Raw genomic sequence first — 56,912 nt, 5'->3', positions numbered from 1 at the left:
GTTGATGTTCCAGTTGCCGGTGCTCTCGCACTGGGCGACGGAGTCCCAGGTGGAGCTGGAGGCGGCGGAGGCCGAGGTGGCCGTGACGAGGCCCGCCACCGGGAGGGCGGCCACAGCGCCGCCCACCAGGACCATCCGCAGGCGGTTGCGCTTGGCGGAGGTGGAGGTGGTGGTGGCGGTGTTCTCGTGACGGAAGGTCATGCAGATCCTTTCGGAAGCCCCGGGGCGGACAGCACGAAGCGGCCCCGAACAGTGGGCTGGACTCCGAGATGCCGCACGCGGCGGGCGGCCGCTCACGCGTTGGACGTGGATGGCCGCCCCGGTCACCTTCACCGCGTGGGCCCGGCCGCCTGGTGGGGCGGGGGCCGCGGGTGGTGGACCCGGGAAGTGCGCTGTGCACTGGTTACGAAGCTACGAGCCACCGGACGCACGGACAAGCATTTCGGCGAAATCCCAGCTCAGAGCGGTGTTACCGAAGGTATGGCCGGGGCCGGGCCCCCGATTCCAAGGGCCGACCCGGCCCTCCGGAAGATCGTTCCGGGGCCCGGTGTGCCCGCCGTCACCCCCCACGGGCGGTGACGGCGGCCACATCGTCGACCCAGCGCCAGGACGCGGGCACGGACAGTCGGATCCGGCACCGCCCGCAGGTGGCCGCGGTCACAACCGCCTCACCCGCGGGCTCACAGCACCGGCTGGATGTCCCCCGTGGTGACGGTGTGGCCGGTGCCGCGGGTGGTCAGGTCGCCCGGGGGGATGCCGGGGTGGTGGCGGGTGTCGTCGGAGGAGGCGGGGGAGGGGTCGGCGAGGGCGATGCGGGAGACGATGCGGTAGCGGTCGCCCCGGTAGAGGGAGTGGACGTACTCCACCGGGCGGCCGGTGTCGTCGGTGGTGAGGCGTTCGAAGCGCAGGGCGGGGGAGAGGGCCGGGACGGAGAGCACGCGGGCCTCGCGGTCGCTGACCACGGTCGGTTCGATGGCCTGGACGGCTTCGCGGACGCGGACCCCGTGGGCGGCGAGGAGTTCGTAGAAGTCCCCGCTCTCCAGGGCGGCGGGGGAGAGGCCGGGGGCCAGGTCGGCGGGGATGTGCAGGTGCTCGATCGCCATCGGCTCGCCGTCCACCAGGCGCAGGAGCGCGATCTGGAGGATCTCCGCGGCGGGGGAGAGCCGCAGCTTCCGGGCGATCGCGGCGCCGGCCGGCAGCGTGGCGTACTCGAGGACCTGGCTGGTCCAGGTGCCGGACGGGCGGGGGACGCTGAAGGACGGGGCACTGCCACCGGCGGGGGTCAGCTCCTGGACGATCTTGGCGAGGGCGACGAACATGCCCCGGCCGTGCTCCCTGGTCAGCAGGCCCTCGGCGACCAGTTCGTCGACGGCCGCCCGCAGGGTCGGGCGGGAGACGCCGAGTTGGGCGCAGAGGGTGCGCTCGGAGGGGATCGGGTCGCCCGGGGCCAGCGACTCGGCAAGTTCGCGTAGGTACTCCCGGACGTTTTCCCTCTTCAATCCCGTGCCTCCGGCCATCGCGGATCCCGTCCTTCATCGGTGTCTTGCTGACTGGTCAGACCATACCAGACCAGTTCGCCGAGGTGACCAGTTGCCGAGCGGCCTCCCCCGATGGGTCCGGTGCTGGATCTTTCCGCAGTTGGAGGCGGTCTGCGGGCTGAAACGGAGGTCTTGACGGAGTGTCGGGGCTGTGCGACCTTCTCATACCACCGGCCAGACCAGTTGGTCTGACTGGTAAAGAAACGTCGAGAGTGGTCACTCCAGCAGACCGCTCTCACTCCTCTCCCAAGGCGGCACCAACGTGAGACCCACCGCTCTTCCGACCACCCTGCGCTCCGCGGTCGCGCTCCTGCTCGGCGCGGCCACCCTGGTCGGCTGTTCCTCCTCCGGCTCCGACGGCGGCTCCACGGCGGCGAAGCCGTCGAAGCTGACCGTGTGGATCATGCGGGACAGCGTGACCGACGGCTTCCTCCAGCGGTTCAAGGCCGACTTCGAGGCAGGCCACGCGGGCACCACCCTGGACGTCCAGATCCAGGAGTGGGACGGCATCGGCCAGAAGATCACCAGCGCACTGGCCAGCAAGGACGCGCCGGACGTCATCGAGGTCGGCAACACCCAGGTCGCCCAGTACGCGGCCAGCGGCGGCGTCAAGGACCTCACCGACAGGACCGCCGACCTCAAGGGCGCGGACTGGATCCCCGGCCTCGCCGAGCCCGGCAAGATCGACGGCAAGCAGTACGGCATCCCGTGGTACGCGGCCAACCGGGTCGTCATCTACCACAAGGACCTCTTCGCCCAGGCCGGGATCACCACCCCGCCGAAGACCCGCGAGGAGTGGATCGCCGCCACCACCAAGCTCAACTCCGGTGGGAACGACGGCATCTACCTCTCCGGCCAGACCTGGTACGCGCTGGCCGGCTTCATCTGGGACGAGGGCGGCGACCTCGCCGTCAAGGGCGCGGACGGCAAGTGGGCCGGCGCGCTGGACACCCCGCAGGCCAGGGCCGGCCTGGCGTTCTACCAGCAGCTCCAGGCCCTCGGCAGCGGCCCCAAGGACTCCGACGAGGCCAAGCCGCTGCAGGCCGAGGTCTTCGCCAAGGGCAAGAGCGCGCAGGTCATCTCCACCCCCGGCGGCGCCGCGGCCATCCTCAAGGCCAACCCGGCGCTCAAGGACAAGCTCGGCTTCTTCCCGATCCCCGGCAAGACCGCCGCCAAGCCCGGTGCGGTCTTCACCGGCGGCTCCGACCTGGTCATCCCCGAGTCGTCCCGGCACCAGGACGCGGCGTACGAAGTGGTCAAGGCGCTGGCCGGTGACAAGTGGCAGACCGACATGGCCAAGGAGATGAGCTACGTCCCGAACCGGACCTCGCTCGCCGGGGCCCTGGCCGGCAACGAGGGCGCCTCGGCGATGGCCGCCGGCGCCGTCAACGGGCACGCCACGCCCAACTCCCCCAACTGGGCGGCGGTCGAGGCGAACAACCCGATCAAGCAGTACATGACCCAGGTGCTCACCGGCGCCGACCCGGCCGCGGCGGGCAAGGCCGCCTCCGAGGCCGTCACCAAGGCCCTCAACAGCTCCCACTGACCCCCGCAGAGCACTCCGAGAACGGGAGTCACGCCGTGCTCACCGCACCCGAGACCGAACCCGAGGCCGCACCCCGGCCCACCGCCCCGGCACCGCCGCCGCGCACCCGCGCGAGGCGCGGAGCACTCGCCGCGGTCCGGCCGTACCTGCTGATCGCCCCGACGCTGGTGGGCACGGCGTTCCTGCTGCTCTACCCCCTGCTCCGGAACCTCCTGATGTCGTTCCAGCACTTCAGGATGGCCGAACTCATCCGTGGCGGAGCCGAGTTCGTCGGCCTCGCCAACTACACCCAGGTGCTGGCCGACCCGGACTTCTGGACGGTGGTGCGCCGCACCCTGGGGTGGACGGCGCTCAACACCGCGCTCATCGTGCTGTCCGGCACCCTGATCGCCCTGATGCTCGCCAAGCTCGGGCGGCGGATGCGCCTCGCGGTGATGAGCGGTCTCGTCCTCACCTGGGCCACCCCGGTCATCGCCGCCACCACCATCTTCCAGTGGCTCTTCCAGTCCCGCTTCGGAGTGGTCAACTGGTCACTCGACGCCCTGGGGTTCCACGGCTTCCGCGACTACGCCTGGTTCGCCCACGGCGGCTCGACCTACGCGATCCTGGTCGGGCTCATCGTCTGGCAGTCCGTGCCGTTCGCCGCCCTCACCCTGTACGGCGGCCTCACCACCATCCCCGCCGAGCTGTACGAGGCGGCCCGGCTGGACGGTGCCGGAGCCTGGCAGACCTTCCGCCTGGTCACCTTCCCCGTCCTGCGGCCGCTGTTCGCCCTGGTCACCTCGCTGGAGGTGATCTGGTGCTTCAAGTGCTTCGCCCAGATCTGGGTGATCAGCCAGGGCGGCCCGTCGAACGCGACCACCACGCTGCCGGTCTACGCCTTCCAGATCGCCCAGTCCCTGCACAAGTACGACCTCGGCTCGGCCGTGTCCACGCTCACCGTCCTCATCCTCGCCGGCGCCCTGGTGTTCAACCTGCGCCGGATGTTCCGCCAGGAAGGAGAGGCGCTGTGAACGCCCTGGCCGCCCGCCGCACCCTGCGCCGGATCCCGCTCAACGCCGCCGCCCTGCTGGTCCTCGCCGTCTCGGCGTTCCCGGTCTACTGGATGGCGATCACCGCCCTCAAGCCCACCGCCGACATCCAGGCCGACACCCCCTCCTTCCTCCCGCTGCACCCCACCCTCGACCACTTCCGCACCGCGGTGAACGCGGACGGCTTCGGCACCTTCTGGCGCAACAGCCTGCTGGTCACCGGCGGAGCCGTGCTGCTCTCCCTGGTGGTGGCGCTGCTCGCGGCCTTCGCGGTCGGCCGGATGCGCTGGCGCGGCCGGCGGGCGTTCATCCTGATGGTGTTCATCGCCCAGATGGCGCCCTGGGAGGCGCTGCTGATCCCGATGTACGTGATCGCCCGGGACACCGACCTGCTCGACAGCCTGTCGATGCTGACCCTGGTCTACTTCATGACCACCCTGCCGTTCACCATCGTCACGCTGCGCGGGTTCCTCGCCGCCATCCCGGTCGAACTGGAGGAGTCCGCCCAGGTGGACGGCTGCAGCCGGGCCGGGGCGTTCCGCCGGGTGACGCTGCCGCTGCTCGCCCCGGGCCTGCTCTCCACCTCGCTGTTCGGCTTCATCACCGCCTGGAACGAGTTCGCGTTCGCCAACACCCTGATCATCAAGAACCAGGACGCCCGGACCCTGCCGGTCTGGCTCTCCTCCTTCGCCAACGTGTTCGGCACCGACTGGGGCGCCACGATGGCCGCCTCCTCGCTCTTCATGCTCCCCGTCCTGCTGGTCTTCCTCGTCCTGCAGAACAAGGTCACCTCCGGCATGACCGCCGGCGCCGTCAAGGGCTGAGACCGGCTCCCCGACGCTCCGTCAAGCTCCGCCCGCCACCCGCCTCCTACCCCGGAAGAAGACCCGCCCCGTGATCCTCCCGACCCCGGTCGACCTCATCCGCGCCGCCGGACGGTTCACCTTCACCGAGCGGACCACCGTCCGTGCGGACGGCGACGCCGCTCAAGTCGCCGACCTGCTGCGCACGTTGCTCGGCCCCGCCACTGGGCTGCCGCTCGCCCCCGGTACGGCCGGAACGGTCGTGCTGACGCTCGACCCCGCCGCGCGGGAACTCGGGGACGAGGGGTACCGGCTGACCGTCGACCCGTTCCAGGTGAGCCTGCACGCCGCCCGGCCCGCCGGCCTGCGGCACGCCGTCCAGACGCTGCGCCTGCTGCTGCCCCCCGAGGCCCTGTCACCACGGCCGGTGCCCGGCGTCGTGTGGAGCCTGCCCTCCGTACGGATCACCGACCGGCCCCGGCACCCCTGGCGCGGGTTCATGGTCGACACCGCCCGGCACTTCCAGCCCGTCGAGCGGCTGCTCGCCACCGTCGACCGGATCGCCCTGCACAAGCTCAACGTGCTGCACCTGCACCTGACCGACGACCAGGGCTGGCGGCTGCCGGTCGACGCCTACCCCCGCCTCACCGAGATCGGCTCCCGCCGGGCCCGCAGCATGGTCGGCCACGCGGGCTCCACCCGCTACGACGACCAGCCCCACCAGGGCACGTACACCAAGGCCGAACTGCGCCACCTGGTCGCGTACGCCGCCGAACGGGGCGTCACCGTCGTCCCCGAGATCGACATGCCGGGCCACACCCGGGCCGCACTGGCCGCCTACCCGCACCTCGGCAACCACCCCGAGCGGCAGCTCGACGTGTGGACCGACTGGGGCGTGTGCGAGACGGTGCTGGGCGTGCACGAGGAGGTGTTCGCGTTCTGCCGCGCCGTCCTGGACGAGACGATGGAGCTGTTCCCGTCCCGGTACGTGCACCTCGGGGGCGACGAGTGCCCCACCGTCGAGTGGGAGAACAGCCCCGCCGCCCGCAGCCGGGCCGCCGAACTCGGCCTCGCCGAACCCGCCCACCTGCGCGGCTGGTTCCTCGGCCGGGTCGGCCGCCACCTGCTGGACGCCGGACGGATCCCGATGTGCTGGGCCGAGGCCGACGGCTCCACGCTCCCGGTCGAGTTCACCGTGATGCCCTGGCGGGACGCCGAGCACGGCCGGGAGGCCGCCCGGCGGGGCCACCAGGTCGTGATGGCCCCGCACCGCTCCACCTACCTCGACTACCCCCAGAGCACCAGCCCCGACGAGCCGCTCGGCCAGGCCGGCTACGTGGTCGACCTGCCCGGCGCGCACGGGCACCTGGCCCCCACCGACCACTGGGACGAGGCCGAGCGGGCCAGGGTGCTCGGCAGCCAGGCCCAGCTGTGGACCGAGTTCGTCACCACCGGCGAACACTTCGACTACCTCACCTACCCGCGCCTGTGCGCCATCGCCGACCACGCCTGGAACCCCGTCAGCGACTACACCCGGGACTTCCTGCCGGCGCTCGCCGTGCACCGGCCCCGGCTGGCCGCGCTCGGCGTCCACCACGCCGAGCGGTCCTGACGGCCCCTCAGGCCCCGCCCCCGGGCCCCTTTCCGAGGCGCGCCCTCCACAGACCCGGCCGCCGGCCCACCGCCGACGGCCGCCCGCGGCGCGCGGACCACCTCCGCCGCCGCACCCCGCACGTGCACCACCGGAACGTCCTACTGCCCCGCCCCGAGCGGGGCCTCCCCCCACGGAAGGAACCACCGTGTCCGCACGTCCCCGCCCGATCAGCCGCCGCGCCCGGCTCGCCGCAGCCGCCGCGGTGGCCGCCGCCGGCCTGGCCGTCAGCGCGCTGACCGTCGTCCCGGCCTCCGCCGCCGACAAGTTCTCCGTCCAGTACCGCACCAGCGCCTCCGGCGCCACCGCCGACCAGACCGAGCCCTGGCTGCAGGTGACCAACACCGGCACCAGCACCGTCGCGCTCAACCGGATCACCCTGCGGTACTACTTCAAGTCCGACGGCCCGTCCGTGACCTACCGCTTCGCCTGCTCCTGGGCGGTCAAGGGCTGCGGCAACATCACCGGCACCTTCGGCACCCTGGCCAACCCCACCGCCACCGCCGACCGCTACCTGGAGATCGGCTTCACCGCGGGGGCCGGCTCGCTCGCCCCCGGGCAGTCCACCGGCGACATGCAGCTGCGGTTCCACCGGGCCGACTGGCAGACCCTCACCCAGTCCGACGACTACTCCTTCTCCAACTCCCAGAGCAGCTACGCCGACTGGCAGAAGGTCACCCTCCAGGAGGACGGCGCACTGATCTGGGGCACCGCCCCGGCCGGCAACAACCCCTCGCCGTCCGCCAGCCCCAGCCCCTCCCCGTCCGGCTCGACCAGCACCCCGCCGGTCGACCCCAACGCCCCCGCCCTGTTCGACGACTTCTCCTACACCACCAGCGCCGACGCGGCCCTCCAGCAGCACGGCTGGACCGTCAAGTCCGGCCAGGGCGGCCCCGGCGTCCCCGGCGCGACCTGGTCCCCGCAGGACGTCACCTTCCCGACCGTCGGCGGCGGCAAGGTGCTCAACCTGCGCCTGACCACCGACGGCACCGCGGCGGGCACCAAGGAGACCGAGATCCAGACCACCGCGAGGAAGTTCAAGAACGGCACCTACGCGGCCCGGGTCAAGTTCGCCGACGCCCCCGTCAGCGGCCCCGACGGCGACCACGTCAACCAGACCTTCTTCGCCTTCACCCCGCTCAACGCCCCGATGGACCCCAACTACAGCGAGCAGGACTTCGAGTACCTGCCCAACGGCGGCTGGGGCGAGCAGGGCAACATCATGTACGAGACCACCTGGGAGACCTACAACCCCGACCCGTGGAACGCCGTCAACGCGCACGGCGAGCAGCGCCAGTCCTACGACGGCTGGCACCTGCTGCAGTTCACCATCGACAACAACAGCGTCACCTACTACATCGACGGCCAGCAGACCGCCTCGCACGGCGAGCCCTACCTGCCCGAGACCCCGCAGTTCATCGACTTCAACCACTGGCTGATCGACCTCAACGGCCAGACCTCCTCGACGCCGCGCTCGTACGACCAGCAGGTCGACTACGTGTACTTCGTCAAGGACCAGGTCCTCAGCCCCGCCCAGGTCGCCGCCGACGTCGCCGCGCTGCGCGCCGCCGGTACGGCGTTCAAGGACACCGTGAGCTGACCTCGGGTCAGACCGCGGTGCTGCCGGTGCCCCGGGTCCGCACGGACCCGGGGCACCGTTGCGCGTGGCGTGGCGTGGCATGGGTGGGCGTGGGTGGGCGTGGCACCGGTGGGCGCGGCGGGCCGGGTTCAGGTGCGGGTGGTGAGCCGGGCGAGTGCCGCGTCGTGGCGCGCCCGGACCTCGGCGTCCGGGGCCGCCCGCAGGAGTGCGGTGAGGGCCCGGACGGCGCCGTCGTCGTAGCCGGCGGACTCGGCTTCGCGTGCGGCGAGGTCGAGTTGGGCGATGCCCTCGGCGCGGTGGCCGAGCCCGAGCAGTGCCTCGCCCTTGATGGTGAGCAGCAGGACGTGGGGGATGTCGGTGGTGTCGGGGCGGTGGCCGAGGTCGAGGGCCCGGGTGGCGGTGGTCAGGGCCTGATGCCAGTGGCCGGCGTCGGCCCGGTGGCGGGCGAGGTGCTGGAGGGCGAGGCGTTCCATCCGCGGGTCGCCGGCCCCGCGCGTCAGCTCGACCGCGCGTTCGCAGCCGCGCGCGGCCTCGTCCAGGCGGCCGAGGGCGGCGTGGGCGGCGGCGAGCACGATGAGGGCGTTGGCTTCGGCGAACGCGTCGCCGGCCTCGGCGGCGAGCGCGGAGGCGGCCGTGAGGTGGACGAGGGCCTCGGGGGTGCGGCCCTCCTCGGTGAGGACCCAGCCGAGGACGTTGAGCACCCGTGCCTCGCCGTGCCGGTCGGCGTCGGCCCGGGTGGCGGCGAGGGCGGTCTCCAGGAGGGGGACCCAGCCGTCGCGCACGCGCCACACGATCAGCGGCCACATCGACATGACCAGCCGCCAGGTCCGGTCGGGCAGTGCGGCGCCGTGCGCGGCGGCGACGGACAGGGTGAGATTGTCCCGCTCGGCGGCGTACCAGGCCACGGCGGCGGCCCGGTCGCCGAACTCGCGCACCGCGGCGGGCCGGTGGAAGTCGGCCGGGAGCGGGAAGCAGTCCTCGGCACCGGGCTCGGCGGCCGCCACCGCCGCGGTGGCGGTGGCGATGTGGTGGTCGAGCAGGCGGGTGAGCGCGCCGGGGCCCGCGTCGAGGCCGCGCGCGTGCAGCCGGACGAGGTCGTGCATCTGCCAGCGGCCGGGCGTGGTCTCGGTGAGCAGGTGCGCGGCGGCCAGGCGTTCCAGGGCGGTGTCGGCGGTGGCGGGGTCGGTGGCGGCCAGGGCGGCCGCCGCGTACCGGTCGAGGTGGGTGCCCGGGTGGCGGCCCAGGTGGGCGAACAAGTCGCGGACGGACTCCGGGAGTTGGCGCAGGGTCAGGTTCAGTGCGGCGCGGACGCCGGTGTCCTCCAGATCCAGCAGGCCCAGGCGGCGGGTGTGGTCGGACAGTTCGGCGGCCATCGCGGCCAGGGTCCAGTCGGGCCGCTGGGCCAGACGGGCGGCCGCCACCCGCAGGGCCAACGGCAGGCCACCGCACAGCTCGGCGAGCCGCCGCGCGGCGGCCGGCTCGGCGTCCACCCGGTCGGTGCCGAGGATCCGGGCCAGCAGCGCGGTGGCGTCCTCGGGCACCAGGACGTCGAGGGCGACGGGCCGGGCGGTGTCGCTGACGATCAGTCCGGTCAGGCGGTGCCGGCTGGTGACGACGGTGACGCAGCGGTCGCCGCCGGGCAGCAGCGCTCCGGCCTGCTCGGCGTCGCGGGCGTTGTCGAGGACGACGAGGAGCCGGCGGTCGGCGGCCAGCGACCGGAACAGCGCGGCCGCACCGTTCACCGACTCCGGTACCCGCTCGCGCGGCACGCCGAGGGCGAGCAGGAACTCCCGCAGCACCTCGACGGTGGCCACCTCGCCCGTGTCGCTGAAGCCGCGCAGGTCGGCGTACAGGCGCCCGTCGGTGAATCCGGCGGGGTCCTGGTGGGCCCAGTGCAGGACCAGGGCGGTCTTGCCGACCCCGGCGGGCCCGACCACCAGGCACACCGGGGCCTCGCCCGCCGTGGCCCGGGTCAGGGCGGCCAGCTCCGCGGCCCGGCCGTGGAAGCCGCGCGGTGCGCGCGGCAGCAGATCGGGCGCGGCCGTGTGCGGGGGAGCCTCGGGCACGGGGGCGGGCATGGCAGCGGGCGGCGGGGCGTGCTCCGTCGGGGCGTTCTGCGTCGGGGTGTTCTGCGCCTGGGCGTCCTGCGTCGTGCGTCGCGGGCGGGGCCGGCCCAGGCTCGCGGCCTCCTCCAACTCCCGGGCACCGGCCGGATCCAGCCCGAGCGCCGTCGCCAGCGCCTGGACGGTACGGCGCTGCGGTCCGCGGGAGCGGCCCTGCTCCAGGTAGGACAGGGCGCGCACGCTCACCCCCGCCGCGTGCGCCAGATCCTCCTGGCTGAGCCCCGCCCCGCGGCGCAGGGCGTGCAACCGCGTGCCGAACGGACCGGCGGCCGGTGTGGTCGAGGCCATGCTGATGATCTTCCCGTGCTCGAGGTGGCCCCGCCCGATGCCGAACCCCAACCCGCAAAAGTATGCGGTACCCACTTTTGCGGGCGAAATTGCCTGGCCGGTGACCGCTCCGCCGGGTTGGAATCGAAGCCCGAGGAGGAAGGCCCCGGACCCACCGGGAGACCCTCCCGGGCCGACCCGCAGCCCTTGCCCTCACCACCCGACCGCCACAGCGGCGGCACCACGACCACGCACACCGCATGACGACACACCGCACCACCCTGGGGGCCGAGAAGTGCGCAACGAAGCCGAGTTCGTCAGTTTCGCGGAGGGCAGCACGCTGCGCCTGCGCCAGCTGGCCTACCTGATGTGCCGCGACTGGCACCTCGCCCAGGACCTCACCCAGACCACCCTCACCAAGATGTACCTGGCCTGGCCCCGCCTCACCCGGCGCGACGGCGACCCGTTCCACTACGCCCGCAAGGTGCTGCTCAACGCCCTGCTCGACCACAAACGCCTGCGCAGCTCCACCGAACTGACGGTGGACCGCTTCCCCGACCGCCCCACCACCCCCGACACCACCGCCGTCCGCCTCGCCCTGCTCGACGCCCTCGCCCTCCTCACCCCCCGCGACCGCGCCATCGTCCTGCTGCGCCACTGGGAGGACCACAGCGTCGAGACCACCGCCGAGATCCTCGGCATCAGCACCTCCATCGTGAAGTCCCAGACCACCCGCGCCCTCGCCACCCTCCGCACCCACCTCGGCGAGGAACGGCTCACCCTGCTCGCGGTCTGAGCCGGGGCGCCGTCAGCGCGTGCGCGTGCACGGCACCGGCGCGGAGCGGTCCCGGAGCGCACTCACACCGACCGCCCCGATTCCGCGCGGACGTCCGATGTGTCCGGGGCGTCGTGCGCGCGGTCGCGGTACTCCACGGCCAGGAACGCGCTGACGGAGGCGATGGCGGCGGCCAGGCCCAGGCAGCAGCGCACCACGGTGCGGGCCGGGCGTCGTACCGGTCGGGCGGTCATGGCTGGGGGGCCTGTCCGGGCGTCCCTGGCGGGAAGGCTGCGGTGACCCGCAGGGTCGCGGTCCCGTCACGCGACGACGTCTCCACCACCCAGCCTGGCAAGCCCCCACCGCCGGCCGGACGGGTCCGAGGTCCCCGTCCGGCCGCACCGTGGGTGGCGGTCCTCACCGTTTCGCGCCGATGGTGACGTGTCCGTCGGTTCGGCGCCGACGGTGACGCGAGCGGCCCTGCCGGGACGGCGCGCCGTGCGGGTGGGGCCGACGCCCGTCGCCGCTCCGGTTGGACCGAGGGTCTCGCACCGGTGAACCGCCGTCAGGTTCTTCTCACAGCAGGTGGATTGCGGTCACCGGTCACCGGCCACCGAACGGAGCGGTGGCGGGGTGGGTCAGGGCTTACGGGCGATGCCGGACCAGTAGTAGGCAGCGGCGGGATCGGTGGGCGCTGCGCCGTCGGGACGCCAGCCCATGACGGGGACGACGCCCGGCTCGATGAGTTCCCAGTCGCCGAAGAACCGCGCGACCTGGTCGCGGGTGCGCGGCACCAGGGTCATCTCGCCCTTGGCCGCGGCCTTCACGACCGCGGCCATGGCGGCCGGGTCGAAGTCGGCTCCGGGGTGGGTGATCGCGACGTAGCTGCCGGAGGGCAGGGCGTCCATCAGCACGCGGGCCTTGCCCCAGGGGTCGTCCGCGTCGGCGAGCAGCATGAGGACGGCCACCAGGGTCAGACCCACCGGCTGGTCGAGGTCCAGGGTGTCGGTCAGGATCGGGTCGGCGAGGATCTTCTCCGGTTCCAGCAGGTCGGCGTGGATGTAGGCGGTGCGGCCGGAGCCGCTGCTGTCCATCAGCGCGCGGGCGTGGGCCAGCACGATCGGGTCGTTGTCGACGTAGACGACGCGGCTGTCCGGGGCCGTGGCCTGGGCGACCTCGTGGGTGTTGCCCTCGGTGGGGATGCCGGTGCCGATGTCGAGGAACTGGCGGATGCCCGCCTCACCGGCGAGGTAGCGTACCGCGCGGCCGAGGAACCTGCGGTTCTCCCGGGCCATCACCTTGATGCTGGGAATCGCCTGCTCGAAGGCCTCGCCGAGGGCCCGGTCCGGCGGGAAGTTCGTCTTGCCACCGAGCCAGAAGTCGTACATCCGCGCCGAGTGCGGGACGTCGATCCGCAGATCCACCCGCTCGATCGCCGGATCCTCCAGCCCACGCTTCATCCACTCGATGTCGTCCGACACGCCACCCACCCCTGTCCACACAAGCACCCCTGACGGGCTGTCAGGGACGCATCCTAGTCCGCGCCTTCGCACAGCCGACGCGGCAACCCCCGGACCCGCACCGCACCGCCCGGACCGGCCCCTCACCACCCCTCGCTTCCTGCCGAGGGCCGCTGGTTACGCTGCGCCTGACCTGACCGTGGGGGAGCGTGTGCCGGGGATCGTCGCACCCGGGCCGGAGATCGCCGGTTTGAAGCCGCCACTGGATGTCCTTGCCGCACGACTGCGCCTGACGGTGGAGCGCAGCCGGGAGGAGTTCGGCGAGGTGGACGCCGCTGGAAATTCTCACCCTGTTACGGGGCCGCTGGAAGAGAGCATGGGAATGTGGGAAACGGCTGTTGTGGACGATGAGGGACGAGGCGTCCAGCAAGGCGAGCAAGCGGACGGGCAAGGAAACACCCCTGCGTGGAGGTCCACCTCCAGCGGGGGAGGGCGCGCTCCTCCGGAGCACCCTGTACACGTGGGGACGGGCGGGCGGTCTGCAGGAACTCCTTCGTGACCACCTGGGGTACGGCCCGGACGTACTGCTGGTGGGTGGGTGCCTCCGTTCCTGCTGTGAGCGGCCCGGCCAGGGACGGTTGGGCTCCACCGCCCGAGAACCCTAAGATCGCAAGGCAGTTGGTAGGAGCAGGTGACTTCGGGGGAGCGGAGCCGGATGGCCGACGAGATCACGTACGAATACAGGACCGTGCGGGCAGTCCGCGGGACCGACAGCCTGGTGATCTCCAAGATGGGCAAGGACGGCTGGGAGCTGGTGGAACAGGCCGAGGGCACGCTGCTGCGTTCCGCTCTCGTCTTCCGGCGGCCCAAGAAGCCCCTGCCGCGGCTCCTGCTGGCCGTTGTGGCCGGCATTCTCGTGTTCCTGGCCCTCGTCATCGGCCTGGGCGCGGCACTCGAGGAGGAGGACGAACCGCAAGGCCGGTCGGACAGCCCCGCAGCGTCCACGGTGGCTGTACCACCTTCCACCGCACCGACTCCGCCCCCGGCCACCCCGATGGCCCCCGAGCTGATCACCTCTCAGAACACCCCGGAGTTCGCGTCGTTGCTGAAGACCCCGGACTCCTGCGACAGCGCGCACCAGGACTTCGCGGCCAAGTACAAGGGCAGGACGGTCGCCTTCGACGGCTCGGTCGTGACCATGGCGCCGCACGGTGACACCAGTACCCGTTATGACATCCTCCTGGGCCCGGGCGACCAAGGCGCGAGCACGGGCACCGGCCCGGCGTTCAAGTATGAGGACGTCAACGTCTTCGACTTGAAGCTGAAGCCCGCCGGCGGGAACGTCCCCGCCACCGTCCGCGCGGGTGACAGGTTCCGCTTCGTCGCCGAGGTGGGCGAGTACAAGGCGAAGCAGTGCCTCTTCCTCCTCACCCCGGTCTCGACCGAGACCCGGTAGCCACGACGCACGGCTCAGCCGGCCACGGGGCGAGCCGGCGATTGCCGCAGAGGGGACGCGGGCAAGAGGCCGGACCGAGGTGCCGGGCGAAGCTGTGGCACGAGGGCAAGGAGCACTTCACCACCGCTGGCGACTACGTGATGTGGCTCGGCAACGACCCCGCCGACCGGTCCTCACCCACCCCGGCCTGTTCCAGCGCTGACAGCTCGTCACACTGGCCGGTCCGTCACTGCCTCCACTCTGTGAGATTGGAGAGTGGATGGAGGCTGGGGCTCCGGGGATACTGCGGATACGAAGGCCCGGTAAGGGGAGTGGGCCCATCGTTCGAATGGGGGTACGGGGATGCGGAAGAACCTGCTCGTGAAGGGGGCGGCGCTGGCCGTCCTGGTCGGCGCGCTGTTCGCGGGCACGGCCATCGCCGACGGCGAGCAGTACCGGCCGAGTGGTGGCGGGGCCGCTCCGGTGGGTGAGGGCTACTTCAAGGCGGGCACGGGCTGGAGCCCGGACTACCCGTCGAGCCAGAACCTTCTCCTGACCAGCGGGACGGTGGCGCAGGCGAAGGAGGACTTCCGGCCGACGAATGGCGGAGTGGTGCGCGCCGGTGACGGGACGGCGTTCTTCCCGACCGCGGAGCTGGCGGTGGTGTCCTGGCCGGACTTCGAAGCCGGTGCCCTGGACCTGCGGGCCTGATCAGGGCGCCAGGGGGTTCCTGCCGCCGGTGCAGACACTCGCCACTTGGTGGCCGACACCTGATCGCCCGTGGGGCGGCCGCCTTCCGGAAGGCGGCCGCCCCACGGCGGCACCGGTCGAGGGAAGGCACGCTGCGCTCTTGCCCGGCACATCCTTGCTGACGACGCCGTCCGTCTCCGGTCGAGGACGGTGAACCCGATGCCGGTCTGCCGGATCGAGTCGCTGCCCGACGGGTCGGTGCTGAGGATCCATCAGGGGCTGGAGTACCCGGACGGCCGGGCGGACACCAAGTACTGGAGCGCCCTGCCGGCGGGGACCGACGGCCGGGTGGTCGAGGTCAACGAGTGGAACGCCCCCGAGGCCAAGGGCTCCCCGGTCAGCCGGCCCGTGCCGCCGCTGTCGGTGGCCCGACTGACCGCCGCCCTGCGGTCCCGGGCCTGGGACCCGGTGGTGGCCGACCTGCCGCCGGCCGGCGAGCGGCGGAGCGCGGCGAGTCCCGGCCCGAGCCGGACGGTGCCGTCGTCCGCCTGGGTCGCCGACGTGGCCGGCTCCCTGATGCCGCCCGGTCTCATCGGCGTCCCGGCCGGCCAGGGCACGGACGGCCGGGTCGGGCTCACCGTCAAGGGCGGCGTGAACAGCGGGCTGCCGGAGGTGCTGGTCGAGGACCACACGGCCGATCTCGCCGGGTACGGCGGGCGGTACCGGGCGGCACAGGTCCGGGACGGGAACCGGGTGCTGGTGTCCGGCGGCACCGGCTCGCAGGTGCGCTGGCGGGTGGACGTGCTGCGGAGCGACGGCCGACGCGTGCTGCTGGAGGCGCACGTCGGCAGTGGGCCCGAACTCCGGCAGGGGCAGGCCATGTTGGACGCCGAGCAGCTGATCGCCATGGCCGTCGCGCCCGGCTGGAAAGCCGGTTGACCCGTCACCGGGCCCCGTCGAATCTTGTCGACCGTCCTCGAGAGGGAGTACACAGCATGCACACCGGAGCCAAGGCCGGGATCACCGTCGTCACCGCCGCGATGTTCGCCGGCGGAGGGTACGCTGCCTACGCGTTCATCAGTGACATCGCCGCCGACCCCCGGCCGGCCTCGGCGAAGGCCGCCCCGACCCCGGCGCCCGAGCCCACCGAGCCGCCCGCCACCCAGCAGGCGACGGCCGGCGCACAGGCGTTCCTGGCCGCCTGGGCGAAGGGGGACTACGAGGAGGCCGGGCAGCACACCGACAAGCCGGAGTCGGCGAACGTCGCGCTGGCCCGCTTCCGCGACGTGCTGAAGCCGACTGCGGTCAGCCTGACCGTCGGCGGGCCGGACACCACCAGGACGGTCACCGACACGGCGCTGCCGCTGACCTTCAAGGCCACGGTGACGCTGCCGGGCGTGGCCAGCCCCTGGGAGTACGACGGCACGCTGAGCATGGTGAAGGCCGGCAAGGACAAGGCGGTGGTGCGCTGGGCGCCGAACGTGGTGCACCCCAAGCTGGACGGCGCGAGGGTGCTCTCGGTGCAGCCGGTCGCCGGTACGCCCTCCAAGGTGGTGGACCGCAACGGCCGGCCGGTGTCCGAATTCCCCTCCGTGGCAGCGGTGTTGAGCCAGATCCGGTTCAAGGGCACCGAGGCGGCGCCGAAGACCGGGACGGCGGTGGTGGCCAGCCTGTCGGGCACGTCGTCCAAGCCGGAGCAGCTGTTCGCCATCACCCCCGCACAGGACACCGAGCCCCGGCGCCTGACCCTGGACGCCGATCTCCAGCGGGCGGCCGAGGAGGCCGTGGCCAAGCGGTCCGGCCCGGCTTCGGTGGTCGCCGTCGAGCCGTCCACCGGCCACCGGCCACGTGCTGGCCTTCGCCAACAGCCCGGCCCACGGCCAGAACCGGGCTTTCGGGGCCGCCATCGCCCCCGGTTCCACCATGAAGGTGGTGACCGGTGCCGCGCTGCTGGAAGCCGGCCTCACCCCGGACTCGCCGTTGCCCTGCCCGCCCACCAGCAACGTGGCCGGCCGATCGGTGCCCAACGACTTCCCCGACGCCCGCCTCGGCTACACCTTCAAGGACGACTTCGCGCAGTCCTGCAACACCGCCTTCCTGGACGCCGGGCAGAGCAGGCTCGGCCCCGGCACGCTGTCGGCCTTCGCCAAGGAGGTGTTCGGGCTGGGCCTGGTCTGGGACGCCGGGCTGCCGGTCTTCGACACCGAGGTGCCGGTCGAGAGCAACCGTGAGCAGACCGCCCTCGCCCACATCGGCCAGGGGCGCATCCGCACCAACGCGCTGGCCATGGCCCCGGTCACCGCGACGGTGCAGAACGGCACCTTCCGCCAGCCGATCTTGGTGCCCGGTCCCGCCCGGCCCAAGGCCGCCAAGTCGCTCTCCCCGTCGGCCCGCAGCGGGCTCCAGTCGATGATGCGCCGCACCGTACAGAACGGCACCGCGACGCAGGCGCTCGGCAACATCCCGAACGCGGCCGGCAAGACCGGGAACGCCGAGGCCGGCGGCCAGAAGCCGAACAGCTGGTTCACCGGTTACCGGGGCAACCTCGCCGTCGCCGCCGAGGTCGAGGGCGCCGCTCACGGCGGTGCCGTCGCCGCTCCGTTGGCGGGCGAGCTGCTGCGGATCGGCAACGGCGGCTGACGGCTGCGGGAGAGCAGCGGGAGGTGCCGCAGTGGCGGAGCAGTACGTGCTGGACCTGCGGGACGTCGACCGGTCGCAGGCCGCGGCGGTCGGTGGCAAGGTCGCGCAGTTGGATGCGCGAGCCCGGATCGAGGGCGTCGCCGTGCCGGGCGGCTTCTGCGTCACCACGGCCGCGTACCGGCGGGTGGTGGCGCGGGTGCCGGAGCTGGACGGGCTCCGGCACCGCAGCGGCCCCGGACTCGACATCCCGGTCACCACCGTCACCGACCCCAGCTGGTCGCCGGTCTTCGTGGCGGCCGCCGCCCTGGTCGCCGAGGCCGGCGGTCTGATGACCCACGGCGCGGTGATCGCCCGGGAGTACGGCCTCCCCGCCGTCGTCGGCGTCCCCGGTGCCACCCGCCTGATCGAGGACGGGCAGCGCATCCGGGTCCACGGCTCGGCCGGCTACGTGCCGGCAGCTCACGGCACCGGAGCTCACCCCCGCTGCACGGCGGCCCACTGACTGCCCGTCAGTCGCCACCGTGGTGCGGCGGGCCGCTGCCACGGCTGCCCGCCGCACCCACCGCGCGCAGCCTCTGAACGGGCAGAACGTCGAAGCCCTGCCGGAGCGCTAACCCTGTCCTCGGGCCGCGACTTCTTCCGCGAGTTCGCGCTCGGTTCCGTAGAACGAGTCGCCGATGTACTTGTCGGCAGTGGCGAGCTCGCCGACGCCGTTGGTGTAGACGTAGTTCCCGCTGCTGTCCATCCCGAGGTAGGACCAGGCGTAGGAGTACTCGTAGACGATCCCGCCCGGATCCTCGACCGCCTGCGCCGCGACCGGTGCGCTCACTCCGATGAGGACGCCGATCGCCAGACCAATCGCGGAGAGCCTCTTCGCGTTCATCATTTCCCCTTCGTTTCACGCCGCTTCACGCGGATGCGGTGCAGGAGCACAGCCCGGCAACGGCACGGCAGCCGTGGATGGTTCTGCGCCGGGCCCTGGTGTTTCCTCCGGACGGGCGGCTGTGGCGAGGCCTTGGACTCGCGTGGAGTGCCTGCCGGAAGGAGGAGCGTTCATCGGGTCCTGAGCGGCCGTCAGGCCCGGCCGGAGAGCTCCGGCCGGGCCCGGCGGCGGGTCAGCCGCGGACCCTGGTGAGTTGGACCGCCACGGTCCGGGTGGTGCTGGTGTACTCGTCGTAGTCCGGGTCCGTGGCACCGGCGTAGCCGATGACCTCGACCCGTCCGCGCTGGAACGGCGTGGTGCCCTCGGGGACGGCGGTCCCGGTCCAACTGGCGGGCGTGCCGGGCGTGCAGGGGACGGTGGTGTGGTAGCCGCCGCGGATGATGACGTTGTTCTTGACCTGCGTGATCCGCCCGGAGACCGTCACGGGGACGGCCTTGTTGCAGGTGACCTGACCGTGGACGGTGGCGTTGCCGTTCAGTGCGCTCGCGGTGCCGTCGACCGCGACTCCCAACGCCAGGTCGAGGACCGGGGACGCCGGCAGGTTCCGGATGTGCACCTCACCGCGTGCTGCGGCCACGGCACCTTCGCAGTGCTGCTCGAAGGAGGCATCCAGGGTCTCCAGGTAGCCGTACGGGCCGAACACCGCGTTGGTGACGGTGAACGAGCCGGTGAGGCTGTTGCAGCCACCGCGGCCGCCGAGGCTGAGCCCCGGCTTGCCGGGCTCGTTGAACGGGTAGCGGGCCGCGTCCGTGTAGGTGCCCGGGACCAGCTTCTGCCCCTGCGGCGCCGCCAGGTCGAGGCTCCACCACTCCTGGCCGCTGCTGACGTTGATCCGGACGTGGCGCTCCGCCTCGTCGCTGAGCAGGTGCATGCTCGCCTGCTCCGCCGTCGAGAAGCTGTACGACCGGCCACCGGTCAGCCAGTCCTCCGGTTCACCGACGATGGTCATGGTGCCCGAGGTGATCGGCTGGGCCGCGTGTGCCGCGGCGGCGCCCAGTCCGGCCGTACCGACGGCGAGTGCCAGGGCCAGGCCGAGCCTGGCCAGGTGGCCGAGCGAGCGGATGCGCAGGTGTGTTCCCCAGTTCTGCACTGGCGTGTTCCCCCGTAATCGATTCTCCGGCACTCATGCCCCCCCTGGGCCGTGCCGAGAGGATGCTGCCCGGTGGGCCGGATCCACCGCAACCCTCTTTTCGGTCAGTCGGTGTCCGACGGATGCCGGTGGACCGCGTCGTACCGGCCCGGCCTGGTGGGGCCTCAGACCGGTGCGGCCGCCGCCCGGGCCGGAGCGGGCGGCCGGACGGCCCGGCGGCCCCGGCAGCGCGCTCCGTCCGCCCGTCGCGTCGTTGCCGGCGTCGCAGCACCCCGCACACCAGCCCCACGCGGCCAAGCGCGGCGTTTACCCGGCGCTCGCCGCCACCACCACCGCCGACTCCCGGGTCGGCACCGTCAGACCTGAGGGCCTCGCCTGGTCACGGCCGCGGAGTCGGGAGAGGCCGGCCGAAGGCACGCCGGATGGTGGCGGGGACAGGCCGCCTGTCGGTGCGGCCGGCCCGCAGCCGTCACGGCCCCGGGTGGAGCGGGTCGGAGGACCTGAGCGAGACTCTCGCTGTGCTCGCCGTCGCCACGGCCCGCTCGCCCGCAAGCGCCCCTGACCACTCTCACCTGGAGCCGAGATGCCCCAAACCCCCACGATCACCATTCGTGACCTCGCCGCGGCGGACGAGAAGGACTGGCGCCGACTGTGGGCCGGCTACCTCGACTTCTACGAGTCCACCGTGCCCACGGAGGCCACCGACTCCACCTGGCGGCGGCTCCTCGATCCGCACCAGCCACTGCTGGGCCGCGTCGCCGAGCACGACGGCACGGTGATCGGCATCACCAACAGCGTGCTCCACCACAGCACGTGGCTCACCGGTCAGGTCTGCTACCTGGAGGACCTCTTCGTCGACCCGGCCCACCGTGGGCTCGGCGCGGGCCGCCTGCTCCTCCAGGACCTCTTCGACCTCGCCACCGCCCGCGGCTGGGCGCGCGTCCACTGGCTCACCGCGCACGACAACCCCGCCCGCCGCCTCTACGACACCTTCGTCCCGGCCGACCACTTCGTCCACTACGAGCGGGACCTGCCCACCAGCGGCACCGGGCCGACTCCGGCCCACCGGCCCTGACCCGGGCCACGCCGACCGACGCTCACCGCGGGCCTCATCGGAGAGCCGCACGGCCGTGGTCCTCCCGTTGGCCGGTAACCACTCCCGATACCCGACTTCGGCGTGCCGGGGCGAGGCCCTGCCGTTCTGGCAACGCGCGGCCGTTGCTTCTGAGACGGTGTGCGGGCGGGGCAACCGGGCCGTTCGCCCCCTACGGGACCGGGCGGCGCAGTACGGTGTCCGGATCTTCGTCCGAGGGAGTCTCCATGCGTCCGCTGTTACGCCTGCTGGCCGTCGGTCTTTCCGTGATCCCCCTCGCGGCGTGCAGCGACGGCCCGCCCGCCGACAGTCCGGTGTCATCGGCGAGCACCTCTCCGGCCGTCGGCGCATCGCCTCCCGCCACCGCCCCGGCTCTCTCCGCGGACGAGCAGGTCAAGCTCGTCGCGTGGTTCGAGGAGAGTCGCCACAAGCAGGGGATGGGTGTCCTCGGTCGCGACCTCGACAGGTTCAGGCGCAGCGTTGCACTCGACTCCGGCGCGTCCGCCGGCTTCGGCAACGTCCGTTCGGCCTGCAGAGACCTTGACCATGACCTCAACATCATCAAGGACTTCGAGCCCATTCCCGACCCGCCCACCCAGGCGCTGTGGTCCTCCGCGATCACGAACCTGCGGCAGGGCGCCACCGAGTGCCTCATCGGTTCCACCGCCAACGACGCCGCTCAGGTCACCCGGGCCAAGACCGCTCTCGCCAAGGGGGGCACCGACTACTCGGCCGTCGTGGCCCGGCTGGGCGGGGCGCTCGGCGTCACCCCCGCTCCCGCATCCGGCTGAAGCCGTCCCGCTGTTGATGACCCTTCGGACAACCGCGGCCGCGTCGGCGCCGAGCCCAAGTCAGCTCTCGTGCGGCCACTCCCGCCGGAGGGCCTTCCGCCGGCGGCGGGGAGCAGCCGATGCCTCCCAGGCCGTCGCGGTCCCGGATCGTGCGGACCACCGACGGACGGCCGGTTGGGAAGCCGTTGCCCTTCCGGGAGCGCGGGGTGTGTTTCCACTGGCCGGCAGGCACAGTGCAGGCGCCTCGGTGGCAGGAACGGGACTGCGGACCCGGGCCGGGGCGGGGCCGTGCATCACCGGTCGCGGGGGCCTGTCGGCGGGTGTCGGTCGTGAGGCGGCTCCAGAGCCGTGTCCGCGGCCCGTCGGTGCGGTCCTCCGCAGGCTGCCCCTCGACGAGAGCACCGTCAGCCGCGCGGGACCGCCAGGAGTTGTCGGCCCCGTTCCGGGGTGAGCAGATCGGCCAGGACGGGGTGGGCCAACAGCGAGACCGGCGCGACGTGGTCCTCGCTGACGGGCCGCCACAGGCGCATCGCCGCCAGCAGATCCGGCCAGACCTCCCTGTAGGCCGCCGCCCGGAGCCCGGCCGGATCCGTTTGCGGCTGCGGTGCCGGGTCGGGACACTCGCCCGGACCGTCCCGGACATGCAAGACCACCACCATGGCCGCCCCCGGCGGCGTGGCCGGCTCCGGTGCCGTCAGCTCACGGCAGGCGGGCCGGTCCAACAGCCGGTCCAGCACCGCGTGCACGGCCGCGTCGAAGTCCGGCACGCCGAACCGGAGCCGGAAGCCCGGGCCGGAGCTGCGCATCGAGGCGGCACCGGAGGTGGCTCAGTGCCCGGACTGCGCCGCCGTGCGGGAGGCGCAGGAGCTGGGCCCGTTGTGGCTGCCGCTGCTGACGGCGAAGGAGTGGATGCTGCGGTGTAAGGGGAGGCTGGCTGATCCGTGGTGGGGGTGCGGGTGCTTCACGCGGGGCTCTGCCCGCCCTCGAAGCCTTCCAGGGCGGCTGTCTGAGCAGGGCCCGGCTCGTCCGGTTGGGCCGGGCCGGGGTTTGTTGGGTATGTGGCCTAGAGTGCCGTTTCTGACCGGCCGGCTGCCGGAGGTGGGGGAGGGCGATGACCGGGGCGTGGGAGCGGTTGCGGGTGGTCATGGGTGAGCCGGTGTACACACCGGCCAGGGTGCCGTGGGAGCTGGCCCCCGTCGAACTCGGCGTCCAACTGCCCTCGGACTACCGGGCGTTCGTGGACCTGTACGGCGCGGTGAACCTGAACGGCGAGTGGGGCGTGAGCTCGCCAACGAAGCAGCCCACCCTGCCCGGGTCTCCCGGCGGCCTGGCCGGCTGGCGCTTCCAGAGCGACACCGAGTTCCGCGAGCAGATCGAGTGCGACGACGACTTCTGGGACCAGGAGCACACTCCCGTGTTCCCGGATCCGGGAGGGCTCCTGCCCTGGGGCGTGAACAGCAACCACAACTACTGCTGCTGGCTGACCACCGGTCCGGACCCGGAGCGGTGGCCGGTAGCCGTCTGCTGCGACTTCGGCGGCGCCGACGACGGCCAGCTCGCCCGCTTCGACGGCGGCTTCGCCGAGTTCGTCGCCACCGTCCTCACCGGCGGCTACGCCCATGAGGACGAGCTGCTGGTACGCCCGGACCCGCAGGAGTGGGGGCCGTGGCCGGCCAGGCCGCTCTGGACGCCCGGTTACGACTGGAGCGGCAAGGACTGGGGCGCGCAGTGGGGTGTCACCGGGTACCGGCCGACCGGGTCGACGCAGATGCCCTGGGCCAGGTGACGACGGTCCGGCCCGGGCGGCTGCAGGCGAGGGGCCTTGGCCCTGGTTCCCTGCCATGACCTGACAGCGTTTCGGGTGCCTGGTCCGGCAGCGGTGGTCGGTGTGGTCCGGACTGTGGTTTCCAGGCCGTTCTGAGGGTATGGAGCGGGCCCGTCCCTCGCGGGAGGGACGGGCCCGCGAACGGTTACGAGGAACCCGGGGCTCGGTGCGGGCGGGAGGAGTTGAACCCCCAACCTGCTGATTAAGAGTCAGCTGCTCTGGCCGGTTGAGTTACACCCGCACGGTCCGCTGTGCCGGATTTGGACGAGTGGCCACCGTCTTGAGGACGGTGCTCCGGTGTCCGGGTCATGAGCGGTCGTAGGGCTGATTCTGTGGTGTGGCGGGCCCGGTGTCACCGGGTTTTCCAGCTTCCGGGCCCGGGATTGGGACAGGACCCCGGGGTCACCGGCTGCTCCTGGCTGTCCGGGAGCCGCCTGCCCGCTGCCGCTCGGCCAGGTCCAGGGCCAGGCTGATGGTGCCGACCGTTGCGAACAGCGCGATCACCAGCCGCTGCCACAGCGGTGCGGTGCCCAGCAGCACCCACGCCGAGGCCACCGCTACGACGATGGCCCGCCACCACAGTGCCTGCTTCCATCGGCCGAACACCGTGCCGCCCCCAAGTCGTACGAATCCTGACGCCCGCGAACTCTACGTTGTCCGCCTGGCTCGGGGCACCGGGTGCCTCCTGGACGGGGTGGTCCCGGGCCCCGGGCCGGTGTCGTGCTGCGCCTGATGGGGGGGCTCGTCCCGGCCGGGCCTGTTCCCGGCCTGGGGTGTGGGTCTGACACGAAAGTAGAGTGAACCGGCAGGTCAGAGGGTGGGGATCGGTTCGAAGCGGACAGTGAGACCGAGGCTGTTGGCTTCCTTGATCATGCGGCGCATGGCGCGCTCGGGATCTCGCTTGGCGAAGTAGTCGGCTCCGAGGTCGCGGTAGGGGGTCTTGTCACGCAGGACGTGCCAGATCGCGATGGCGAGTTTGTGCATGACAGCGACCAGGGCCCGTTTACCGCCTCTGCGGGCGGAGATACGGCGGAAGAACGCGGCGAGGTAGGACGTCTTGTCTCTGATCGCCGCCATGGCGGCGGTCCCGAGCAGGCGTTTGAGGTTGCTGTTGCCCGGGCGAGTGCGTCCGGATCTGTTGACCCCGGCCGACTCATTCTGGCCTGGGCAGACGCCGATCCAGGAGGCGAGGTGCTGGGCGGAGGCGAACTGGGCCATGTCGCCGCCGGTCTCGGCGATGATGATCTCGGCCGCGAGCCGGCCGACACCGGGAATGGTGTCGAGATTGTCCAGGTCCTGCTCGTGCTTCGCCAGCAGCGAGGCGATCCGGGAGTCGAACATGGCGATGGCGCCGTCGAAGCGATCGATCTCGTCGAGATAGTGGCGGGCCATGAACGCGTGGTGGGCGGTGAACTCGCCGTCCAGGGCCTCGATGAGAGCCGGGATCTTGTTCCGGGCCTTCCCTCGAGCCAGATCCGCGAGACGCGCGGGGTCTCGCTCGCCGGCGATGAGGGCCTCCAGGATGGCGCGTCCGGTGACGCCGACCACATCGCTGAGGACCGAGGTGAACTTCATCCCGGTGTCCTCGAGTTCCTTCTCCAGCCGTTTGGCTTCGCGGCCCGCGGCCCGGACGATCTCGGTGCGTCGGCGGGTCAGGTCCCGCAGCTCGCGGATCTCACGCTCGGGGACGAAGGAGCCCATCGCCAGGCCCGAGGCACCGGCCCGGGCGAGGAACGCCGCATCGGTCGGGTCGGTTTTGCGGCCCCTGATCCCTTTGAGGTGGGCGGGGTTGACCAGCATCAGGTTCAGGTGCGGCTGGAGCATGTAGTAGACGCTCCGCCAGTAGTCCGAGGTCGCCTCCATGACGACCACCTCGACGCGGGCCTCGACCAGCCAGGCCAGCAGCCGCCGGATCTCGGCCTGGGTGGTGCCGAACCGTTCGGTCTCCAGGCTCCAGCTTCCCGGCCGCTTCGGGCTGGGGGTTCGGGTGCAAGCGAGCAGGAACCGCTTGCCCAGGTCCACTCCGGCGGACCTCAGATGGATGACCTCGTCCTTCACGTCCTGGCGCGCCATGACGTACTCCCTCCCCTACGGTGCGGGCCGTGCCGGGCGGGCGTCCCGGAGGAGTCAGGGAAGAAGGCGGAATCTGACACGCGTGCTCCGGGCAGCGTCGCTGCTGCCGTGGCAACAAACCGTGGTCCCCTGGTCGACCCCCATCGCCATCCTGTCCAACGAGCTCACCGGCATCGCAGACCCATCGGCTGACCGGGACACCCGAGCCGATTTTCCTGTCTCCGAGGTGATCAGCGCAGCGCTTCCGGCGTTCCTGTCCAGTGAACGGTGTAACTCGGTTGGGTTGAGTCAGCGACGACCGGCGGAGAGTCGGCCGTCGAAGGTGATCTCGAAGGCGTTGAGTGCGGCCTTCCAGCGGGTCATCCAGCGTTTGCGGCCGGCGCCGGTCGGGTCGAGCGACATGATCGCCATGTAGACGCACTTCAACGCGGCCTGCTCGTTCGGGAAGTGCCCGCGCGAGCGGACTGCTCTGCGGATCCGGGCGTTCACGGACTCGATCGCGTTGGTGGTGCAGATGACCCGCCGGACCTCGGCGTCGAAGCTCAGGAACGGTACGAACTCCGCCCAGGCGTTCTCCCAGAGCCGCACGATCGCCGGATACTTCCTGCCCCAGGCCTCGGTGAACTCGACGAACCGCTCCAGGGCGGCGTCCTCGGTCGGCGCGGAGTAGACGGGCTTGAGAGCCTTGGAGATCTTGTCCCAGTCCTGGCGGGCCGCGTAGCGGAACGAGGCGCGGATCAGGTGGACGATGCAGGTCTGGGTGACGGCCTGCGGCCAGACCGCAGCAATGGCGTCGGGCAGACCCTTGAGCCCGTCGCAGACGACCATGCAGGCATCGCCGACACCGCGGTTCTTGATCTCGGTGAGCACGTGGAGCCAGTACTTGGCGCCCTCGCCGCCGTCGCCGGCCCAGAGCCCGAGGATCTCCCTCGTGCCCTCGACCGTGACCGCGAGCGCCACGTAGATCGGCCGGCTGGCAACCTGACCATCCCTCAGCTTCACGTGGACGCAGTCGACGAACACCACCGGATAGACCGCATCCAGCGGCCGGTTCTGCCACTCGGCCATGCCCTCCATCACCTGGTCGGTGATGGTGGAGATCGTCTGCTTGGACACCTGGGCGCCGTAGACCTCGGCCAGGTGCGCGGAGATCTCACCGTGCGTCAGACCGCGGGCCGACAGCGACAGCACCATCTCGTCCACCCCGGACAGCCGCCGCTGGCGCTTGCGGACCAACTGCGGCTCGAACGAGCCCTCGCGGTCCCTGGGCACCTCGATCTGAACCGGGCCGACCTCGGTCAGCACGGTCTTCGACCGGACGCCGTTGCGTGAGTTGCCGCTGCCGGCCCCGACCGGATCGTGCTTCTCGTATCCGAGATGGTCCGTCATCTCTCCCTCGAGCGCGGACTCCAGGATCTTCTTCGTCAGCTGCTGGAGCAGACCGCCAGCCCCGGTGAGCTGCAGCCCACTCGCTCGGGCCCGGTCGACCAACTGCCCGATCAGCTGGTCGTCCAGAGAGTCCGGCTGCAGCTCCACCGGCTGGACAGCGTCCACGGCCTCGGCCGAGACGGTCACGTCTGTCATCAGGTGCTTCTCCTTGATCGGGAGTTACACCGTTCTTTTTACAGACCCACCGCGCCCGGCAGCCGGCCCCCGGCGTGCTCCACCCCCCGGGTGAAGGTCTCCATGGTGGCTTGTGGCACCAAAATGGCGCAGTTGTTCGGACCTACGGCAGAACGGGGTAGACCGCCTCATCGGAGATGCCGCACCTGCTCGTCCTGCTGGCCACGATCCCGTTGTCTCCGGTCTCCGTGGAGGAAGAGGCCCTGCAGTCGACCGTCGCGTAGATGCCGGCGCGGCCCGTAGGCGCGCTGGCCTCAGTGGCGTGGGCTGGAGCCCAGAGGACCCCGGCGGCGCCAGCGAGGACCGCGGCGGTGAGCAGAGCGCGTGTGGTGATCATGCCCGGGTAACGCGGTGACCCCCGCCGCGGTCACTGGGTACGCATGCCCTCAGCCCCAGTACCCGCTGCCGTGCCGACCCCCGCCCCGCCCCGGCGTGGTCCGGCCCCGGGGGAGGCGCGTTCTCCGGCCCTGCCGCTGCTCCCGCCCGCCCGGTGTGGCGGCTCGTCTTTTTGGTTGTGGGGGTTGGCTGTTGGGGTGGAGTGTTGGGGTGGTGTGGGAGCGTGATGGCCTGGTGAGGTGGGGTCGGGTGTTGGAAGCTTGATCGTCTTCGCCTGCGGTGGCCAGCGGTCTGGTTCTTGAACTGCTGTTGTGGCCGGTGTGCCGGGAATAGTGGGTTGATTGGGATCTGATGGGATCTTTCACGGGTCTGCTGGTAGCCGGGTAGGGGGCAGGGACCGCGCCGTCGAACGGGGGGTGCCCCCAAGGCGGCCACGGCCGGGGCGATCGAGCGGGCGGTGCGGGCCGCCTGGCAGCCCAGGGGGCACGCCCGTATCTGCGCGGCCGTCGGGTCTACCGACGACCCGAGGATTCGGATCATCACCCAGCACATTCCGGGCGCTGACGCCACCTGGCTTCTGGACGCCCACGCCGCCGACGCCCCCGAGCGCGCCCTGGAGCAGCCCCGACCAGGCCGAGGTGGTTTGGGCCGACGTCCTGCGCACGGGCGACACCCACCTGCACCCGGTCGTCGGTACGGGCTACACAGGCTGCCAGCCCACCAACCGTGTCAATGATGCTCTTCTCCCAGCGTCCGCTTCTGGCCCGTCAGACCGAACAGTGGAAGCGCGCGGCCCAGGTCCCCTACCTGCACATATGCGAAGGCGAGCGCGTTGCGGGTGGTGAGGGTGTGCAGGTGGTCCGAGCCCAGCACTCGCACCTGGTCAGCCAAGGCCTTGGCGTACAAGGGGATCGCGCGGCCCAGGTCCCCCGCTGCCTCATGAGCGAATGCGAGGTTATGGCATGAGGTAAGAGTGTGCGGGTGGTCCTTGCCCAGGACTCGTACTCGGTCGGCTAGTGCCTGCTCGAACAGGGGGATCGCGCGGGCCAGGTCCCCCGCCGACTCGTAGGCGCTGGCGAGGTTGTTGCGGGAGGACAGGGTGTCGGGGTGGTCCTCGCCGAGCACTCGTACTCGGTCGGCCAGTGCTTGCTCGAACAGCAAGATCGCGCGGCCTGGGTCTCTCGTCACCCGGCAGGTGTAGGCGAGGTTGTTGCGGGTGGTGAGGGTGTCGGGGTGGTCGTCGCCGAGCACCCGCACTTGGTCGGCCAGTGCTTGCTCGAACAGGGGGATCGCGCGGGCCGGGTCACCCGCCGCCGCGATGGCGTAGGCGAGGTTGTTGCATGAGGTAAGAGTGTGCGGGTGGTCCTTGCCCAGGACTCGTACTTGGTCGGCCAGTGCTTGCTCGAACAGGGGGATCGCGCGGGCCAGGTCCCCCGCCGCCGCAAAGGTGCCAGCCAGGTTGTTGCGGGCGGTGAGGGTGTCCGGGTGGTTGTCGCCCAGTACCCGCACTAGGTCGGCGAGGGCCCGCCCGAGATAGATAGCTGCTCGCTGGGCCTGGCCCTGGTTACTGAGGAAGTGCCCGACTTGGTTGAGCAGGGTGGCGGTGGTGTGGGTGTCGCTGTCTGGGGGAGAGTGGCTGGCCAGGGTGTCGACGTGGGGGAGTAGAGCGCGCAGGACCGGCCACTGTGCGGGTACCTCGGGAGTGAGGGAGAGCGCGGCTCGGAGGCACCAGGTGGCTTGGTGGAGGGCGGAGGTGATGTCGTCCTGCTGGCGGTGGGGGTCACGGGGGTCGGGGGTGCGGGCGAGGCTTTGGACGAGGCGGTGCACCGACAGGGTGCCATCGCGATTGTCGGTAATCATGTTGTAGGCCAGGAGTCGCCCAACGGCGGTCGTGATCTCCGGGATGCTGGGGCCGTCGGGTGTGCTGGTGAGGTTGTCGAGGAGATGCCTCGGGATGTTGTCGGGGGCGTACCAGGCGAGGATCCGCAGGATCTGTCCGGTGTCCGCGCTCGGTGATTGTGATCAGTTTTCAGGGCTCTGATCTTGCCTGTTCAGTTAGGTGATTGCTGTTGGGGAAGGGCGATGGCACCTGCATCGGGTGGGTTGGGCTGGGCCCTGAGGCTGCGTCAACAGCGGACCTTTTCCATCTGCTGGCCGGGTGGTCAGGTTTCTTGGGTGCTGGTCACTTCTACTGGGCCGCTGGTGGGTTGTTGGGCTGCTTCGGCGAGCTAACGGTCACGGGTCTGACGGAGTCCTTCGAGGAGCCTGATCTGGTCGGGGTCGGTCGGGGTGCCTGGTTGGTCGAGGACGGTGTAGACCTCGGTTCGGTCGATGAGAGCGTCGAGGCTTTCCAGGGTGTCGGTGTCGACTGCGCCCCAGGGGGTGCGGGGCGGGCGGACGATCTTGGTGAGTAGGGGCAGGAGCTGCCAGGTACCGTCGTCAAGGCGTTGGCGGATCCAGGCCCGGGCGGTTGCGTGGTCGACGTGGCGCCAGTTCCAGATGAGGTCAACGTCCGAGTCGGTGAGGTGGTCGGCAGGGCTTGATCCGGGCCCTGTCAGGTGCTGGCGTAGCCGCGCTACGAGGCTGACGCGGGCTTCCTGGACCCAGGTGTCGCTTTCTTGAGCGAAGGCAGGCTTGGTGCTGCTGGGTTCTGTGGAGTCGTAGAGGACTCGGCTGGCGAGCATGGTCCCCTGTGGGCTGGCGGCCATGCCACGCAGGATGCCTGCCCGTGCATCGGACGGGAGACTGCGGAAGAGGTCCTGGGCGAGGAAGCGCGCGCTCACGTCCGCTCCGAAGAAGCCCTCGGCCTGTGCGGTGAGCGAACCGAACTGGGCGGCCAGCTCGAGCAGCAGCGCGGTGGAGGGCACTGGGACGCCAGCGTCCAGGCGGTGCCTGATGCGCCGGCCGATGCGCTGGGTGTCGTTGTTCAGTCGCCGAAGGAGCTCGTCCGCTTCCAGACCGGGAGTCCCTTCCGTCAGCTGGGTAAGGCCTGCGGTCAGAGCGGCTTCGGAGAGGTCGTCATCCGGGATGCCGAAGGTGACGTAGCGGTCGAAGTAGTCGTTGCTGCCGATCCCGCGCCGTCGCGCGGTGTCTGACGCATCGCCACCGCCGCCAAGCGCCTGCCCGAGTGGAGGGAAGAGCATTGCCAGCAGGCCGAGCACTCCTTCGATGTGATCAGGGACGACGCCGGCCTTTTCGAGCCGCTCACGCCATCGCTCGACGCGCTCGCCAGGTCGGCTCTCACGTCGGACAGCCGGATCCAGACTGCTGCCAGTGAGCTCGCCGCGATGGCGGTTCAGCAGCCGGTAGACCCCGGGCTCGCTGGTGCGCAGGAAGGTGACGAGGAGGAAGTCGACGAGGTCGACTTCGCCGGCGAGTGTGCGAAGGGAAGCGGCGGCCTGGCCGAAGTAGCGCTTGATTGCCCGCGGTGTACGCAGTCGGTCTTGCAGGTACTGGAAGTAGGCGGTTGCGAGTCGCTGTGTCTCGGGCTCGGTCAGTGCCAGTTGATGCGTTTCGAGCAAGGCGTTCAGGGACTGGTCGACGAGGGTTGAGGCGTCGCGTTCGCGGAAGGCGGGCAGGTCCAGCCTGACCTGGATGATCTTTTCCAGGAACTCGCTGGCCCGGTGTGCTGAGTTGCCCACCAGGTCGCTGCGCCGCAGGACGTCGAGGAGAGTCTGCTCGTCGAAGCTGATGAGGTAGTAGAGGTTCGGCAGGTTGCCGACCAGCCGCACCAATTTGAAGACGAGGAGCAACTCCTCTGGTGTCAGCCTGTCCAGGTCGTCCATAACGACGAGAACGGGGCGGCCTGCCTTGCGCAGGGCCTCGCTGGCGCTCGCTTTGGCCGCAGAGGGGCTGGTGTCTCCGCTGATCCGCTCGGAGAGAGCCTTGAAGGGCTCGCTGGCGTCCAGACCAAAGAGCCCGCCAACTTTAGCCAAGGGGCTGATGGCCTGGCCAAAGCCCCCGATCTTCTTCCGCACGTCCGCCCACTCGATGCCGTCCTTGGGCAGAGCGCCGCGGATCTCACTGAACAGGGCCATGGTGAGGGTGTCCAGGTCCGGGTAGAGCCACGGGTTGAGCTCGGTCACCGACCATGACACACCGTCAGCCGGGCCTTGCCGGAGGTTGCGAAGCACCATCTGCAGGACCGAGGACTTCCCGGACCCCCAGGGGCCGATCAGAGCGAGGACGCCGGACTCGCTCTGACTGCGGACTTCCTGCAGGAGGCCGACGGCGTGGTCCGCGTACCGCTGGTGCCCCAGCAGGTCAGGGGCAGAATCACTGCCGTCAACCGGGTCGTCGTTGAAGAACGTGTTGGCCATGCGCACATCCTCCTCCCGGAGAAGGACTTCGAGGGTCGGAATGCCTTCAAAGGCCTGCAGTTGCCGCCTTGGTGGCTGTGATGCCGATGGTTGTCAGGAGTGTCTGTTGGTCGGGGTGGAGGGTGTGCCAGTTGGTGAGTTGCTGGCTGATCCATCGCTTCTGGTGGGGGAGGAGCCCAGTGGGGTCGGGGCAGTCCTGGACGCTGGTGTAGGCGTGCTGCCAGCTGGCCCGCCAGGGCGGGTTCCACCACGGGTCGATAGCGGTCATGGCTGCCTGGTGAGGCCAGGGCCGGCCGGTGCGGCGTACGTGGGCGTTGGCGCGTTTGCGTTGCTCCAACAGCCACCAGCCCAGGGGAAAGCCGTCGTGTTCGACGTCGTAGTGGGCACCTCCCAGGCCGCCGTGCTGGCGGGCGTAGGCACGGGCGTAGGGCAGGCCTGCGTCGATGCCGGAGGGGACGGTGGTAGGCCGGGGCCGCTCGGCTCCGGGACCGGCCCGTTGGCGGGGTTCGTGCTGCGGGCTCAGGGCGTCGGCTTGCTGCGCGGTGATGCCGAGGTCGGCGAGGAGGTGCTGCTGGCCTTGGTGGAGGGTGGGGTAGGTGGCGCACTGGGTGAACAGCCATCGCGTGGCGTGTGCGGGCAGGCCGGGAAAGCCCTGGGCGGGGTCGAGGGTGCGGCCTGCGGTCTGGGCTTTGACGGCGTGGTAGGTGCTCTGCCAGCGCATGCCCCAGGGCGGGTTCCACCACGGGTCGAGGGTGGCCAGCGCGTCGGCGCGGTCGGCGGGTAGCCGGCCTGCGGCGGCCCTCTCGCGCTGCGTGGCGAGCCAGGATCCGATTGGGTAGTCCCCGGCGCGGGTGTTGTTGCGCAGGGAGAGGTGGCCGTGGCGCCTGGCCTGGATGCGGGCGTGGGCCAGGCCGGTGTTGAAGGACTCCTGCTGGGTGGTGCGCCGCGGCTTGGCGCCTCGGGCGCGTTCGGTGGTGATGCCGAGCAGGGCCAGCCGCCGTTGCTGCTCTGAGTGCAGGCTGGGGTAGGCCACGCACTGGGCATGGAGCCACTGACCGGTCCAGTCAGGGATGCCGGGGAAACCCCGTTCGGGTCCGAGGTCCAGGCCGCCCGCGGCCTGGACCCGTGCGGCGCGGTAGCTGTTGTTCCAGGCAACGCCCCAGGGCGGGTTCCACCAAGGATCCAGGGCCGCCAGGAGCGCTGTACCGGGCCACGGTGTGCTGGAAGCCGCGCTGCGGGTGATGACGTAGCGGCGCTGGCGTGCGAGCCATGCCCCCAGCGGGAAGCCGTCCTGGCGGCCGCGGGGCGCAACGTCGAGGTCGCCGTGCCGGCGGACGTAGGCGCGTGCGTAGTACAGCCCGGTCTCCAGGCTCGGCGTGCGGGTGGTGGGGTTGGGCTTGGCGGTGACCGCGACCTTGGCGGTCAGTCCCAAGGCGGCGAGCTGCTGTCGCTGTCCGGGCGCGAGGTCTTGGTAGGTGGCGCATTGGGTGAACAGCCACTGGCCCACCTCGTCATCGAAGCTGGTGAACGCTTCGGCGGGGTCAAGGACATGGCCGCCGCGCACCAGGGCGCTCACCGTGTAGCAGGTGCGCTGCCAGCTGGTAGGCCACGGCGCTGCCCACCACGGGTCCAGAGCGGCAAGTAGCTTGGCGAGGCCGGCGGCCCCGGTAGCGGCACGGGCGCGGCTGCGCTGGTTGGAGAGCCATTGACCGATGGGGAAGCCGTCGTCGGTGTCCTCGGGATTCGCGCACAGGTGGCCGGTGCGCTCCGCGTAGGCCCGGGCGTGTGCGAGTCCCTCGGTCTGCGAGTCCTCGATGCTGCGCCGGCGCCGACGGGCCGCTTCGGCACCGTCCGCAGTGATACCGATCAGGGCCAGCAGAGCGCGTTGCTGGGGGTGCAGGTCCTGGTACTTCAGGCACTGGCGGAACAGCCAGCTGCCCATGTTCTCGCTGAAGGCGTCGAAGCCCTGCCCGGGATCGATCACGATGCCGGTCTGCACCTGGCGTTGTGCGCGCTGGTAGAGGCGCTGCCACCGGGTGCTCCACGGCGGGTTCCACCACGGGTCCAGAACAGCCAGCGCACGGCCTCGCTCGGGTGGCAGCCGGGGACCGTCGGCGCGTTGGTTGGACAGCCACAGGCCCAGTTGGAAGCCGTCGCGCCGGTGCCGGTAGGGGATGGACAGGTGTCCGTGCTCCTGGGCGAAGGCCTTGGCGAGCGCGTAGCCGCGGGCGAAGCCCTGCGCGGTGGGGTCGTCTTCCGTGGCCGGCCCCGTGCCGCCACTTGCCGCGGGGGGTGTCACGGGGCTCGGTGCGGTGTGGCGGCCGGGCCCGAGGGAGAGGACGCGGTGGGCGGGTGCGATCCACCACAGGCCTCCGGGCTTTCCCTCCCTGATGGGTCGTGGGCGCCAGCAGTTGTGCAGCCAGGCGGTCAGCGCGCCGGAGGACTGGTCGGCCAAGACCTGGACCAGCCAAGGCCGGCGCAGGCGGGCAGCCAGTTCCCGGGTGAGGTCGGGGCTGTCGGCCGGTGTATAGGGCTTGTGCTTCTGGGCCCGGACCTGCTGCTGCCAGAAGCCGCTGGCCAGCAGACCGGCGAGGGCGACGCTGTCGGGATAGGTGACGATGGCGCGGGCGGTGTGCTCGGGAATGTCCGCGTCGGGGTTGGCGCGGCCCAGGGCGTCGCGCAGTTGGGGCCAGCGTTTCTCCTGCGGCCAGGCGGCGTCCCACCAGGCCGCAGTGATGGCCTGGGCGAGCGGGAAGGCGTCGGCGATGCCGGAACGACGGCGCAACCAGGTGGCATGGCGGCTGCTGGCAGCGGCGATCTCGGGCATCCCCACCACGCTCAGCTCGCCCTCGGCCCCGGCCGCATCGTGCGGTTCCGTCAGCCAGGCCGCGTGGCGGCGGCACACATGCTGATGGCCTGCCGTGTACAGGCGGGCGGGTTCGGCCCGGTCGGTGCGGGCGGCGGTGCAGCGCACACAGGCGGCCGCGGTCGGCGCGATGGACGTGGCGTTGTAGAAGGTGACCGCCGGTCCGCCATCGTGACGTCCGGCCGGTTCCAGCTGCGCCCAGGCAGGCAGCGCCCGCTCCAGGTGCGCAAGCGGTACCTGTGCCAGAGCGGCAAGGCAGCTACGGGCCTCGGTGTTGAAGTACACCTCGCCGCCGCCTCGTGGGAAGGACGACATGGGCCGGCGGTTTCCGAAGGCGAAGGACTCCGCGATCAGGTCCGGGGCCGTGGTCCGCAGGCGGGTGGCCAGCCGCTGAAGGAACGACAGGGTCGTCTCCCGGCCAAGGGGCCGTACCCCGACGGCGCACGGCACCGTCGGGAAGAGCAGGGAGGAGGGCGCACGGCTCGCCTCCGTAGTCACAGCCGTACCGTCTCCCTCTCGTAGGTCCGCATGAGGCAGCCGTACGGCCCGGCGCAGGGCATTCGGCCCCAACGTCCCACTCCCAGCACTGCGCGCCACGGCTATCGGCTTCTCCCATCCCGGCCGGTGGAGCTGCGCCGGATCGGGGCCGGGGCGAGGAGTTGCTGCTGCGCGCGGATGTCGAGCTCGATGTCGTCCAAGAGCTTCTTGGTGATGCATTCCGTGTTGTCCGCGATGGCGGTGATGGCTGCCTCTCGGATGAGGTGGGACAGGCTGCCGATCACTCCACCGGTACGCCGGTGCAGGTAGGGGGAGAGACGGGCCAGGGTCCCCGGGCGGTGGTGTCGCAGCCGCAGCGCGCTCTCCAGGTCGGTGACCAGCTCGAGCCATGTCTGCCGCTGATCGGTGGTGCCGTGGGGCAGTGGGTCGTTGCGCAGCAGTTTGAAGCGCCCGGCGAGCTGCTGCCCGCGGGGGCCGATCAGCAGTGGGGATGTGTCGACGTCGACGCCGGCATAGATGAATGTCGCGGCGATGCGTTCGCCCAGGTGCTTGATCTGGTCGGAGGTTTCGGCGCCGGAGCGGGTGCGGGTGTCCAGCAGGTGGATGTCGTCGACCAAGACCAGCTGGGTCCGCAGCTCGCCCAGGGTCGCGCAGACCGAGTCGGTGATCTGGGCCTGGTTCATCCGGTGCAGCAAGGGCAGGCCCAGGAACCGGGCGAACTCGCTGACCAGCATCTTGGGAGTCGAGGCGGGTGGGACGGAGACGAATGCCACCGGCAGCCGGTCCTTGATCCCCGGGTGCCTGCGCCGGTCGGTGAGCTCGAAGATCCGTCCCAGCTCCATCAAGGTGGTGGTCTTGCCGGTACTGGGCAGTCCGGAGACGATCAGACCCCGCCGAGCGGTGCCCTGATGTCGCCGGTTGACGAGCAGTGCCATCTGCAGCTCCAGCGAGACCCGTTTCATCGCCGGAGTGCGCACCACGACGAACTCGGAGTGATAGTCCAGGCGCTGCTCCCGGGTCCAATCGCTGTCGTCGGCTGACTGACCGCCGGGGACGTTGTCGACGTAGCGCTGCCAACCCACCCAGGTGCTGACGGGGTCGAACGCTTCGTCTTCGCCCCGGCCGGGGGTGGGATTCACTGCAGCCACTGCTGGGCCTCCTGGTAGGGGTTCAGCACATGGGAGGGGCGCGGCGGCCCAGAACTGGGAACGCAGTCTTCACCCTCACCCTCGTCGAATCCGGACTCGACGAGGTCTTCGGGAGCGGGGAACCGCTGTGCTCCCTCGACATCGGGGCCCTCGCCACGCCGCTCCAGGGCACCGTCAACGGCCGCGGTGTCCGCGGGCGCCGGCACCAGTGCGTCCAGAGCAAGGGATGCCGCAGCTGCGGCGTGGGCCGCGACGGTGCGTTCGCGGCGGGTGCCCGTTCCTGTCCCGGCACGTCGCAGCAGCGTGTCCAAGGCCCGGGCCAGCGCCACTTCGTGGGCGTCGCGGTCAGTGGTGCGCGCCACTGTACTGACGATGTGGCGCCAGGCGGAGTCGGTGAACGGCATGCTCACCTGGGTGGCATGGATCCAGGGAACTTCCTTGAAGCCGCCCGGCAGTCGCACCCAGATCCGGGCCGGATCGTAGGGGTTGTGGTGCACCTCCAGCTGTACGGCCGCTCCGGCGGAGGTGCGGTTTCGCCGGTGGCCGTTGAGGGCCGCACTGTCGTAGGTGCGGTAGTCGAAGCGGATGCCGTAGTCGTTGACGGGCTGCCAGCGCACCGGCAGCAGTTCGACGTGGTTCTCCCACGCCAGGGGCAGGGGGACGTAGCCGGCTATGCCCACCAGAGCACCCCACATCTCGATGGGCGACAGTGACAGGTGCGGCAGCATCGGGTGCCGCAGTGCGGCGTGCTTGCGCGAATGCCACCCGCACACCAGCCACTCGTCGAAGAGTTCCTGCAACTGCGGCAACGTCCACCGGGCCTCCTTCTGAACCCGGCGCCCGCGCTCGGCGGCGCCGGACCCCGTGTACCCGGCGACGTACTGGCAGAACCGGTGATTGATCGACCGGAACGTCCGCTCCACCGCCCCCTTCGCCGGTCCGTTCGCTGGCGGGACCGGCTGCAGCGAGACCCCCAGACTCTCGCAAGCGCCCAGAAACGAGGAAGACACGAACACCGCACCCTGGTCCACGACCACCGTCTCGGGCACGATCACCGGCCGCGCAGCCGACCCCTGGAGCCGCTCATCCAGACCCAACAGCCGCTCGTAGGGGACCACCGAGCGCTGCAGCGCCAAGGCGGCATCCCAACCCGGCCGCATCCGCATCGGCGCGACCATCTCCGCCAACAGCACCGCCGCATCCACCGAACCGGTACCCGACGGCCGCAGCACCGCCGCACACACCGACCGGGTCGCCACATCCAGAGCGATCGTCAACTCCGGACGACCCGTCACCCCGTCCGCCAGCACCGCCAGAACATCCAGCGGAGTGCTGTCCAGCATCACCAGCTCACCAGGCCGCAGCGCCACCGTCGAACTGAACGGCGCCGCCGGCCGCGAGCTGTGCGAACGCCGCTGGACCGCGCTGCCCAGCAGCCCCTGGCCATCGGCCAGCGCATGCACCAGCCGGTTGAACGTCGACGCCGGCGGCACCGCCACCACCCCGGGACCGTGCACCTCCTCCAGGTGCCACCGGACCTGGTCGCGCAACCGCGTCAACGTACCCGTCGACCGATCCCGCTGCCGCCCAAGTACCGCCATCACACCCTCCACGACCCGCTGGTCAGCCCGTCCCGTCGCAGACGCCGGCCGCGTGGTGCGCTGGTCCACCAGCCCCCACACCCCCTGGTCCCGGTAGCGTGCCCGCATCCGACGCACCGTCGTCACACTCGTCGCCGCCCCAGCCGCCGTCAGCTCCGCAGCCTTGGCCGCCTCGCGCTGCGCCAACGTGGTCACCGCCGGGTCATACTCCGCCCGCGGCACCCCGCCGGAAACCGCTGCGCCCGACTCGACTTCCCGCACATGCCGCTCCCAGCTCAGGGCCTGCTGCCGCACTCGGTCGGGAAGCATGTCCAGTAGCCCGGCTGCCGCTACCTTGACCTGCGGCGGCCCGCCGACGACCTCGAATCCCGAGTCGGCCAGCAGATGGGACAGCAATACCGTTGCGATAGCGCCGGTCTCCCCGAGGAGGCGTGCACGAGAGCCCTCGAGCGCGGCGAGTGTCCAGGCACGGCCATCCCACCGCACCTTGTCTCCCACAGTGAGCACGGTGCCGCTCACTCCGCGGCCCCGGTCGCCACAGTCCGCTCGTGCAGCGGCCGGTCTAGAGGAGCACCAAGCACCCCACTCCACAGCGCATGGAAGATCGCAGGCCATGCCTCGATGGGCTCTCCGAGCCGCCGTGCACCCTCGATGAGCGGAAGCGGCTGGGCGAAGACGCCAGCGACCCGCCCCGTCGGGATGCTGCCGCCGTGGCGCGGATGCCGGTAGCCCGACAACCACCGCACGTTGGCCACGAGTACCGGGTCAGGGGGCCGCGCGATCCGGTAGTGCCAACCGACGGCCCCGGCTGCGGCCGCCATCGCAGGAGCATGATCGGCCAGGCGGGCAGGGACACCCTCGCCACCCACACAGTCGACCAGCAGGCCGCTGCCATCTCGCAGCCGTGCCATGAGGTGCGGGGCATGGACGGCAACGGCGCTCTCCTCTCCCAGCCACGCCAGCTCCACCGGGCTGCATGCCAGCCCGACCACCTGCGGATCGTGGTCCAGCAGCATGATCTGAGTGCGCATCGCGCCGAACCCGTAGTGCACCAAGCGTCCAGTCGATGATGACCACCACCATCCCGGCGCGATCCGTCGCCCGCGTTGCACGGGGAAGGTTCGCACCGACGCCAACTCCTCCAACGCGACCCCGTGCGCCGCCCGGGTCCAGGGCATGCGTTCGAGCTCGGTGCCTACACCAACGATCCGCGCCTCGATCCGGTCGGCGCCTGGATCCCATCCGCCCGCGAGCACTGCCGCATCCACCCTCCAGGTCTCCCACAGGCCGCAGCCTCGTGGCCCGGAACCCCGGTATCACTGACAAAGCCCCTGACCATGCGCTAGAGAACTTCGATCACCGTTCGCCGGGGAGTTTCACCGACTCAGGAGCAGAGGGCTTGCCCAGCCAAGACGAGGACTGCGCTCTTGCCAGCTAGCCCGGCACCGCCACCATCCACTGCCAGGACCATCACCCGACCGGGCAGACGACCTCAACCCGCACCAAGCGACATCCACTCGCTTCCAGACCCGCACCGTTCCTACGCCCACTCGACGCCGTGCTCGGCGAGCTGCGCGAGCTGACCCGGGGTCAACTTGCCACGGCGGGCCTTGGTGTTGTTGAGCCAGACCCCGAGGGGGAACTCGACCAGCTCCACGGACTCCTCACCGCCGGGCCCGACCTTGACGGTCTCCAGCGGCTCCTTGTGCGGCCGCCGCACGCCCGCGTGCTGCTCTCGCTCCACGAACAGGCCCAACGCCGCGATGCCCACCTGGAACCGGTCCGCCTGCGACACCTTCGGCTTCGCCTCCGTCGCGGCCTTCGCGGCGACCAGCTCGGGGTCGGCCTCGATGCCGATCGCGGCGAGCAGGTCCTGCTGCTCCGCCTCCAGGCCCGGGTGGCCGGCCCGCTGCGCGAGTACCCACCGGCCGAGCTGCTCGCCCTCGAACAGCGTGGACTCCGGCATTCCCGCCCAGTCCGGTTCGCCGTTGGCCTCCAGCCACCACGACCTGGCGGCGGTGTAGGCGCGTTGCCAGGTGATGGGCCAGGTGGGGCACCACCACGGGTCGATCTCCTCCAACGCCCGCCTGTGAAGTTGCACGTATTTGACGTCGGATGCGGTGGTTTTCTGTCGTTGGGTGTGGGGGTGTTTTTCCTGGTCAGTTGTGGTGCCGGCTGACGGCGCGTCATTCTGGTGCAGCTTTTGGCGTCATCAGGATGACATTTCTGCTGGTCAGGTTCGTGCGGTTTCCCTTGTGCTGACGGCATGTCCGGCTTGTACCAGATAGTCCTGCTGGGCGTCATTGGAATGCGGTTTCGGGCGTCATCGGGGTGCGGTTGCTGTCTTCCTGGAGGGCAGGGGACGGGCTCGTTCGGTGCCGGTCCTGTCGGTCGGGCCGGGAGAGGCGGGATGGCGGACGTGACCGGTGGTGGTTCGGGAGCGGCGCCGGTGGTGCGTGAGCAGGTGGTGTTCCGGCTCCTGTCTCTTCAGGAGCGTGGTGTTCTGACGCCCGCTCATGTGCGTCTCGCGGCTTCCTCGGCGGGTCGGTCGGTGCGGACGGTGCAGCGGTGGCTGCAGGAGGCCCGCCAGGAGGGCCGGACGGCGCGCAAGCCCCGGCCGCGGTTCACGGTCACGGACGAGGTCCATGCACGGTTGGCGTTGTGGCGCGGGAACGCGGCGGCGGTTCACCGGGAGCTTGTCGCGCAGGCCCGTGCGTCGCAGGGCGACCCCGTGGGCGGGGGAGCGGACGGTGAGCCGGCAGGGGGTGCTGGGGGAGTGGGTGTGCCGTCGCTGGCGACGTTCCAGCGGGCGGTGCGACGGGATCTGAACGCGGGTCAGCGTGCCGCGCTCAAGGACGGTGAACGGGCCCGGCGCTTGCACGATGTGTATCTGGCACGCCCTGTGAAGTGGCGCAATGCCTGCTGGGAGGGCGACCACAAGCACCTGCCGGTCGAGGTCGAGCTGGACGGGCAGCTGGTACGGCCGTGGGTGACGTGGTTCATCGACTGCGCGAGGAACGCGATCACCGGGGCGGCTGTCACCCCGCACCAGCCTTCCCGGGACGCGGTGCTGGCCGCGCTGCGGATCGCGTTGTCGAGGGACGAGCCGGGCGGCCCCTACGGGCCGATCGGTGGGTTGCCGGAGCTGGTGCGGGTCGACCGCGGCAAGGAGTTCCTGTGCGCGACGGTGTCCCGGGCGCTGGGCGCGCTCGCGGTCCCGGTACAGGATCTGCCCGCTCGCCGGCCGGAGTTGAAGGGGACGGTGGAGAACCTCAACCACTGCGTCACCGTGATGTTCCTGGTCGCGCAGCCCGGTTACCTCCATGCCCCCACCGCCACCACCCGCCCGCAATCGCGGCGCGCAGATCCAGCCGAGGTGCTGTCGTTCACCGAGTTCACCGCACGGCTCCTGCGGTGGGTGTCGTGGTGGAACACCGAGCATCGCCCACAGCCGCTCGGCGGCCGTACGCCGCTCCAGGCATGGCAGGACGACCCCACCCCGATCGAGGACGTCCCGCCCGACCTACTGCGCTCCTTCACCCTCGAGGACGCCGGACATGCCAAGGCGCTGACCACCAAGGGCGTGTACTGGCGCGGGCGTTACTACGTCGGCCCGTGGATGCACGGCAGGGACGGCACCCAGGTGCGGGTGCGGTTCGTCCCGCACCACGACCACGAGATCGAGGTGTTCGACGCCATCACCGGCGCCTACCTCGGACCGGCACACCCCGCGAACGCCGCCACGCCGGCCCAACGGGCCGCGCTGCGCCGGGCCAAGGACGCTGAGCGGCGCACGATGGTGCGGGCGTTGTCCGCCGCGGACCGCCAGCGCCGCCGGCTGGGCCGCTACGGCGCGGTCACCGAGCCGACCGCCCCCAGGCCGCTGGCAGCGCTGACCGCCGCCGAGGCCGAGGAGCAACTCGTCGCGGCCGCCGGGGGCGGTAGTGCTCTGGCGAAACGGGCACTGCCGGACCTGATCCCGCCCCGCGAGGCACCCACCTCGTGGGCCCGCCCGATCCGCCGCCCCCACCCAGCACCGCCCGCCACCGCCACCAACGCCGCCGCCCCAGGGGCGACAGGCGACCCGGGCACCGCAGACGGGACACGCGAAGACGAAGGAGAAGGAGGGCGTTCATGACGACCGCCGACCGACTGGGCCGGCTGCCGGCCCAACGCGAGGACCACTACATGCGCCTGCCCGGCGCCCAAGTCGTCGGCACCCGGGCCCTGTTGGCGGTACGGGAGAACATCCGCGCCGCGATCACAGCCAGGGCGATGATCTGCATCTACGGCAGGGCCGGGCACGGCAAGTCGTTCGCGGTGAACGCCTCGCTGCGCGACCTCGCCCCGCAGATTACCCACCGCATCCAGTTCCGCGCCCGCCCCTCCACCCGGGACCTGCGCCACGAACTGTTCTACGCCCTCGGGCTTCCGGGCCGCCCGCCCTCCCATGCGATCGAGTTCGACCGCATGCTGCGCGGCGCGCTGGAGGAGACCCGGGTGCTGGTGTGCGACGAGGCCCAGTGGCTGTCGAAGCTTTGCTTCGAGTACCTGCGCTACCTGCGGGACGACACCGGCACCGACCTGACGATCGTCTTCACCGGCGGCAACGGCTGCTTCGAGATGCTGCAGAGCGAGCCGATGCTCGAGTCGAGGGTCTACTGCTGGCAGGAGATCGACCCCCTGACCCTGGAGGAGGTCCTGGACACCATCCCGGCCTTCCACCCGATCTGGGCCGACGCCGACCCGGAGCTGATCGCCCTGTGCGACCGCGAAGCCGCCCACGGCAACTTCCGGGCCTGGGCGAAGATCACCCACCACCTGGCCGCCGGCATGAAGGAATCCGGACGCGCCCAGGTGGACGAGGACCTGGTGCGCTGGGCCTACAGCAAACTCGGCCGACGACAGGCAGGCGCACCATGCTGACCTGCCCCGACCCGCCGCCGGTCACCGTCGTCCTCGACCCCCACGACGACCTGCCCCATACCCGCGCCGCCCAGGCCGCCCACAACCCCACCACAGGCCGGGCCACCGTCCACCCCACCATCGGCACCGACTCCACCATCTGCCTCGCCTACGACATCCTCGCCGCCCTCGGCAAACCCGTCCCCGTCACCGGCTACCCCACCCTCGACCCCGACCCGCCCTGGGCGATGGCCGCCGCCTGGACCCTCGCCACCCCCATCACCCACCTCACCGTGCTGCGCGCCCACCTCCTCGGCCGCCGCCGCATCCACGACCTGCTCACCCTGCGCGAGCGCACCGGCGTCCACCTGGTCCTCGTCTGCCACCGCCGACGCCCCACCCCCACCCTCGAACAGGCCCTGCGCCAGGTGGAGCACCGCCTCGCCGACGCAGCCGCCCGCCTTCCCGGCACCCACGACAACGACCTCCCGCGCAGCCGCCCGCCCCGCCCCGTCCCGCTGCACGAGCGCTGGCTCAACCTGCCCGCCCTGACCACCTACTCCTCCGGCGACGGCACCCAGCGCCGCTGCCGCTGCACCCCGCCGCTCGCCCACGACCGCGGCTTCCACCCACCCCAGATGCCCCCCGCCACCGCCACCGAAGTCGCCCGCCGCCTCCACACCGCGACCGCCCACCCCCATCTCGCGGCCCAGCTCGCCACCGCGATCTTCACCGCCTCCTCCGACGCCCAGCTCCACACCGCTCGCCCCACCGACCTCACCGACGGCGCGGCCACCATCGCCCTCCACGACGTGGACGGCCTGCGCTTCGGCTGCCTCACCCACCCCGTACCGCCCTGGGCACGCCCCCTGCTCCTCGCCGCCGCCTACCAGCACGCCATCGCCGAAGCCAGCGACACCCCGCTGTTCGACGCCCCCTTCACCGGCAACGACCTGCCCCACCTGTTCGACCTCGCCGACACCTGCAAACTGCGCCCGCCTCAACCACCCAAGCCCCGCTCCCGCCCCGGCCGTCCCCGCACTGAACCGACGGACCAGCGCACGATCTGGCCCTTCAGCAACGCCCACTACCGCTACCCCTGGGCCGCCGGCCCCGAGATCATGCAAGGCTGCCCGCCCCCACCCGTCCGACGCAGGTAGCCGTTCCCTGCCCGCATGGCCTGTCCCAGGCACGCGAGGCAAGCTGGCAGGAGTCCTCCAACGCCTCCCCAACGTCGTAGCACCCACCACTGCTCGTACCCGACGCGATTGGGTGCTTGCATCATTTGCCGCAGGCGTGGGGATGAGCCAGCAGCAGCTTTGGCGGGCAGCCCCTTCGGTCCCCTCGTCTACAGATCGTTCCGGTAACGCATGTGATCAATCGGTTACGGACTGCGTGGGCTCTGTGGTACTTCTGGGGACTCTTCCGCCCCCCGGTTCTGTAGCCGGGAGCGCGGCAAGTGGGACAGGGGGGGGCAGTGGTTGATCTTGCCGTAGCCGAGGCCGCCGAGGAGCCTGACGAGGACGACGATGAAGGGTTCGTTCACCCGATCTTCCGGATGGCCCCGAAGGAGGACAGCGGGTCCGACACCCTGCGCAACTACCGCTACCAGGCGGAGGTAGCCGCCAGGACGTGCCTCGCCATGCTTACCGAGGACAACATCGACTACATCGTCTGCGAGTGGCACGAGGACTTCGTCATCGCGTATGCGGACGGCTCGGTCGAACTCGTCTCGGTTAAGCACCGCACCAAGCGCAGGAACCCTTGGAACGTGGCGGACATATGCAAGGACGGCGGCTTGGCCCACCTCTTCGACCGCTGGCGAGCCTGCGACGGTGCCAGCAACGTTCGGCTGCGCCTCGCCACGAATGCCGGCCTCACCACGGGGAAGCCCGGAGCCGCCACGCTCTCCGCCATGTGCGGACCTGACCCGGAAGTCACTGCTGGCGTGGACGCCATGGCCGAGGCTGTCGCCCGGTACTTCCTCAAGATCCGCTGGAAGCAGGCGTACGCCACCATCCCCTTGGTACCCGAGGTCTCCAGGCTCGCCGACATTGCCGTCCCGGTTGGCTTCATCGACACGGTCAAGGAGTTCTTCGCCGTACTGCACATCGATGACGAGCTGCCGTCCAACCGGCACATCACGGACGTGAACCTACAGAGCCTTCTTCGGCCGGCGATCGCGACGCTGCAGCGCGAGCATGTCGACACCGAGGCCACCTACCGGGCCCTGGTCGAGCGTATCGACAAAGCCAACCGTGACGAGGGCGACCGCGGACAGCTTGCTGTCTACATCGCCGACCCGAGCAGGGTCCGCTACAACGTTCAGGTTCAGCAGCGCATCGCCCGCCGCACTCTGTACCGCAGCACGGTCCTGGAGCAGTTTGTCTCCAGTTTCGCCGTCGTGCCGACCTTCGCCCAAGGACAACTCCCCGTTGCCGCTCCGGGCGGAGGGAACCTGCGCAAGAAGTTGGCCCGGGGAGGTGTTCCCTCCGACCAAGCCGCCCACGCGGAGAGGCTCCGCTCCGCCTGGTATGTGCTCTGGGAACAGCACCGATCGGGTCTGGCTGGCGACACCACCGAACTGGCCAACGCGAGCCTGGACGTGGTGGACGCCGCTTTCGCCAGCCGCGACCAGGCGGAAAGCGAGGCTGTCGACGGTGCTTTGTACGGCCGGCGCATGAACCAGCTGCTCACCCAGCACCTGGTGCCTTCCAACCTCTCGACGCCCCTGCCGTTTCGGGTCAACGGGCAGCACCTGCGCGGCTTGGCCTACGAGCTCTGCGACCGCTGCGACTTCTACTTCTCCGAGCCGTTCGACACCTCAGAGGAGGAAGCGTCGTGACGAGCCACAGCGACCGCGCGGCTGCCGTCGCGAGGATCAGAGACCGCGCCCGGCGTCAGGAAATGCGCGAAGCCCACTACCACGAGGCCCGTATCCTCCTGCTCATCGACAAGTTCACCGCGACCAAGAAGGGCCTGAACGGCCTCACGAAGCTCGCCAAGCTCGACTTCCTGCTGCGCTACCCCGCCATGCTCGACCGTCTCCTGGCCGAAGACAACATCAACTGGCCGCATGGGACACAGCCCACCTCCTCCGAGCGCCTAGCTGTCGAGAGCCGCATGACCCGCTACAAGTACGGCCCCTGGGACCAGCGCTATTACAGCATCCTCGGATCGCTCACTGCCCGCGGCCTAATTACCTACACCAGCGCGGACCGCGCCGAGTTCCGGGTCACTGCCCAAGGGGCGATTGCCGCCACCGCGCTGGCCACAACGGACGAGTGGGCCGTGGTGGCCCAGCGGATCGACCTCCTGAGAAGGCACTTCAACAAGTCAGGAACAGCGTTGAAAACCCTCATCTACGACCGTCTACCGGATGCGGTCGACAGGCCTTGGCGCACGGAGATCTGATGGCAGTCCACCTCCGCTTCATCGCCCTCACCGTCACCACGGCTGACACCGAGAAGATCTACCGCTTCGACGGACCGGCCACCGTCGTCAGCGGTGCCAGCGGCACCGGCAAGTCCAGCCTCCTCATGCTGCTCAAGCACGCGGTCGGCGGCAAAGCGATGCTGACACCCGCCGTCCGCAACCACGTCCACTCGGTCCGCGTTGAGATTGTCGTCGGCGAACAGCACATGGTCCTCAAGCGAACCATCAACGACAACCAGACCGACCGCGTCGACATCCTTGACCCCGAAACCCTGACGCTGCGCCGTACCCTCCCCCTGCGCGCTGACGCGGACGAGGAATCGCTGTCCGACCTCCTGCTGGAAGCGCTGGACTTCCCCCGCGAGAGCATCCCCACCAGCCGGGAAGGGAAGTCCACCACACGCGACCTCACCTTCGTCGACCTGTTCGCCTACGTCTACCGGGAAGCCCGCGGCATCGACCGCGAGGTCGTGGGACACCTCGACACCTGGTTCAAGTCCGCGCGTACTCACCTGTTCAAGCTCATGTTCGGGCTCACCGATAGCACCATCCTGGAACTTGCACGACTGCTAGGCCTGCTGAAGGAGCAGCTCAAGTCCAAGACGGCCGAGTACGAGAACGTCCAGCGCTTCCTCGCCGCAGCCGACCCCCGCACCGACGAGGAACTTCGCGCCGAGCTCGCGAATCTGCGTGACATGCTGCAGCGTGCAGACACTGCCCTCGCGGCACTGCGCCACGAGCTGGAGGAGAACAGCGCAGCTGACGCCGTACTCCGCCAGGAACTGCGCGAGGCGGTCGAGAGCGCAAGGGAGGCCGCCCAGGACCTCTTGGCCGCCCATGACCTCATCGAAGCCCGGGAAGCGGTCGTCGCCCAGATCGAGGTCGACCTATCCCGTCTGGAGCGCTCCGCCGCCGCGATCGAAAAGCTCTCCCCGTTCGACTTCATCGTCTGTCCACGCTGCATGCAGCGGCTCAACGCACGACCGGTCCCCGACGACCACTGCCTGGTGTGCCTGCAGCCCGATCCTACGGACGACGATGTGGACCCTGCCGCCATTCAGCAGACCCGCAGAGCCCTGGAACAACAGCTCCAAGATGCCCGAGCTGTCCTGGCTGCAGACACTGAAGTCCTGCAGATTGCGCAGGGTCGCGTCCAGCAGGCCGACTTCCTGGCGCACACCCTGCGCCGGCAGCTCGACGCACAAACCCGGGACATGGTGGCCCCGCGCTTTGAGGCCATCGCCGATGCGAGCGCCCGCGCGGCCACCCTCAGGGCGAGCATCGACGCGGTTAGCCAGTTGCGCGACTACTGGGCCCGCGCCCGCGCAATCGACCAGGCCGTTCGCGACATCAAGGAACGCCGTGCCCGCGCTACCGCGGACAAAAAGGCCCGATCCGCCGAACTTGCCGAACGAGAAGGTCTGGTAACTGACCTCAGCCGGAACTTCAACGACATGGTTGTCGGTCTCCGGCCCGCTCCCTGGATCGAGTCGGCAACCATCGACCCCGGGACCTACCTGCCACTGATCAACGGCGGTCCATTCGAAACCCTTCAGGCCGACGGAGGCGGCATCGTGACATGCATCAACGTGGCCTACAGCCTCACCCTGCTGGAGTTTGGCACCACCAACCCCGACGTTCTCGTGCCTTCCCTGCTGATCATCGATTCTCCACGCAAGGCATCAGGCACCAACGCCGACGACCAAGAACGCGGTCGCCGTATCTACCACCGCCTCCAAGCGATCGCCGAGACCTACGGCCCCCGGATTCAGCTGATCATTGCCGACAATGACTCCGCACCGATCCCCAGCGCCACCTTCGGGAAGATCGAACTCGACTACGACCATCCAATGGTCCCAGGAGTGGTCCATCCCGGCCCCGGGCACACCAGCCGAACAGAGGACGAATACGAGGACCGATCGCGTTGACCACTTCACCTCGTGCCTCTGGCTATCCACTACGATCGCGTCCCTGGAGTGGAGATCCCGTAGGTGTCCTGGTCATTCTGGAAACGCGTAGCGCCCTATGATCTTGCCGGTAGGGTCGCTCAGTACAGAGAGGGCTGCTGATGAGCAAGAAGGTTGTGGAGCTGCCGGAAATACCCGGAGCCGGAGAGGAGCTTGAGGACTACATCGCAGCACTCTTCCAAGCCTCGGGCCACTTCGTAGAGAAGCAGATCGTCGAGTCTGACCCTGCGGACCTCCTCGAACTTGACATCGTCACCACTGACTACGCACATGAACAAGCCACGCGGCGGCTCATCGAGGTCAAGGGTGGAAAGTGGGGGTACACCGATCTTTTCAAGGTCGTCGGCTGGATGCGATACCTGAAGATCCAGCACGGAGCCTTCTTCCATACTCGCTGGGACGACCGCGAGACTGCCCCCACCAGGATGACCCCTCTGGGGCTGGAGGTCGTTTGCTTCGAAGATTTCCAAGCTGCCCCGGAGCACTTCTCGGAAAAGGGTTTTGGCACCTTTGTGGAGCCGAAGCTCATCGCCTTGTGGCGGTTCTCGTACGGCGTGGAACGTAGGTTCGTTCATCTGATCCATGAGCGGGCAAAGAAGGGTGAGCAGGGCGCCAGGTCAGCGAAGACGTACCATCGCCAGATCAACAACGGCACCTTCCTGGCACGGGCTCCCGAAGAGTCTGCGGCGATGCTGTACGAGGCGTACCAGGAGCATCCGCAGCTGACGCGCGGCTATGCACACGAACTCGATGGGGGTACGTTCGATCCACAGTCGGCGCCCGCCAGTAGCCCGAGCTACGAGGCGATGCTCAACGGAAAGTATCCGGAGCTCCAGGCATGTACGTACCTTGAGCATCGTGCCCGCCTGGCCATTCTCAAGGCTGCCGTCGACTACGCGCTCACGCACCCCGACGGCGCGCCAGAATTCCGTCTCTCGGAGGATCGAGAGGTTTTCATCTTCCAAGGTCTGACATATCACGCCCTCCCTTCAACCTTCCATCGGGGCATGGAGTGGCTGAGGGAACAGCCGAACTTTCGACGGTACGCGACTTTCTGGCAGCAGTTTTTGTGGGGATGGGGAGGTTTTTACCTTGAGGATCGGAAGGAGCAGGAGTTCAAATGGATGTCGAAGTACTCCGGCATCCCGGCCGACGAGATCCCGATAGCACTCGAAGCCTTTGACCACTTCTTCCCGATCTCGAGCGGGTGGTTCGTTACCGCAGGGGCGACGGATGTTCGCATGGTAAAGCTGGTGCCTTTGATATTCCAGGGACTTGGCGCTCACCACCGCCGCCTCCAGTACGACCTGATTGACCAGCCTAACCTCTCCGCTCTGAACCCAAGTTCCTGGTACACCCTCAATGACCTTCATAAGCGTATCGGCTGCGCTGTCGACTTCCTACTTCTGACGGAGAAGGAACTCAAGTAGGCGACGTGCCGAACTGGATCTCTCAGAACATTGGGGCGGCCCGAACCGTACTGCGTCCCGCCACGGAGCTGGAGCCTGCCTCGCACACCCATCGCCTGCCCGGGTCACCTCGACCACTGTTACGCCCACTCCACGCCGTGTTCGGCGAGTTGTGCGAGCTGATCCGGGGTCAGCCTACTGCGGCGGCTCTTGGTGTTGTTGAGCCAGGTACCCAGCGCAAAGGGCGTCACATCGCCTCCAGAGCCTACCTCCAGTGCGAGCGGCTGCCTGTGGGTCCGGGGCACGCGAGGGTGGCCGTGCTCGGCGACGAAGGAGGCCAACGCTGCGAGGCCGGCCGCGAACCGGTCACTGCGGCTCTTGTTCGGCCGGGCCGCCACCTTCGCCCGGGCGGCGGCCAGCTCCTGGTCCTCCTCGACGCCGATCGCCGCCAGGAGGTCCTGCTGCTCCTGGTCGAGCACGGCGAACGCGCCACGCTGCGCCTGCACCCAGCGTCCAAGCGCCTCGCCCTCGAACTCGGTCTCCACGTCCAGCGCGGCCCAGTCCACCCGGCCGTCGGACTCCAGCCACCACTGCCGGGCGGTGGCGTAGGAGCGCTGCCAGGTGATCGGCCAGCGCGGCGCCCATGATGATCGGTGTGTGGTTTTCATCGGGGTTCGGCGTTGTTGTTCACTGGTTCGGGACAGTGTGTTGTGGCTGGTGGCCAACTTTTTTGAGGGGAGTTCGGTGAAGGGCAGGGGCCGGGGTTGTGGTGAAGCGTTCCGCTGTATCACGGTGAAAAGCTGACGCCGATCGTTACCACGATGCCTGTGCCTCGCTTCTGGGGTCGGAGCAGCACCCGGTCGAACGTGTCCTGTGCCGTGCCATCGAGCCTTGGCCGCGCTGGTCAGGTGACTCCAGGCCGCGCGGCCCGCTCCGTACCGTCGGTCGATTCGGGCGCTGCGTCGTTGGAGGAGCTGAACTGCTCGCCGATGTTGTTCCACATGAAGCCGTCCTGCCAGCCCTGCTTCCCGGCAGCCCAGCCGAGCAGCGCCGTGAGGACCTTCTCCTGGGACACGGTCATGGTCTGGAAGTGCTGCTCAGCCACGCCATCGCGGTATTCGAGCTGATAGGTGTTGTTCTCGCGCAGCAGGACCTGGATGTACCAGTCGCCGGACCGCTCGCCATCCACCCGCTCCACGACCATGTGGGCGTTGCCCCGCCGCAGGTTCGCCAGCATCGTCCCGATGGCGGGCTTGGTGGCGCGCTTCACCACGTGGCCACGCTCGTTGGTCGCAATCAACATGGCCAGATCATCCAGCAGGAGGCTGACACCGCCGCCGCGTCGAACGGGCTCGTCCGCCGGTCTCGTGCAGGGCAGTGAGTGGTGAACGCCTCAGGCCGAAGCCCGAGTTGTGGGCCAGGGGCGGGATGGTCTTGGTGGTTCGGCGTGTGGTGAAACGCCATGGTGGTGGTTTGCCTTCGATCGGGTGTTGTCGCGCGGCGTGTCGGTATCGCGCAGTGTCGCGGTGGACAGCCTGACCCGCGACAAGGCCCGGTGCGAAGTCGACGGGTGCCGACCGGAACGGGGGAGTGGCGGTGTCCGAGCCGGTGGACCGGTCCGCGGCCGTGGCCCGGTTGATGGACCTGGACAGCCGGGGTGAGTTGACGACTGCTCATGTACGGCTGGTCGCCTCGTCTCTTGGGGTAACCGTGCGGGCGGTGTGGTACTGGGTCGCCGCCGCGCGCAGGGAGGGCCGCCTCGTACCGCGCTCCCGCGCGCGCGCGAGCGTCACCCCGGAGATCCGGCGTCTGCTGGCTCTGTGGGGAGGCAACGTCTCGGCCGTCCACCGCGAACTGGCGGCCCGCGCGGCGGACGATCCCGAGGCCGGGCCGATGCTGTCGCTGTCGGCCCTGCACCGTGCCGTGGTACGGGAGCTGTCAGCGGGGGAGCGGGCCGGCCTGCGGGGCGGGGAGGCCGCCCGCCGGGCGTACGACGTGTTCGGGAAGCGGCCGGCGATGTGGAGGAACGCCTGCTGGGAGGGCGATCACAAGCATGTGCCCGTACAGGTCGATGTCGAGGGCGAGTTGACGTGTCCGTGGATCACCTGGTTTATCGACTGCGCCACCAAGCACGTCCTGGGCCTCGCGGTGACCCCGCACACCCCTTCCCGCGACGCGGTCCTCGCCGCGCTGCGCACCTCGATCACCCGCACCGAACCGTTCGGCCCCGCCGGCGGCCTGCCCGCACTGGTGCGCGTCGACCGCGGCAAGGATTTCCTGTCCACCACGGTCACCGCGGCGCTCGGCGCCCTCGCCGTCCCCGTGCACGACCTGCCCGCCTACACACCGCACCTGAAGGGCACAGTCGAGGCGCTGAACGACGCGGTGGAGGAGATGCTCCTCGTCTCCCTCCCGCGCTACACCCACCGACAGAAACTCACCGGCGGTCGGCTCGCCGATCCGGACGCGCCACCGCTGACGTTCCCGGCGTTCGTCCAACTGCTGCTGGACTGGGTGCGCTGGTGGAACACCGAGCACCACCCGGCGGCCCTGAAGGGCCTCACCCCGCTCCAGGCGTGGAACGCGGACCCGACGCCGCTGCGCGACGTCCCGGCCGAGCACCTCGCCCTCTTCGCCCTGGAGGACGACGGCCGCACCCGCACGATCACCACGAACGGCATCTCCTGGCAGAGCCGCGACTACATCGCCGCCTGGATGGTCGGCCACACCGAGACGAAGATCCGCCTGCGTCACCTCCCGCACCACGACAGCGAGATCGAGGTGTTCGACGCCTCCACCGGCCGCCACCTCGGCCCGGCCCATCTCGCCGAGCAGGCGAGCCCGGAACAGATCCGCGCCCTGAAAGCCGCCCGCACCGCCGCAGCCCGCCGACTGCGCGCGGACCTGAAGGCCGCCGAGAAGCTGCGTCGCCAGCGGTTCGCCGCCGTCACCACCGCGGCCCCACCCCAACCACTGGGCGCCCTCACCGCCGCCGAGGCCCAGGCCGAACTCGAAGCAACCGACGGCCGGGATCTCCGTGCCCTGGCCCTGCCCGGACTGATCCCGCACGCCCCGCTCCCGGACGGCTGGGTCCTGCCCCAACCCTCCGGTCAACCCCGCCGCAAGCCACCCGGCAGGCGCCCCTCACCACCCGACACCGACACCGACCCGCCACGGTGACCCGGCCACACCGGCCCGCCCACCCTCACCCGGCGCCGCTGCGAATAGCGAACACCCAGGTCCACCACCGCGGCCTCGTCCACTCACGACAACTCCGTGCCCAGGTAGGAGAACCATGACCACCGCACCCGCCCTACGCCCCGGCATGCTGCCCCCCGAGCGCGCCGACCACTACCTCAACCTCGCCGGCGCCCGCGTCGTGGCCACCGAGGCGCTGCGCACCACCCAGGACAACATCGCCGCCACCCTCGAGGCCCGCGCGATGATGGTCCTCTCCGGAGCGGCCGGCAACGGCAAGTCGTTCTCCGTCAACGCCGCGCTGCGCCACCTCGCACCCCGCAACACCTACCGCGTCGCGTTCCGGGCCCGCCCGACCCCACGCGACATCCGCCACGAACTCTTCCGCGCCCTCGCCCTGCCCGGCGAACCGCCGCTGCGGCCGATCGAGTTCGACACCGTCCTCAAGGACGCCCTCGCCCGCTCCTTCCACGTACTGGTCTGCGACGAGGCCCAGTGGCTGTCCCGCGAATGCTTCGAGTACTGGCGCTACCTGTGGGACGACCCGGCCACCGACATCGCCGTCGTCTTCGCCGGCGGCGACGGCTGCGCCAAGGTCCTGCGCCGCGAACCGATGCTCGCCTCCCGCGTCTTCATCTGGCAGCAGGCCCTCCCGCTCACCCTGCCCGAGGTCCTCGCCACCATCCCCGCCTTCCACCCCCTGTGGGACACCGTCGACCCCGACCTGATCGCCCTGGTCGACAAGCAGGCCGCCCACGGCAACTTCCGCGCCTGGGCCCGCATCACCAAACACGCCGCCGACGGCCTCGCCGCCCAAGGCCGCACCCACGTCGACGAACACCTGCTGCGTCAGGTCTACGACCGGCTCGGCACCAGCCCTAACCCTCGCGCTCGACCCGGGCGACACCCCCGCCTGCACCCACGCCGCCCTGGCCGCCCACCACCCCGCCGCCGGACAGGTCACGGTCCACCCCACCCCCGGTACCGACCACCCGGCCGACCTCGCCCACGACATCCTCGCCGCCCTCGGCAAGTCGTATACAGCGCCCGGGCGTTGGAACACCCAACCGGCCCCTACCTGGGCCGCCGCCGCGGCCTGGGCCCGCACCTCGCGCCTGCACCACCTGATCCTCCTGCGCGGCCACCTCCTCACCCCCACCCGCCTGCGCCACCTCCTCACCTTCCAACAGCGCACCGGCGCTCACCTGACCGTCGTCTGCCACCGCCGAGCCCCGACACCCGCCCTCACCCGGGCCCTGGCCGGCACCGACCACACCATCACCCACGGCCTGCCCGCCTACGCCCACCCCTTGCCCGACCGCGGCACCCGGCCCGCACCCCACCCCGCCCCACCGGCGCACTCCCTGCCCTGGCTCACCCTCCCCGCCCTGACCGACCTCGCCCTCACCGACAGGCTCAGAGGCCCCTGTGACTGCACCCCACCACCGGCCCCCGCCGACTGGCTCCCCACCCCGCCCCCGACCGGCCGCCTCGAAGAAGCCACCACCCGCCTCACACGCCTGGCCCACCCCGCCCACGCCGCAGCCCTCGCCACCACCCTGATCACCGGCGCCGACTTCGACCAGATCGCCGAGGCCGCCCCCACCGACTACCACCCCTCACGAGCCACCCTCACCCTCCACGCACCCGCCCGCGACCGCATCCCCACCCGCTGCGCGGCGTACCGCGTACCCGCCTGGGCCCGCCCCCTCCTGGACGCTGCCACCCGCTACCACCAGCACCACAAAACCCGCAGCCGCCGCCTGCTCACCGAAACCGAACCCACACTGACAGCGCTGCTCCAAGCCGCTGAACACTGCCGCCTACGGCCCCCGCAAGACCCGTCCGGCCGTGGCCGCGGCCGCTATCCCCGCCCGTACTTCCCTGAAGCCCTTCCTGACGGTCCTCACTGGACCGCCTGCATCCCTCTGAAGAAGCTGCCTCCGGACCTTCAAACTGCCGCCCTGCGCTGAGCGGACCGCGCCCCAGCACCCAGGCAGGCACGGCCCCAGCACCAGCCGACCGCCGCGACCACCACGGCCAGGACCACGCCGCCGCTCACACCTCCACCAGCGCCCACGCCACGCCGTGCCCGGCGAGCTGCGCGAGCTGATCGTCCGTCAGCTTGGCGCGGCGGGCTTTGGCGTTGTTGAGAAATGCACCCAGGGCCACTTCGATGACGCCCTGCTCCTCGCCGTCCGCTCCGGCCTCCACCTCCTGGCGGTGCGGGCGGGGAACCCGCGGATGCCCGTGCTCGGCCACGAACGCGGCCAGCGCGGCGATGCCGAGCGCGAACCGGTCCGAGCGGGAGACGCGCGGCCGGGAGTCCGCCGCGGCCTTCGCCGCCACCAGCTCCGCATCGGCCTCGATGCCGATCGCGGCCAGCAGCTCCTGCTGCTCCGCCTCCAGGCCCGGGTGGCCGGCGCGCTGCGCGAGCACCCACCGGCCGAGCGCCTCGCCCTCGAACATCACGTCCTCGGCCAGCTCGGCCCAGGCGACCTGGCCGTCCGACTCCAGCCACCACGACCTGGCGGCGGCGTAGGCGCGCTGCCAGGCGACCGGCCAGGTGGGGCACCACCACGGGTCGATCTCCTCCAGCGCCCGGCGCCGCTCGGGCGCCAGCGACCCCGGCTCACCCTGCGGCACCTGCGCGGACGCCCTCAGCTCAGCCAGCCAGGTGCCGATCGAGTAGCCGCCCACCGAGGCCCGGGCCGGGGCCGCCAGGCTCGAACCGTGGTCCTTCGCCCACACCCGCGCCCACGAGAGGCCGGCCTCGAACCGCGCATCCGACACCGACCACACCATGTCGAACCCGTCGAGCTGCTCCACCCTCCATGGCGCCAACTCGCCCGCCGCATTCTCCACCCGGCGGTCCGACAACCACCGCCCCAACGGATAGTTTCCGTTCTCCCCGACCAGGGCCGCATAGGGCACGTTCAGGTGCCCGTGCTCCTTGTACCAATTCCGCACATGGCCGATCGCCTCACGCCACAACTGCGTTTCACCGGTCAACACCCGCGAGGCGATAAACAGGGCCAGGACGTCGTCCTCGGGGGCGGACTCGAAGCGGACCGGGAGCGTGAACGCCCCCGTGCCATCGGCACCGCCACCATGCCCTTCACCAGGTGCGTAAGTCGCCTCGGCGCTGCGCCCGGTGGTGCGGCGGCCGCTGCGCTGCGGCACCGCGAGGGCTTCGACCATGCGTTCGTCGTGTGACCTCAAAGCGGCCAAGATTTTGACGAGCCCGTTATAGCTGTCAGACTCCAGAATGTCCCCAGGCTTCTCCCCGGGCTTGAGGAAGACGGGCACGATAAGGCTCGCCATCTTCTTCTCCCCGGGCTTGATCCGAAGAGCCCGGCCGACGGCCTGGACGATATCGACCATGCTGCCCCGGCCGGAAATCAGAACCGAATCTGCATTCGGGATATCGACTCCCTCGCCGAGGATCTTGCACTGGGCGATCACCCGGTACCCCAGGCCGTCGTCCTCCTCGGTCAGTCCGAACTCCCCGATGACCTCCTCCCGGAAATCCACCGAGTGCTCCCCGGAGAGCCACTGCGACCAGACCTCGGCCGGGTATTTCTCCGGGTCGCTCTCGTGAAGCCGCTCCGCTGTCTGGTTCAGCGTCTCGGAGAAATACCGGGCCTCCAGCGTGCGGTTGTGGAAGGTGATGGTGCGCGTCAACCCCCGCTCGGCGGCGACCTTGAGCAGCCCGGCCTGCATCGCCGCCAGCTGCTCGGCCGGCACCTCGTCCTCGCTCCCGTCCTGCGCCTCACCCACCCCCGCGCCCCACGGCACCGGCTGCGCCTTGGCGGCGTCCCGGTCCGAGCGCGGATCCCGCAGCTCAACCACCACCACCTCGAACGGGGCGAGCAGCGATTTTTCCACCGCCTCGGCCAAGCCCATGGAGAACACCATCGGGCCGTAGATCCGCACGTCATCCATCGACACCGCCAGCTCCTCCGGCAGCGGCTGGTGCGCCCCCTCCCGGCCCGTGGAGGCCTTGAGCGCCTTCTTGGGCGGCGCCCAGATGCGCGGCGTCGCCGTGCAGTAGGCGCGCCTGGCCGCCGGGATCAGCGCCTGGTCGTGCACCACCGTCCACGTCTTCTCGACATGCCCGGACGAGCGGTGCGCCTCGTCGCAGACCATCAGGTCCAGCGGCGCCAGCAGCTCCTGCCTGGTGCGGGCCCAGAACTGGTACGCGTCCGCCACCGCCCCCACCGAGGCGTAGGT

43 protein-coding genes, 1 tRNA gene and 3 pseudogenes are annotated in these 56,912 nt (G+C 70.5%); 25 read left to right on the top strand and 22 right to left on the bottom strand.

Features of this window, described 5'->3' with window-relative positions:
• Positions 1–135, bottom strand: a 135-nt coding sequence (locus ACIA8O_RS39535; RefSeq protein ID WP_396298932.1) for a transglycosylase family protein, incomplete at its 3' end; no start/stop codon positions are given.
• A 545-nt stretch (positions 136–680) separates the two neighbouring features.
• On the bottom strand, positions 681–1,517 hold the full coding sequence (locus ACIA8O_RS39530; protein WP_396298927.1) for a GntR family transcriptional regulator: 837 nt from the start codon (positions 1,515–1,517) through the stop codon (positions 681–683).
• A 283-nt stretch (positions 1,518–1,800) separates the two neighbouring features.
• Here ACIA8O_RS39530 and ACIA8O_RS39525 point away from each other — a divergent pair, with 283 nt between their 5' ends.
• The 5 genes from ACIA8O_RS39525 to ACIA8O_RS39505 all read left to right on the top strand — a co-directional run bounded on the left by ACIA8O_RS39525 (position 1,801) and on the right by ACIA8O_RS39505 (position 8,169).
• On the top strand, positions 1,801–3,084 hold the full coding sequence (locus ACIA8O_RS39525; protein ID WP_396298926.1) for an extracellular solute-binding protein: 1,284 nt from the start codon (positions 1,801–1,803) through the stop codon (positions 3,082–3,084).
• Positions 3,085–3,119: 35 nt separating this feature from the next.
• Positions 3,120–4,097: a carbohydrate ABC transporter permease gene (locus ACIA8O_RS39520; RefSeq protein ID WP_396298925.1), complete on the top strand. Its 978-nt coding sequence runs from the start codon at positions 3,120–3,122 to the stop codon at positions 4,095–4,097.
• A complete protein-coding gene (locus ACIA8O_RS39515) occupies positions 4,094–4,939 on the top strand; it encodes a carbohydrate ABC transporter permease (protein ID WP_396298924.1) in 846 nt (281 codons plus the stop codon). Before ACIA8O_RS39520 ends, ACIA8O_RS39515 begins: the two co-directional genes overlap by 4 nt.
• 70 nt (positions 4,940–5,009) lie before the next feature.
• Positions 5,010–6,530 (top strand): beta-N-acetylhexosaminidase, encoded by a 1,521-nt coding sequence (locus ACIA8O_RS39510; protein WP_396298923.1) that lies wholly within the window; start codon positions 5,010–5,012, stop codon positions 6,528–6,530.
• Between the two features lie 187 nt (positions 6,531–6,717).
• Positions 6,718–8,169, top strand: a complete 1,452-nt coding sequence (locus tag ACIA8O_RS39505) for a cellulose binding domain-containing protein (protein ID WP_396298922.1) — start codon at positions 6,718–6,720, stop codon at positions 8,167–8,169.
• Between the two features lie 128 nt (positions 8,170–8,297).
• On the opposite strand, the gene ACIA8O_RS39500 is transcribed toward ACIA8O_RS39505, so the two are convergent.
• Positions 8,298–10,580, bottom strand: coding sequence for a helix-turn-helix domain-containing protein (locus ACIA8O_RS39500; protein ID WP_396298921.1), 2,283 nt, complete (start codon positions 10,578–10,580; stop codon positions 8,298–8,300).
• A gap of 274 nt (positions 10,581–10,854) precedes the next feature.
• Between ACIA8O_RS39500 and ACIA8O_RS39495 the strand changes: the two genes are divergently transcribed.
• Complete coding sequence (locus ACIA8O_RS39495; protein ID WP_396298920.1) at positions 10,855–11,355, top strand: sigma-70 family RNA polymerase sigma factor; 501 nt, start codon at positions 10,855–10,857, stop codon at positions 11,353–11,355.
• A gap of 62 nt (positions 11,356–11,417) precedes the next feature.
• On the opposite strand, the gene ACIA8O_RS39490 is transcribed toward ACIA8O_RS39495, so the two are convergent.
• The gene (locus ACIA8O_RS39490) at positions 11,418–11,588 is read right to left on the bottom strand and encodes a hypothetical protein (protein ID WP_396298919.1); all 171 of its coding nucleotides are present in this window, start codon (positions 11,586–11,588) and stop codon (positions 11,418–11,420) included.
• A 384-nt stretch (positions 11,589–11,972) separates the two neighbouring features.
• Positions 11,973–12,815, bottom strand: a complete 843-nt coding sequence (locus ACIA8O_RS39485; protein ID WP_396298918.1) for an SAM-dependent methyltransferase — start codon at positions 12,813–12,815, stop codon at positions 11,973–11,975.
• Positions 12,816–13,509: 694 nt separating this feature from the next.
• On the opposite strand from ACIA8O_RS39485, the gene ACIA8O_RS39480 reads away from it, so the two are divergent.
• The 6 genes and pseudogenes from ACIA8O_RS39480 to ACIA8O_RS39455 all read left to right on the top strand — a co-directional run.
• Complete coding sequence (locus tag ACIA8O_RS39480; protein WP_396298917.1) at positions 13,510–14,250, top strand: DUF4839 domain-containing protein; 741 nt, start codon at positions 13,510–13,512, stop codon at positions 14,248–14,250.
• 342 nt (positions 14,251–14,592) lie between these two features.
• Positions 14,593–14,940 (top strand): hypothetical protein, encoded by a 348-nt coding sequence (locus ACIA8O_RS39475; RefSeq protein WP_396298916.1) that lies wholly within the window; start codon positions 14,593–14,595, stop codon positions 14,938–14,940.
• A 198-nt stretch (positions 14,941–15,138) separates the two neighbouring features.
• Positions 15,139–15,858, top strand: coding sequence for a hypothetical protein (locus ACIA8O_RS39470; RefSeq protein WP_396298915.1), 720 nt, complete (start codon positions 15,139–15,141; stop codon positions 15,856–15,858).
• A 56-nt stretch (positions 15,859–15,914) separates the two neighbouring features.
• Positions 15,915–16,361, top strand: a pseudogene (locus ACIA8O_RS39465) (NTF2-like N-terminal transpeptidase domain-containing protein); the annotation flags it as partial.
• Between the two features lie 316 nt (positions 16,362–16,677).
• Positions 16,678–17,559: a penicillin-binding transpeptidase domain-containing protein gene (locus ACIA8O_RS39460; RefSeq protein ID WP_396298931.1), complete on the top strand. Its 882-nt coding sequence runs from the start codon at positions 16,678–16,680 to the stop codon at positions 17,557–17,559.
• Between the two features lie 241 nt (positions 17,560–17,800).
• Positions 17,801–18,061, top strand: a pseudogene (locus ACIA8O_RS39455) (PEP-utilizing enzyme); the annotation flags it as partial.
• 108 nt (positions 18,062–18,169) lie between these two features.
• Here the strand turns inward: ACIA8O_RS39455 and ACIA8O_RS39450 are convergent.
• Entirely contained in the window at positions 18,170–18,442 is a 273-nt protein-coding gene (locus ACIA8O_RS39450; protein WP_396298914.1) for a hypothetical protein, read from the bottom strand.
• Between the two features lie 232 nt (positions 18,443–18,674).
• Complete coding sequence (locus ACIA8O_RS39445; RefSeq protein ID WP_396298913.1) at positions 18,675–19,592, bottom strand: hypothetical protein; 918 nt, start codon at positions 19,590–19,592, stop codon at positions 18,675–18,677.
• 583 nt (positions 19,593–20,175) lie between these two features.
• Here ACIA8O_RS39445 and ACIA8O_RS39440 point away from each other — a divergent pair.
• Together ACIA8O_RS39440 and ACIA8O_RS39435 are read left to right on the top strand one after the other, a co-directional pair.
• Positions 20,176–20,667 carry a GNAT family N-acetyltransferase gene (locus ACIA8O_RS39440; protein ID WP_396298912.1) on the top strand — a complete coding sequence of 164 codons (492 nt, stop codon included), beginning with the start codon at positions 20,176–20,178 and terminating at the stop codon, positions 20,665–20,667.
• A 245-nt stretch (positions 20,668–20,912) separates the two neighbouring features.
• Positions 20,913–21,476 (top strand): hypothetical protein, encoded by a 564-nt coding sequence (locus ACIA8O_RS39435; RefSeq protein WP_396298911.1) that lies wholly within the window; start codon positions 20,913–20,915, stop codon positions 21,474–21,476.
• A 404-nt stretch (positions 21,477–21,880) separates the two neighbouring features.
• On the opposite strand, the gene ACIA8O_RS39430 is transcribed toward ACIA8O_RS39435, so the two are convergent.
• Positions 21,881–22,282, bottom strand: coding sequence for a hypothetical protein (locus ACIA8O_RS39430; protein WP_396298910.1), 402 nt, complete (start codon positions 22,280–22,282; stop codon positions 21,881–21,883).
• Between the two features lie 305 nt (positions 22,283–22,587).
• On the opposite strand from ACIA8O_RS39430, the gene ACIA8O_RS39425 reads away from it, so the two are divergent.
• The gene (locus tag ACIA8O_RS39425; RefSeq protein WP_396298909.1) at positions 22,588–23,262 is read left to right on the top strand and encodes an SMI1/KNR4 family protein; all 675 of its coding nucleotides are present in this window, start codon (positions 22,588–22,590) and stop codon (positions 23,260–23,262) included.
• A gap of 206 nt (positions 23,263–23,468) precedes the next feature.
• Here ACIA8O_RS39425 and ACIA8O_RS39420 read toward each other — a convergent pair.
• The 11 genes from ACIA8O_RS39420 to ACIA8O_RS39370 all read right to left on the bottom strand — a co-directional run bounded on the left by ACIA8O_RS39420 (position 23,469) and on the right by ACIA8O_RS39370 (position 39,866).
• Positions 23,469–23,542, bottom strand: a tRNA-Lys gene (locus tag ACIA8O_RS39420).
• Between the two features lie 161 nt (positions 23,543–23,703).
• Positions 23,704–23,856: a hypothetical protein gene (locus ACIA8O_RS39415; RefSeq protein WP_396298908.1), complete on the bottom strand. Its 153-nt coding sequence runs from the start codon at positions 23,854–23,856 to the stop codon at positions 23,704–23,706.
• 255 nt (positions 23,857–24,111) lie between these two features.
• Positions 24,112–25,374, bottom strand: a complete 1,263-nt coding sequence (locus ACIA8O_RS39410) for an IS110 family transposase (RefSeq protein ID WP_396298907.1) — start codon at positions 25,372–25,374, stop codon at positions 24,112–24,114.
• A gap of 288 nt (positions 25,375–25,662) precedes the next feature.
• Complete coding sequence (locus tag ACIA8O_RS39405) at positions 25,663–26,949, bottom strand: IS256 family transposase (RefSeq protein WP_396298930.1); 1,287 nt, start codon at positions 26,947–26,949, stop codon at positions 25,663–25,665.
• A 1,113-nt stretch (positions 26,950–28,062) separates the two neighbouring features.
• On the bottom strand, positions 28,063–29,193 hold the full coding sequence (locus ACIA8O_RS39400) for a tetratricopeptide repeat protein (RefSeq protein ID WP_396298906.1): 1,131 nt from the start codon (positions 29,191–29,193) through the stop codon (positions 28,063–28,065).
• Positions 29,194–29,561: 368 nt separating this feature from the next.
• Positions 29,562–31,652: a P-loop NTPase fold protein gene (locus ACIA8O_RS39395; RefSeq protein WP_396298905.1), complete on the bottom strand. Its 2,091-nt coding sequence runs from the start codon at positions 31,650–31,652 to the stop codon at positions 29,562–29,564.
• 46 nt (positions 31,653–31,698) lie between these two features.
• Positions 31,699–34,803 carry a helicase associated domain-containing protein gene (locus ACIA8O_RS39390; protein WP_396298904.1) on the bottom strand — a complete coding sequence of 1,035 codons (3,105 nt, stop codon included), beginning with the start codon at positions 34,801–34,803 and terminating at the stop codon, positions 31,699–31,701.
• 314 nt (positions 34,804–35,117) lie between these two features.
• The gene (locus ACIA8O_RS39385) at positions 35,118–36,164 is read right to left on the bottom strand and encodes an ATP-binding protein (RefSeq protein WP_396298903.1); all 1,047 of its coding nucleotides are present in this window, start codon (positions 36,162–36,164) and stop codon (positions 35,118–35,120) included.
• The gene (locus ACIA8O_RS39380; protein WP_396298902.1) at positions 36,152–38,284 is read right to left on the bottom strand and encodes a Mu transposase C-terminal domain-containing protein; all 2,133 of its coding nucleotides are present in this window, start codon (positions 38,282–38,284) and stop codon (positions 36,152–36,154) included. Before ACIA8O_RS39380 ends, ACIA8O_RS39385 begins: the two co-directional genes overlap by 13 nt.
• Positions 38,281–39,033, bottom strand: coding sequence for a TnsA-like heteromeric transposase endonuclease subunit (locus ACIA8O_RS39375; RefSeq protein ID WP_396298901.1), 753 nt, complete (start codon positions 39,031–39,033; stop codon positions 38,281–38,283). The genes ACIA8O_RS39380 and ACIA8O_RS39375 overlap by 4 nt, the downstream gene beginning before the upstream one ends.
• A 272-nt stretch (positions 39,034–39,305) precedes the next feature.
• Entirely contained in the window at positions 39,306–39,866 is a 561-nt protein-coding gene (locus tag ACIA8O_RS39370) for a helicase associated domain-containing protein (protein ID WP_396298900.1), read from the bottom strand.
• A 366-nt stretch (positions 39,867–40,232) separates the two neighbouring features.
• Between ACIA8O_RS39370 and ACIA8O_RS39365 the strand changes: the two genes are divergently transcribed.
• The 7 genes from ACIA8O_RS39365 (at position 40,233) to ACIA8O_RS39335 (ending at position 49,502) form a co-directional block, all read left to right on the top strand.
• A complete protein-coding gene (locus ACIA8O_RS39365) occupies positions 40,233–41,903 on the top strand; it encodes a Mu transposase C-terminal domain-containing protein (RefSeq protein ID WP_396298929.1) in 1,671 nt (556 codons plus the stop codon).
• The gene (locus ACIA8O_RS39360) at positions 41,900–42,691 is read left to right on the top strand and encodes an AAA family ATPase (RefSeq protein WP_396298899.1); all 792 of its coding nucleotides are present in this window, start codon (positions 41,900–41,902) and stop codon (positions 42,689–42,691) included. Before ACIA8O_RS39365 ends, ACIA8O_RS39360 begins: the two co-directional genes overlap by 4 nt.
• Positions 42,685–43,830, top strand: a complete 1,146-nt coding sequence (locus ACIA8O_RS39355; protein ID WP_396298898.1) for a hypothetical protein — start codon at positions 42,685–42,687, stop codon at positions 43,828–43,830. Before ACIA8O_RS39360 ends, ACIA8O_RS39355 begins: the two co-directional genes overlap by 7 nt.
• A 317-nt stretch (positions 43,831–44,147) precedes the next feature.
• Positions 44,148–45,515 carry a dsDNA nuclease domain-containing protein gene (locus ACIA8O_RS39350; RefSeq protein WP_396298897.1) on the top strand — a complete coding sequence of 456 codons (1,368 nt, stop codon included), beginning with the start codon at positions 44,148–44,150 and terminating at the stop codon, positions 45,513–45,515.
• Positions 45,512–46,084: a hypothetical protein gene (locus tag ACIA8O_RS39345; protein WP_396298896.1), complete on the top strand. Its 573-nt coding sequence runs from the start codon at positions 45,512–45,514 to the stop codon at positions 46,082–46,084. Before ACIA8O_RS39350 ends, ACIA8O_RS39345 begins: the two co-directional genes overlap by 4 nt.
• Positions 46,084–48,033, top strand: coding sequence for a hypothetical protein (locus tag ACIA8O_RS39340; RefSeq protein ID WP_396298895.1), 1,950 nt, complete (start codon positions 46,084–46,086; stop codon positions 48,031–48,033). Before ACIA8O_RS39345 ends, ACIA8O_RS39340 begins: the two co-directional genes overlap by 1 nt.
• A 140-nt stretch (positions 48,034–48,173) precedes the next feature.
• Complete coding sequence (locus ACIA8O_RS39335) at positions 48,174–49,502, top strand: hypothetical protein (RefSeq protein ID WP_396298894.1); 1,329 nt, start codon at positions 48,174–48,176, stop codon at positions 49,500–49,502.
• A 119-nt stretch (positions 49,503–49,621) separates the two neighbouring features.
• Here the strand turns inward: ACIA8O_RS39335 and ACIA8O_RS39330 are convergent, their stop codons facing one another.
• Positions 49,622–50,149: a helicase associated domain-containing protein gene (locus ACIA8O_RS39330; RefSeq protein WP_396298893.1), complete on the bottom strand. Its 528-nt coding sequence runs from the start codon at positions 50,147–50,149 to the stop codon at positions 49,622–49,624.
• A gap of 236 nt (positions 50,150–50,385) precedes the next feature.
• Positions 50,386–50,784, bottom strand: a complete 399-nt coding sequence (locus ACIA8O_RS39325; protein ID WP_396298892.1) for a hypothetical protein — start codon at positions 50,782–50,784, stop codon at positions 50,386–50,388.
• A 335-nt stretch (positions 50,785–51,119) separates the two neighbouring features.
• Between ACIA8O_RS39325 and ACIA8O_RS39320 the strand changes: the two genes are divergently transcribed.
• The 3 genes and pseudogenes from ACIA8O_RS39320 to ACIA8O_RS39310 all read left to right on the top strand — a co-directional run bounded on the left by ACIA8O_RS39320 (position 51,120) and on the right by ACIA8O_RS39310 (position 54,652).
• Positions 51,120–52,661 (top strand): Mu transposase C-terminal domain-containing protein, encoded by a 1,542-nt coding sequence (locus ACIA8O_RS39320; protein WP_396298928.1) that lies wholly within the window; start codon positions 51,120–51,122, stop codon positions 52,659–52,661.
• Positions 52,662–52,776: 115 nt separating this feature from the next.
• Positions 52,777–53,220 (top strand): annotated as a pseudogene (locus tag ACIA8O_RS39315) (ATP-binding protein); the annotation flags it as partial.
• A 769-nt stretch (positions 53,221–53,989) separates the two neighbouring features.
• Positions 53,990–54,652, top strand: coding sequence for a hypothetical protein (locus ACIA8O_RS39310; protein WP_396298933.1), 663 nt, complete (start codon positions 53,990–53,992; stop codon positions 54,650–54,652).
• 85 nt (positions 54,653–54,737) lie between these two features.
• Here the strand turns inward: ACIA8O_RS39310 and ACIA8O_RS39305 are convergent.
• On the bottom strand, positions 54,738–56,912 hold a 2,175-nt coding region (locus ACIA8O_RS39305), incomplete at its 5' end, for a Helicase associated domain protein (RefSeq protein ID WP_396298891.1).

The sequence above is a fragment of the Kitasatospora sp. NPDC051853 genome (assembly GCF_044452665.1).
Classification (GTDB): domain Bacteria; phylum Actinomycetota; class Actinomycetes; order Streptomycetales; family Streptomycetaceae; genus Kitasatospora.
This window is presented reverse-complemented; position numbering and strand designations above follow the sequence as displayed.

Excerpts from the sequence above, each read along its gene's own strand:
- ACIA8O_RS39440 (WP_396298912.1), top strand. The coding sequence starts at position 20,176 with ATGCCCCAAACCCCCACGATCACCATTCGTGACCTCGCCGCGGCGGAC.
- ACIA8O_RS39450 (WP_396298914.1), bottom strand. The coding sequence starts at position 18,442 with ATGAACGCGAAGAGGCTCTCCGCGATTGGTCTGGCGATCGGCGTCCTC.
- ACIA8O_RS39480 (WP_396298917.1), top strand. The coding sequence starts at position 13,510 with ATGGCCGACGAGATCACGTACGAATACAGGACCGTGCGGGCAGTCCGC.
- ACIA8O_RS39355 (WP_396298898.1), top strand. The coding sequence starts at position 42,685 with ATGCTGACCTGCCCCGACCCGCCGCCGGTCACCGTCGTCCTCGACCCC.
- ACIA8O_RS39395 (WP_396298905.1), bottom strand. The coding sequence starts at position 31,652 with ATGGCCAACACGTTCTTCAACGACGACCCGGTTGACGGCAGTGATTCT.
- ACIA8O_RS39325 (WP_396298892.1), bottom strand. The coding sequence starts at position 50,784 with ATGTTGATTGCGACCAACGAGCGTGGCCACGTGGTGAAGCGCGCCACC.
- ACIA8O_RS39410 (WP_396298907.1), bottom strand. The coding sequence starts at position 25,374 with ATGGCGCGCCAGGACGTGAAGGACGAGGTCATCCATCTGAGGTCCGCC.
- ACIA8O_RS39530 (WP_396298927.1), bottom strand. The coding sequence starts at position 1,517 with ATGGCCGGAGGCACGGGATTGAAGAGGGAAAACGTCCGGGAGTACCTA.
- ACIA8O_RS39400 (WP_396298906.1), bottom strand. The coding sequence starts at position 29,193 with ATGATTACCGACAATCGCGATGGCACCCTGTCGGTGCACCGCCTCGTC.
- ACIA8O_RS39475 (WP_396298916.1), top strand. The coding sequence starts at position 14,593 with ATGCGGAAGAACCTGCTCGTGAAGGGGGCGGCGCTGGCCGTCCTGGTC.
- ACIA8O_RS39330 (WP_396298893.1), bottom strand. The coding sequence starts at position 50,149 with ATGAAAACCACACACCGATCATCATGGGCGCCGCGCTGGCCGATCACC.
- ACIA8O_RS39435 (WP_396298911.1), top strand. The coding sequence starts at position 20,913 with ATGCGTCCGCTGTTACGCCTGCTGGCCGTCGGTCTTTCCGTGATCCCC.
- ACIA8O_RS39360 (WP_396298899.1), top strand. The coding sequence starts at position 41,900 with ATGACGACCGCCGACCGACTGGGCCGGCTGCCGGCCCAACGCGAGGAC.
- ACIA8O_RS39335 (WP_396298894.1), top strand. The coding sequence starts at position 48,174 with ATGAGCAAGAAGGTTGTGGAGCTGCCGGAAATACCCGGAGCCGGAGAG.
- ACIA8O_RS39490 (WP_396298919.1), bottom strand. The coding sequence starts at position 11,588 with ATGACCGCCCGACCGGTACGACGCCCGGCCCGCACCGTGGTGCGCTGC.
- ACIA8O_RS39425 (WP_396298909.1), top strand. The coding sequence starts at position 22,588 with ATGACCGGGGCGTGGGAGCGGTTGCGGGTGGTCATGGGTGAGCCGGTG.
- ACIA8O_RS39430 (WP_396298910.1), bottom strand. The coding sequence starts at position 22,282 with ATGCGCAGCTCCGGCCCGGGCTTCCGGCTCCGGTTCGGCGTGCCGGAC.
- ACIA8O_RS39340 (WP_396298895.1), top strand. The coding sequence starts at position 46,084 with ATGGCAGTCCACCTCCGCTTCATCGCCCTCACCGTCACCACGGCTGAC.
- ACIA8O_RS39470 (WP_396298915.1), top strand. The coding sequence starts at position 15,139 with ATGCCGGTCTGCCGGATCGAGTCGCTGCCCGACGGGTCGGTGCTGAGG.
- ACIA8O_RS39500 (WP_396298921.1), bottom strand. The coding sequence starts at position 10,580 with ATGGCCTCGACCACACCGGCCGCCGGTCCGTTCGGCACGCGGTTGCAC.
- ACIA8O_RS39320 (WP_396298928.1), top strand. The coding sequence starts at position 51,120 with ATGGACCTGGACAGCCGGGGTGAGTTGACGACTGCTCATGTACGGCTG.